The sequence below is a fragment of the Oceanisphaera pacifica genome (genome assembly GCF_017498065.1).
GTDB classification, from domain to species: domain Bacteria; phylum Pseudomonadota; class Gammaproteobacteria; order Enterobacterales; family Aeromonadaceae; genus Oceanimonas; species Oceanimonas pacifica.
In genome coordinates this window covers 1-55,915 of the sequence record NZ_JAGDFX010000022.1, presented here as the reverse complement: position 1 = coordinate 55,915, position 55,915 = coordinate 1, and the positions used below count along the sequence as shown (strand labels likewise).

Annotated in this window: 48 protein-coding genes, 2 tRNA genes and 4 pseudogenes; 32 read left to right on the top strand and 22 right to left on the bottom strand. The window is 46.3% G+C overall.

Annotated features, from left to right (window positions below):
* Positions 1-158: 158 nt before the first annotated feature.
* Positions 159-494, bottom strand: a pseudogene (locus J3U76_RS14785) (transposase); the annotation flags it as partial.
* A 65-nt stretch (positions 495-559) separates the two neighbouring features.
* Positions 560-727, bottom strand: a pseudogene (locus J3U76_RS14780) (helix-turn-helix domain-containing protein); the annotation flags it as partial.
* Between the two features lie 321 nt (positions 728-1,048).
* On the opposite strand from J3U76_RS14780, the gene J3U76_RS13840 reads away from it, so the two are divergent.
* Both J3U76_RS13840 and J3U76_RS13835 read left to right on the top strand, forming a co-directional pair.
* Positions 1,049-1,303: a type II toxin-antitoxin system Phd/YefM family antitoxin gene (locus tag J3U76_RS13840; protein WP_053397282.1), complete on the top strand. Its 255-nt coding sequence runs from the start codon at positions 1,049-1,051 to the stop codon at positions 1,301-1,303.
* Complete coding sequence (locus J3U76_RS13835) at positions 1,296-1,565, top strand: Txe/YoeB family addiction module toxin (RefSeq protein ID WP_208006563.1); 270 nt, start codon at positions 1,296-1,298, stop codon at positions 1,563-1,565. The genes J3U76_RS13840 and J3U76_RS13835 overlap by 8 nt, the downstream gene beginning before the upstream one ends.
* Positions 1,566-1,938: 373 nt before the next feature.
* Here the strand turns inward: J3U76_RS13835 and recN are convergent, their stop codons facing one another.
* Both recN and nadK read right to left on the bottom strand, forming a co-directional pair.
* Positions 1,939-3,627 carry a DNA repair protein RecN gene (gene recN / locus J3U76_RS13830; protein WP_208006562.1) on the bottom strand — a complete coding sequence of 563 codons (1,689 nt, stop codon included), beginning with the start codon at positions 3,625-3,627 and terminating at the stop codon, positions 1,939-1,941.
* A 324-nt stretch (positions 3,628-3,951) separates the two neighbouring features.
* On the bottom strand, positions 3,952-4,836 hold the full coding sequence (gene nadK, locus J3U76_RS13825; protein ID WP_208006561.1) for an NAD(+) kinase: 885 nt from the start codon (positions 4,834-4,836) through the stop codon (positions 3,952-3,954).
* A gap of 194 nt (positions 4,837-5,030) precedes the next feature.
* On the opposite strand from nadK, the gene grpE reads away from it, so the two are divergent.
* The 4 genes from grpE to greA all read left to right on the top strand — a co-directional run bounded on the left by grpE (position 5,031) and on the right by greA (position 9,549).
* A complete protein-coding gene (grpE, locus tag J3U76_RS13820) occupies positions 5,031-5,636 on the top strand; it encodes a nucleotide exchange factor GrpE (RefSeq protein WP_208006560.1) in 606 nt (201 codons plus the stop codon).
* 163 nt (positions 5,637-5,799) lie between these two features.
* Positions 5,800-7,725 (top strand): molecular chaperone DnaK, encoded by a 1,926-nt coding sequence (gene dnaK, locus J3U76_RS13815; RefSeq protein ID WP_208006559.1) that lies wholly within the window; start codon positions 5,800-5,802, stop codon positions 7,723-7,725.
* Positions 7,726-7,816: 91 nt separating this feature from the next.
* Positions 7,817-8,944: a molecular chaperone DnaJ gene (gene dnaJ, locus J3U76_RS13810; RefSeq protein WP_208006558.1), complete on the top strand. Its 1,128-nt coding sequence runs from the start codon at positions 7,817-7,819 to the stop codon at positions 8,942-8,944.
* Positions 8,945-9,072: 128 nt separating this feature from the next.
* On the top strand, positions 9,073-9,549 hold the full coding sequence (gene greA, locus J3U76_RS13805) for a transcription elongation factor GreA (RefSeq protein ID WP_208006557.1): 477 nt from the start codon (positions 9,073-9,075) through the stop codon (positions 9,547-9,549).
* A 198-nt stretch (positions 9,550-9,747) separates the two neighbouring features.
* Here the strand turns inward: greA and yhbY are convergent, their stop codons facing one another.
* Entirely contained in the window at positions 9,748-10,044 is a 297-nt protein-coding gene (gene yhbY, locus J3U76_RS13800) for a ribosome assembly RNA-binding protein YhbY (protein ID WP_208006556.1), read from the bottom strand.
* An 83-nt stretch (positions 10,045-10,127) separates the two neighbouring features.
* Between yhbY and rlmE the strand changes: the two genes are divergently transcribed.
* From rlmE to pnp, 14 genes are all read left to right on the top strand, one after another.
* Positions 10,128-10,757: a 23S rRNA (uridine(2552)-2'-O)-methyltransferase RlmE gene (gene rlmE, locus J3U76_RS13795; protein WP_208006555.1), complete on the top strand. Its 630-nt coding sequence runs from the start codon at positions 10,128-10,130 to the stop codon at positions 10,755-10,757.
* A 42-nt stretch (positions 10,758-10,799) separates the two neighbouring features.
* Positions 10,800-12,767, top strand: coding sequence for an ATP-dependent zinc metalloprotease FtsH (gene ftsH, locus J3U76_RS13790; RefSeq protein WP_208006554.1), 1,968 nt, complete (start codon positions 10,800-10,802; stop codon positions 12,765-12,767).
* Between the two features lie 68 nt (positions 12,768-12,835).
* Positions 12,836-13,669 carry a dihydropteroate synthase gene (gene folP / locus J3U76_RS13785; protein WP_208006553.1) on the top strand — a complete coding sequence of 278 codons (834 nt, stop codon included), beginning with the start codon at positions 12,836-12,838 and terminating at the stop codon, positions 13,667-13,669.
* A 2-nt stretch (positions 13,670-13,671) separates the two neighbouring features.
* On the top strand, positions 13,672-15,003 hold the full coding sequence (gene glmM, locus J3U76_RS13780) for a phosphoglucosamine mutase (RefSeq protein WP_208006552.1): 1,332 nt from the start codon (positions 13,672-13,674) through the stop codon (positions 15,001-15,003).
* Positions 15,004-15,179: 176 nt separating this feature from the next.
* Positions 15,180-15,518, top strand: a complete 339-nt coding sequence (gene secG / locus J3U76_RS13775; protein ID WP_208006551.1) for a preprotein translocase subunit SecG — start codon at positions 15,180-15,182, stop codon at positions 15,516-15,518.
* Positions 15,519-15,525: 7 nt separating this feature from the next.
* Positions 15,526-15,612 (top strand) — tRNA-Leu (locus J3U76_RS13770).
* Positions 15,613-15,667: 55 nt separating this feature from the next.
* Positions 15,668-15,744: transfer RNA gene (locus tag J3U76_RS13765), tRNA-Met, on the top strand.
* Positions 15,745-15,947: 203 nt separating this feature from the next.
* Positions 15,948-16,406 (top strand): ribosome maturation factor RimP, encoded by a 459-nt coding sequence (gene rimP, locus J3U76_RS13760; RefSeq protein ID WP_208006550.1) that lies wholly within the window; start codon positions 15,948-15,950, stop codon positions 16,404-16,406.
* Positions 16,407-16,420: 14 nt separating this feature from the next.
* A complete protein-coding gene (nusA, locus tag J3U76_RS13755) occupies positions 16,421-17,923 on the top strand; it encodes a transcription termination factor NusA (protein ID WP_208006549.1) in 1,503 nt (500 codons plus the stop codon).
* Between the two features lie 19 nt (positions 17,924-17,942).
* Positions 17,943-20,642 carry a translation initiation factor IF-2 gene (infB, locus tag J3U76_RS13750; protein ID WP_208006548.1) on the top strand — a complete coding sequence of 900 codons (2,700 nt, stop codon included), beginning with the start codon at positions 17,943-17,945 and terminating at the stop codon, positions 20,640-20,642.
* Positions 20,643-20,768: 126 nt separating this feature from the next.
* Positions 20,769-21,185 (top strand): 30S ribosome-binding factor RbfA, encoded by a 417-nt coding sequence (rbfA, locus tag J3U76_RS13745; protein WP_208006547.1) that lies wholly within the window; start codon positions 20,769-20,771, stop codon positions 21,183-21,185.
* Between the two features lie 2 nt (positions 21,186-21,187).
* Positions 21,188-22,123, top strand: a complete 936-nt coding sequence (gene truB / locus J3U76_RS13740; protein WP_208006546.1) for a tRNA pseudouridine(55) synthase TruB — start codon at positions 21,188-21,190, stop codon at positions 22,121-22,123.
* A gap of 424 nt (positions 22,124-22,547) precedes the next feature.
* Positions 22,548-22,817, top strand: coding sequence for a 30S ribosomal protein S15 (gene rpsO / locus J3U76_RS13735; RefSeq protein ID WP_104484866.1), 270 nt, complete (start codon positions 22,548-22,550; stop codon positions 22,815-22,817).
* 150 nt (positions 22,818-22,967) lie between these two features.
* Entirely contained in the window at positions 22,968-25,211 is a 2,244-nt protein-coding gene (pnp, locus tag J3U76_RS13730) for a polyribonucleotide nucleotidyltransferase (RefSeq protein ID WP_341534358.1), read from the top strand.
* A 73-nt stretch (positions 25,212-25,284) separates the two neighbouring features.
* Here pnp and trhP read toward each other — a convergent pair whose 3' ends face one another.
* The 3 genes from trhP to J3U76_RS13715 all read right to left on the bottom strand — a co-directional run bounded on the left by trhP (position 25,285) and on the right by J3U76_RS13715 (position 29,220).
* Entirely contained in the window at positions 25,285-26,658 is a 1,374-nt protein-coding gene (gene trhP / locus J3U76_RS13725; protein WP_208006545.1) for a prephenate-dependent tRNA uridine(34) hydroxylase TrhP, read from the bottom strand.
* 518 nt (positions 26,659-27,176) lie between these two features.
* Positions 27,177-28,172, bottom strand: coding sequence for a type I glyceraldehyde-3-phosphate dehydrogenase (gap, locus tag J3U76_RS13720; protein ID WP_208006544.1), 996 nt, complete (start codon positions 28,170-28,172; stop codon positions 27,177-27,179).
* Positions 28,173-28,269: 97 nt separating this feature from the next.
* The gene (locus J3U76_RS13715) at positions 28,270-29,220 is read right to left on the bottom strand and encodes a DUF2989 domain-containing protein (RefSeq protein ID WP_208006543.1); all 951 of its coding nucleotides are present in this window, start codon (positions 29,218-29,220) and stop codon (positions 28,270-28,272) included.
* A 30-nt stretch (positions 29,221-29,250) separates the two neighbouring features.
* Here J3U76_RS13715 and J3U76_RS13710 point away from each other — a divergent pair, with 30 nt between their 5' ends.
* Together J3U76_RS13710 and J3U76_RS13705 are read left to right on the top strand one after the other, a co-directional pair.
* Positions 29,251-30,681, top strand: a complete 1,431-nt coding sequence (locus tag J3U76_RS13710; RefSeq protein WP_208006542.1) for a glyceraldehyde-3-phosphate dehydrogenase — start codon at positions 29,251-29,253, stop codon at positions 30,679-30,681.
* 114 nt (positions 30,682-30,795) lie between these two features.
* Entirely contained in the window at positions 30,796-31,077 is a 282-nt protein-coding gene (locus tag J3U76_RS13705) for a YeaC family protein (RefSeq protein ID WP_208006541.1), read from the top strand.
* 204 nt (positions 31,078-31,281) lie between these two features.
* Here J3U76_RS13705 and yfbR read toward each other — a convergent pair whose 3' ends face one another.
* Complete coding sequence (yfbR, locus tag J3U76_RS13700; protein WP_208006540.1) at positions 31,282-31,881, bottom strand: 5'-deoxynucleotidase; 600 nt, start codon at positions 31,879-31,881, stop codon at positions 31,282-31,284.
* A gap of 131 nt (positions 31,882-32,012) precedes the next feature.
* Here yfbR and J3U76_RS13695 point away from each other — a divergent pair, with 131 nt between their 5' ends.
* Entirely contained in the window at positions 32,013-32,303 is a 291-nt protein-coding gene (locus J3U76_RS13695; protein WP_208006539.1) for a DUF1244 domain-containing protein, read from the top strand.
* A gap of 182 nt (positions 32,304-32,485) precedes the next feature.
* On the opposite strand, the gene purU is transcribed toward J3U76_RS13695, so the two are convergent.
* The 3 genes from purU to J3U76_RS13680 form a co-directional block, all read right to left on the bottom strand.
* A complete protein-coding gene (purU, locus tag J3U76_RS13690) occupies positions 32,486-33,322 on the bottom strand; it encodes a formyltetrahydrofolate deformylase (RefSeq protein WP_208006538.1) in 837 nt (278 codons plus the stop codon).
* Positions 33,323-33,377: 55 nt separating this feature from the next.
* The gene (locus J3U76_RS13685; protein WP_208006537.1) at positions 33,378-33,860 is read right to left on the bottom strand and encodes a YchJ family protein; all 483 of its coding nucleotides are present in this window, start codon (positions 33,858-33,860) and stop codon (positions 33,378-33,380) included.
* Positions 33,861-34,003: 143 nt separating this feature from the next.
* Complete coding sequence (locus tag J3U76_RS13680; RefSeq protein ID WP_208006536.1) at positions 34,004-34,951, bottom strand: OmpA family protein; 948 nt, start codon at positions 34,949-34,951, stop codon at positions 34,004-34,006.
* Between the two features lie 415 nt (positions 34,952-35,366).
* Here J3U76_RS13680 and J3U76_RS13675 point away from each other — a divergent pair, with 415 nt between their 5' ends.
* The 7 genes from J3U76_RS13675 to J3U76_RS13645 all read left to right on the top strand — a co-directional run bounded on the left by J3U76_RS13675 (position 35,367) and on the right by J3U76_RS13645 (position 44,000).
* On the top strand, positions 35,367-35,627 hold the full coding sequence (locus J3U76_RS13675; protein ID WP_208006535.1) for a helix-turn-helix domain-containing protein: 261 nt from the start codon (positions 35,367-35,369) through the stop codon (positions 35,625-35,627).
* A 263-nt stretch (positions 35,628-35,890) separates the two neighbouring features.
* Positions 35,891-36,856 (top strand): ROK family protein, encoded by a 966-nt coding sequence (locus J3U76_RS13670; RefSeq protein ID WP_208006534.1) that lies wholly within the window; start codon positions 35,891-35,893, stop codon positions 36,854-36,856.
* 62 nt (positions 36,857-36,918) lie between these two features.
* On the top strand, positions 36,919-37,530 hold the full coding sequence (gene bamJ / locus J3U76_RS13665; protein WP_208006533.1) for a BamJ family beta-barrel-assembly machinery protein: 612 nt from the start codon (positions 36,919-36,921) through the stop codon (positions 37,528-37,530).
* Positions 37,531-37,761: 231 nt separating this feature from the next.
* The gene (dapB, locus tag J3U76_RS13660) at positions 37,762-38,574 is read left to right on the top strand and encodes a 4-hydroxy-tetrahydrodipicolinate reductase (RefSeq protein ID WP_208006532.1); all 813 of its coding nucleotides are present in this window, start codon (positions 37,762-37,764) and stop codon (positions 38,572-38,574) included.
* A gap of 378 nt (positions 38,575-38,952) precedes the next feature.
* A complete protein-coding gene (gene carA / locus J3U76_RS13655; protein ID WP_208006531.1) occupies positions 38,953-40,089 on the top strand; it encodes a glutamine-hydrolyzing carbamoyl-phosphate synthase small subunit in 1,137 nt (378 codons plus the stop codon).
* A gap of 14 nt (positions 40,090-40,103) precedes the next feature.
* Positions 40,104-43,343 (top strand): carbamoyl-phosphate synthase large subunit, encoded by a 3,240-nt coding sequence (gene carB, locus J3U76_RS13650; protein WP_208006530.1) that lies wholly within the window; start codon positions 40,104-40,106, stop codon positions 43,341-43,343.
* A gap of 453 nt (positions 43,344-43,796) precedes the next feature.
* Positions 43,797-44,000, top strand: a complete 204-nt coding sequence (locus J3U76_RS13645; RefSeq protein ID WP_208006529.1) for a cold-shock protein — start codon at positions 43,797-43,799, stop codon at positions 43,998-44,000.
* A 97-nt stretch (positions 44,001-44,097) separates the two neighbouring features.
* Here the strand turns inward: J3U76_RS13645 and ruvX are convergent, their stop codons facing one another.
* The 7 genes from ruvX to metK all read right to left on the bottom strand — a co-directional run bounded on the left by ruvX (position 44,098) and on the right by metK (position 49,836).
* Complete coding sequence (gene ruvX / locus J3U76_RS13640; protein ID WP_208006528.1) at positions 44,098-44,523, bottom strand: Holliday junction resolvase RuvX; 426 nt, start codon at positions 44,521-44,523, stop codon at positions 44,098-44,100.
* The gene (locus J3U76_RS13635; protein WP_208006527.1) at positions 44,520-45,077 is read right to left on the bottom strand and encodes a YqgE/AlgH family protein; all 558 of its coding nucleotides are present in this window, start codon (positions 45,075-45,077) and stop codon (positions 44,520-44,522) included. The genes ruvX and J3U76_RS13635 overlap by 4 nt, the downstream gene beginning before the upstream one ends.
* A gap of 58 nt (positions 45,078-45,135) precedes the next feature.
* Positions 45,136-46,083, bottom strand: a complete 948-nt coding sequence (gene gshB, locus J3U76_RS13630; RefSeq protein ID WP_208006526.1) for a glutathione synthase — start codon at positions 46,081-46,083, stop codon at positions 45,136-45,138.
* A complete protein-coding gene (gene rsmE / locus J3U76_RS13625) occupies positions 46,080-46,811 on the bottom strand; it encodes a 16S rRNA (uracil(1498)-N(3))-methyltransferase (protein WP_208006525.1) in 732 nt (243 codons plus the stop codon). The genes gshB and rsmE overlap by 4 nt, the downstream gene beginning before the upstream one ends.
* Positions 46,812-46,983: 172 nt before the next feature.
* Positions 46,984-48,069, bottom strand: a complete 1,086-nt coding sequence (locus J3U76_RS13620) for an endonuclease/exonuclease/phosphatase family protein (RefSeq protein ID WP_208006524.1) — start codon at positions 48,067-48,069, stop codon at positions 46,984-46,986.
* A 44-nt stretch (positions 48,070-48,113) separates the two neighbouring features.
* Positions 48,114-48,599 carry a SprT family zinc-dependent metalloprotease gene (locus J3U76_RS13615; RefSeq protein ID WP_208006523.1) on the bottom strand — a complete coding sequence of 162 codons (486 nt, stop codon included), beginning with the start codon at positions 48,597-48,599 and terminating at the stop codon, positions 48,114-48,116.
* Positions 48,600-48,675: 76 nt separating this feature from the next.
* Entirely contained in the window at positions 48,676-49,836 is a 1,161-nt protein-coding gene (gene metK / locus J3U76_RS13610; RefSeq protein ID WP_208006522.1) for a methionine adenosyltransferase, read from the bottom strand.
* Positions 49,837-50,109: 273 nt separating this feature from the next.
* Between metK and tkt the strand changes: the two genes are divergently transcribed.
* Positions 50,110-52,107: a transketolase gene (tkt, locus tag J3U76_RS13605; protein WP_208006521.1), complete on the top strand. Its 1,998-nt coding sequence runs from the start codon at positions 50,110-50,112 to the stop codon at positions 52,105-52,107.
* A gap of 178 nt (positions 52,108-52,285) precedes the next feature.
* Here tkt and J3U76_RS14640 read toward each other — a convergent pair whose 3' ends face one another.
* From J3U76_RS14640 to J3U76_RS13590, 3 genes and pseudogenes are all read right to left on the bottom strand, one after another.
* Positions 52,286-52,513 carry a transposase domain-containing protein gene (locus tag J3U76_RS14640; RefSeq protein WP_208006520.1) on the bottom strand — a complete coding sequence of 76 codons (228 nt, stop codon included), beginning with the start codon at positions 52,511-52,513 and terminating at the stop codon, positions 52,286-52,288.
* A pseudogene (locus tag J3U76_RS13595) lies at positions 52,470-53,163 on the bottom strand (ISAs1 family transposase); the annotation flags it as partial. The gene J3U76_RS14640 and the pseudogene J3U76_RS13595, both read right to left, overlap by 44 nt.
* 28 nt (positions 53,164-53,191) lie before the next feature.
* A pseudogene (locus J3U76_RS13590) lies at positions 53,192-54,290 on the bottom strand (ISAs1 family transposase).
* Positions 54,291-54,701: 411 nt separating this feature from the next.
* Between J3U76_RS13590 and J3U76_RS13585 the strand changes: the two are divergent.
* A complete protein-coding gene (locus J3U76_RS13585) occupies positions 54,702-55,655 on the top strand; it encodes an NAD(P)-dependent oxidoreductase (RefSeq protein ID WP_208006518.1) in 954 nt (317 codons plus the stop codon).
* Positions 55,656-55,915: the final 260 nt, after the last annotated feature.

The following is a 55,915-nucleotide window of genomic DNA, read 5'->3' as shown; positions in this document are numbered from 1 at the left end:
GCGCAATTTGAGTGCGAGACTTTCCATCTTGAAAATGCGCCAGTGCCAGTAAACGCATCTTCATTTGTATAGACTTTTGCTTACGAGCAAGCGCTGTGAAGTCCGTATTTTTGAAGTCATCCATAGAGTCATCATCAAGTAAGGCAGGGTGGGAACAATTAGACCACATTTTTACTTAGATTGGTATAAGGCGGTAACTTAATGATACTGAGGTTAGGAAACTCACTGGCACATTCAGCAGTGTGCCATCCCTCGCCATCCATGATAACCACTGCATACCGACCGGGCTCCGTGCGAGCTGAAATCAAAGCTAAATGCTCTCTCATCACCTCTCGGTTGACGACGGGGCTCAATAACGCCTCTGTCACTCCCGTTGCAGGACAAACGGCACCGAAAAGATAGGCATATTCGAATTGTTGCTGTTGAGCGGCCCTTGGTCGACTACCACGTTTAGCCCATAAACGCGTAGTAGTATTCTGCTGGCTAAGTCGAGCCTCATCTTGAAATCAAATATCGACGTTGCTGAGTGCAACATGACCAGGAATGGTAAGTATCGTCTTCAGCTTGAACTTTTTTTAAAAGGCTCTTGTGCTTGCTTATCCTGCTTAGGATGGCGTGAACGACTGCTGATCCAAGAAAATCCGAGCTGGTGAACGAGGCGGTATATATTGGCGATCTGATAAGATACCCCAAATTCTTTTTCAATATAGGCCTGAATATCAACACCTTGTAGGCGTCCACCACGGTTTTTTTACTTTGTTGGTCAATATAATCACTCAGTAGAGATAGCTGTTCCGTACTGAGTGTAGCGGGACGGCCCGGAGGGCGAACGCTCTCGAGCCCTGCTAAGCCATGTTGCAAGAAGTTGGCCACCCACTTGTTAACGCTATTACGATTCACTTTGAGAAAGCGTGCAATAGCTCAATTAGACTATATATTTAGTGTAATAGGTGTTAGTTGCCTTATTAATATCGTATGTTCAATTTACTGTACAAGTAGAGTGGAGAGGACTATACTTGTGCCATTAAATGTACATGTGGAGGTTCTTATGAGAATCGTATCTTTTACTGAAGCTAGAAATAGCCTTAAAGCTGTTTTAGACGGTGTAGTTAATGACGCTGATACAACAGTTATTACACGTCGTGATTCTGAAGATGCTGTGGTTATGTCCTTAGATTACTACAATAGCCTTATGGAGACAGTGCACTTACTACGCTCCCCTCAAAACGCTGAACACTTAAACCGTTCTATAGCGCAGTACCGTGCAGGTAAAACAACCGCACGAGAGTTAATTGATGAATAGTAGTCAGCGTTTACTGTCGTGGACTGATGACGCTTGGGATGATTACCTGTATTGGCAAACTCAAGACAAAAAAACACTCAAACGCATCAATAAACTCATCAATGATGTTAAGCGTTCTCCATTTGAGGGTATCGGTAAACCTGAGCCATTGAAAGAGAACTTATCTGGTTTTTGGTCTCGTCGCATTGATGATACTAATAGGCTTGTTTACGCAGTCGATGATCAGGCCATAACGATAATCTCGAGTCGTTACCACTACTAAATTAGGTTCAGCGATCTGGCATCTAACAAAGCATTTAAGAGTGATTCGCAACGCTTGGCAGTTTCGCTTCGCTCAAGTCTAGCCAAGCGCCGCTCACTCCTTAATGCAGCGTTAGCTCTCAGAAGAGGCAATAAGAACTGTCGAAAATGCGAGCGGCTCAATTAAAATTGGTGTTGACGGTGTTCAAGTGATGACGATAGGCAATGTTTTTGCTGTAAGCAATATTGCGTAGTGGGAGCGTTTTCTTACTGCCTGTATAACTACTCCGTAAAATAACTTAGCCAAAGTAGGCGGTACTGTTTAGATTGTCCGCCTGCTTGTGAGCTTCAATTCGCTAAGGTGATTGCCGATAACAGTATTGATTTTTTAGGCGTTAAGCCGCCTCACTTATCAGTAACTCTCGGGCATTAGCCAAGGTGTTTTCGGTAATTTTATCGCCACCCAGTAAACGGGCTAATTCTTGTAAGCGACAGTCTTTATCTAACTCTTGCATTTGAGTTTGGGTGTCGTTTTTATCACTGTTTTTGCTCACAAAGTAATGTTGGTGTCCGTTACCGGCTACTTGAGGTAAGTGGGTGATCACCAACACTTGGGTGGAGTCTCCGAGCTGGCGTAATAGCTTACCTACTACAGCGGCGGTGGGGCCACTGACGCCTACGTCTACTTCATCAAAAATAAGTGTTGGGGTTTCTACTTTTTGGGCGGTGATCACCTGAATAGCCAAGCTAATGCGTGACAGCTCCCCTCCAGAGGCCACTTTAGCTAATGGGCTCATGGGTTGACCGGGATTGGTGCTTACCAAAAACTCTACTTTGTCTATGCCCACCGGAGAGTAGCCCTTGCTATTGTCAGCGGTAACTGTCATTTCAAAGCGGCCATGCTCCATGCTGAGCTGATGAAGACTGGCAGTAATTTGTTTATTTAGAGATTGTGCATAGCGCTGTCTACTTTGGCTAAGGCGCTCAGCGGCTGACAAAAACTGGGCTTTTGCTTGCTCTACTTCTTCATCTAACTCATGTAAGCGGCTGTCATTGCTATCCATCTCGGAAAGCTGGGTGGCAATCTGCTGATGAAATACATGTAATTCGGCGGGTGGCACATGATGCTTACGGGCTAATTCCATGACTTTTGTCATACGCGATTCCACTGCATGTAAGCGCTCGGGATCCAGCTCTAGCGTATCAAGGTAGCGGGTAAGCTCACTGTGGCCTTCTTCTAATTGTATTTGACTGCTTTCTAGCATGTCTAAAACAGGGCTCAGGCGAGCGTCTAGCTGGCAGAGATCGGTGACCAACTTTAGCCCGTGGCGTAACTGCTGTAGGGCGTTATTTTCTTCATTATCGGCTAAAACACCTAAAGCCTGCTGGCAATCGGTAACCAACTCAGCGCCATTAGCTAATCGACTGTGCTCGGCTTCTAACCCTGGAAATTCATCCGGTTCAAGCGCCAACTCATTGAGTTCAGCAACTTGGTACTCTAATAGTTGGCGTTGGGCTTGCCATTGCTGCTGTTCGTCTTGTAGTTGTTTGCGTTCGTTAGTGAGTTGGCGCCAAGTTTGATAATGCTTGCTGGTTTTTTGCATCAATTGATGATGGCCGGCATACGCATCAAGCAAGCTGCGTTGGTAGTCAGCTTTTTGTAGGGCTTGGTGGGCGTGTTGGCCATGAATATTGATTAACAAGGCCCCCAGCGCTTTTAACTGAGCCAGTGGTACTGGGGTTCCGTTGATGTAGCCACGAGAGCGGCCTTCGCGGGTGAGGGTGCGGCGTAAAATACATTCACCTTGCTCATCCAGCTCTTGCTCAGTTAATTCCTGTTCATTTAACCAAGCTTGTACTTTAGGCAGCTTGTCGATACGAAAGCGTGCACTAATGTCGGCTTTTTCGGCTCCGGGTCTGACTGTTTCTGTGTCGGCTCGCTCGCCAAGGGCGAGGGCTAAGGCATCAATAGCGATAGATTTACCGGCACCGGTTTCGCCAGTGATACTGGTCATACCGGCGCGCAAGTCCAATTCTAAAAAAGAGACAATGGCAAAGTTGCTAATAGTGAGCTGAAGTAACATGGTCAAACCCCTGCACAAAAGTGACTGTATACAAATACAGTATACTGGTGTTTTATACAGTGGCAAGAATAAAATGTAGTTCTAGCGCCAAGCAAGCAGCCGTACGCTATACGCCAACCGCTGTACGAAAAATCAAACCAGTTTTATCTTCAGCATATGGTGTGCAGCCTTAGACGCTGCCTTCTCTGTGAAATGGATTGCCGCGCTACGCTCGCAATGACCCAAGGGCAGCGCCAAGCACTTCAGATTTGAGCTTTATTTTTCCGTGTTCTTCCGTGGCAGACCTTCGTATCGCATTTAACGTAAGGCGTATCGCTACCTTTATTAAAACAGTTTACTGCCCCAGCCCAGTTTACTGCGCAGTACTTCAAAATAGTTGTGGCCGCGGGGGTGTAACAGTTTGAGCTTATGAGGGCTTTTATTAATGTGTATTTCGTCTCCGGGTTGTACTGCTAAAGAGACGTGACCGTCGCAGCTCACTAACATCTGACCAGTTTTATTGTTAGGAGAAATCACCATTTTTATATTGCTGTCGGCGTCAAGCACAATAGGGCGGCAGCTTAAGGTGTGGGGAAACATGGGCACAAGCGTCATGGCATTTAGATTAGGCGTCACAATAGGGCCACCCGCAGACAGTGAATAAGCGGTAGAGCCCGTTGGGGTTGCGACAATCATGCCATCGGCGCGTTGGCTATACATAAAGTGGCCATTGATATAGACCTCAAATTCAATCATGTGCGCAATTTTACCCGGATGTAACACTGCCTCATTCATCGCGGTATTACTGGCTTTGAGTTGGCCGTGTCTGTGTACTTGTGCTTCAAGTAAAAAGCGATTTTCTGCCTGATAATCACCGGCCAATAACCGCTCTAACGGCTCTTCAAAACGATCAGGTGATAGGTCAGTTAAAAAGCCGAGATTACCTCGGTTAACACCAACTACAGCGACATCGAACCTGGCTAACACGCGAGCGGCACCCAGCATATTACCGTCGCCGCCAACCACTATGGCTAAGTCGGCGCGCTCGCCTAACTCCACCATTTCAAGAAGTTCAACATCGTCAAGCTTAAGCTGTTCGCCCACTCGTCGCTCAATAACAACATTTACGCCTAAATCAATAAGGTGTTTATATAACGCCACTAATGTTTGGTTAGCACCTTCGTGATCGGGTTTGCCGATAAGAGCGATAGTTTTAAATTCGGTATCCATCAATATCTGTACCTGGTTGAGGGATGAAATAGGCAGAGTTGCTAGGGGGAGTCTAGCCGCATAAAACGCCATTCTAATTAACACTGTGTCTTAGAGCTAGCTTGTGATCAACAATCGCTATCATATTCCCTTGAATTCTGAGATAGCGTCCCCCATATAAGCTGCAAGAGCATATCTATACATTAGGAGACAAGATGAGCGATAAAACCCATCAGGCAGACGCAGTACCAGAAAACGAACAAGAGCCGTTGACTGTGGAAACAGAAGAAACCGCAGCACAAGCTGAGCAGTTGGTACCTGATGCCGCTTATGTTGCCGAACTAGAACAAAAGTTAGCCGAGGCAACCGAGCAGGCCACAGCAGAAAAAGACAATGCATTACGCGCGCTGGCCGACATGGAGAACCTAAGACGTCGTTCAGCTCAAGATGTAGAGAAAGCACAAAAATTTGCATTAGAAAAGTTTGCGAATGAGTTATTGCCTGTTATCGACAGCCTAGAGCGTGCCCTTGAGCATACCGATAACGAAAGTGATGACTTAAAAGCCGTATATGAAGGTGTAGAGTTAACATATAAGTCATTGCTGGGCGCGTTAGAAAAGTTTGGTGTGCTATCGATTGATCCAATCGGTGCACCTTTTGACCCGAATAAGCACCAAGCAATGAGCATGGTAGAAAGTGATCAAGTGGCACCTAACTCAGTGGTGTCAGTGATGATGAAAGGCTATGAGCTGAATGGTCGCGTACTGCGCCCAGCCATGGTCATGGTCGCTAAAGGTCCGGCTATTGATACCAAAGCGTAAACAAAGCAATTACCCCTTTAAAAGGGGCTTTAGCAGAAAAAAGTGAGTTTTTTATTAAAAAATGTGGTTGATGCCTTGAAAGTCATAAACGGCAGCCACATATATAAGGTAAAGCAAAATACTAAATGCTTACTAGTTAATTCAAGATATTAGAGAGGAATTTATGGGCAGAATCATCGGCATCGATTTGGGTACGACTAACTCTTGCGTGTCTATTTTAGACGGCGACAACCCACGAGTAATAGAAAACGCCGAAGGTACTCGTACCACTCCTTCCATTATTGCTTATGCAGATGATGGTGAAACCTTAGTAGGTCAGCCTGCTAAGCGTCAGGCAGTAACTAATCCAGAAAATACAATTTTTGCTATTAAGCGCTTGATTGGTCGTCGCTTTGAAGATGAAGAAGTACAGCGTGACCTTAAAATCATGCCATTCAAAATTGTTAAATCAGACAATGGCGATGCGTGGGTAGAAGCCAAAGATAAAAAAATGGCGCCACCACAGGTATCAGCAGAAATTCTGAAGAAAATGAAAACCACCGCCGAAGATTACCTAGGCGAAGAAGTAACAGAAGCGGTCATTACCGTTCCTGCTTACTTTAACGATGCACAGCGTCAAGCGACTAAAGACGCCGGCCGTATTGCTGGTTTAGATGTAAAGCGTATTATCAACGAGCCAACAGCCGCAGCCTTTGCCTATGGCGTAAACAAAACCAAAGGCGACCGTAAAGTTGCAGTGTATGACTTAGGTGGTGGTACTTTCGATATCTCTATTATTGAAATTGATGAGATGGAAGGTGAAAAAACCTTTGAGGTTCTGGCTACCAATGGTGACACTCACTTGGGTGGTGAAGACTTCGATAACCGTCTGATCACTTATTTAGTTGATGAGTTTAACCGTGAGCAAGGTTTTGACTTGCGTAACGACATGCTGGCACTGCAGCGTTTGAAAGAAGCCGCAGAAAAAGCCAAGTGTGAGCTGTCTTCAGCACAACAAACTGATGTTAACCTGCCTTATATCACCGCTGATGCTTCAGGCCCTAAACACCTGAATATTAAGCTGACTCGCGCCAAGCTTGAGTCACTGGTAGATGATATGGTGAAAAAATCACTAGAGCCTGTTAAAACGGCACTAAAAGACGCTGGCTTGTCAGTCTCTGACATTGATGATGTGATTTTGGTGGGTGGTCAAACCCGTATGCCATTAGTACAACAAGCGGTAAGTGACTTCTTTGGTCAAGACCCACGTAAAGACGTGAACCCAGATGAAGCTGTTGCTGTGGGTGCAGCTATTCAAGGTGCGGTACTGTCAGGTGATAAAACTGACGTACTGTTGCTAGACGTAACCCCTCTGTCTTTAGGTATTGAGACTATGGGTGGCGTAATGACCGCAGTAATTGAAAAGAACACCACGATTCCAACGCGTAAGTCACAAACCTTCTCGACCGCAGAAGATAACCAAGCGGCTGTGACTATTCATGTGCTGCAAGGTGAGCGTAAGCGCTCGGGTGATAATAAGTCTTTGGGTCAATTTAACTTAGAAGGCATTCGCCCTGCACCTCGCGGTTTGCCACAAATCGAAGTAACCTTCGACTTGGATGCCGATGGTATTCTGCACGTATCTGCTGCTGATAAAGACACAGGTAAAGAGCAGAAAATTACCATTAAATCTTCTTCTGGCTTAAGTGATGAAGAAGTAGAAGCTATGGTACGTGAAGCAGAAGCGAACGTAGAAGAAGATAAGAAGTTTGAAGAGCTAGTGAGTGCTCGTAATCAAGCTGATGGTTTGGTACACGCCACGCGCAAGCAATTGGAAGAAGCAGGTGATGATTTACCCGCCGATGACAAGAGCGCGATTGAAGCGGCCCTAGCTGAGCTTGAAACTGCGGCGCGTGGTGAAGACAAAGAAGCCATTGAAGCAAAACAAACTGCCTTAATGGAAGCGTCACAAAAGCTGATGGAAGTGGCACAAGCCAAAGCCCAAGCTGATGCTTCACAAACCGGCGAAGAGCCACAAGATGCCTCTGCAAAAGCAGATGACGATGTGGTTGATGCTGAGTTTGAAGAAGTAAAAGACGACAAAAAATAAGTTAAATAGGGCGTATTAACGCGGCCAGTGCGGGCGTTGGGGACCCAACGCCCGCCTTTGTATTAACAGGACTCAGGTAAATTATCGGCCTATGTCAAAACGAGATTATTATGAAGTGCTTGGCGTCTCCAAAGGAGCCGAAGAGCGCGAAATAAAGAAAGCCTACAAGCGGATGGCGATGAAATATCACCCCGACCGCAATAAAACTGATGCTGACGCGGGTGATAAGTTTAAAGAAGCCACAGAAGCCTATGAAATATTAACCGATCCACAAAAGCGCGCCGCTTATGATCAATTTGGCCATGAGGGTGTAAATGGTCAGCAAGGCGGCCACGGCTTTGGTGGTGGTGATTTTGGCGATATTTTTGGTGATGTGTTCGGTGATATCTTCGGTGGCGGTCAGCGCCGTCAGCAGCGTGCGGCCCGCGGGTCTGATTTGCGCTATAATATGGAGCTGACGCTAGAAGAAGCCGTGCGGGGCGTGACCAAAGAGATTAAAGTACCCACACTGGTTGGTTGTGAACCCTGTGATGGCAGTGGTGCTAAAAAAGGCAGCAAGGCTGAAACCTGTTCAACCTGTCATGGTCAAGGCCAGGTGCAAATGCGCCAAGGTTTCTTTGCTGTACAGCAGCCTTGTCCACAGTGTCGTGGTAAAGGTAAAATTATTACCGACCCTTGTAATAAGTGCCATGGCGACGGGCGTTATCAAAAAACTAAAACCTTATCGGTTAAAATCCCAGCTGGCGTAGATACGGGGGATCGTATTCGTTTGTCTGGTGAAGGTGAGGCCGGTGAGTCTGGCGCTCCTGCCGGCGACTTGTATGTACAAATGCACGTTCGCGATCATGAAATATTTATGCGCGATGGCAGTAATTTGTACTGTGAAGTGCCGATTGGCTTTACTGCCGCGGCTTTGGGTGGCGAAGTAGAAGTACCCACCCTTGATGGTCGAGTGAAACTGAAAATACCAGCAGAAACCCAAACCGGTCGTAACTTTCGCTTAAAAGGTAAAGGGGTACGTTCGGCACGAAATGGTCAAATGGGTGATTTAGTCTGTAAGGCCTATATTGAAACACCGGTGAATTTAACCGATGAGCAAAAATCCTTATTGCGTCAGCTAGAAGACTCATGTGGTGGCGTTGATGCTGATAAGCATCAACCTAAAACGGAAGGCTTTCTCAAGGGAGTGAAGCGCTTCTTTGATGATTTGACCCGTTAAGTTAGCTGTACTAATCTGGGCTGCTTACCTTACAGCCCAGCGGCTGACACGGAATTTATAATATGAGCCCTTGTCGAAGTTCGGCAGGGCTCTTGTTGTTTTATTGTCTGAAAGGAACTGGGTTTATTATGGCACAAACTCCTATGACGGTTGTGGGCGCACAAAAGCTGCGTGAAGAATTAGAGTATCTTAAGTCGGTGTTACGCCCTCGTATTATTGCTGATATTGCCGAAGCGCGAGAGCACGGCGATTTAAAAGAAAATGCCGAATACCATGCTGCGCGTGAAGAGCAGGGCTTTTGTGAAGGGCGTATTCAAGAAATTGAAGGCAAGCTGTCTAATGCACAAATTATTGATGTCACTAAATTACCGAACACAGGTAAGGTCATCTTTGGCACCACGGTAGATTTGTATAAAGTGGACGAAGATAAAGAGATTACTTACCGCATTGTGGGCGATGATGAATCAGACATTAAAGCGAATTTGATTTCTGTTAACTCCCCCATCGCCCGTGGACTGATTGGCAAAGAAGTTGACGATGTTGCTGTGGTTAAAACCCCCGGCGGTGAAGTTGAATACGAGATCCTTAAGGTCCAGTATCTTTAACCTTAAATCGGGTTTGTAGGCATACAGCAAAAAGCGGCAGGCGTAAGGGCGCCTGCCGCTTTTTATTATTAGCGTGAGAGATAAGAGCGGAATAAGGCAAGCTTATTGCTCTAAGCACTATGCTTACGTCTTGCTAACAAGCTTGTGTTTGGCTAGAAACAGGAAAGCCTTGGGCTCCAATTCGCTAGCCCTTGAAGGTTAAGCGCGAGGTAAACTGATTTTTTTCTCTTCACTAGGGCGGTATAATGACAGCACGTGGCCGACACTCTGTACCTTTAGTGCGCCGGTTTCACGGATAATAGCATCCATGATCAGGGCTTTAACTTCTCGGTCTTCGGCTGCAACTTTGACTTTGATCAGCTCATGAAAATTCAAGGCAATATCAATTTCAGCGAGTACGCCTTCAGTTAGACCGTGTTGGCCCAGTAATACCACTGGTTTAAGGTGGTGAGCCAAACCTTTTAAGTATTGTTTTTGCTTATTCGTCAGCGTCATTGCAAAATGCTTCAGTTAATAGGTTGAAAGGGGGCTATTGTACCCCCATCTACACAGTATGGTAATAGCAGAGCGATAATTTAATGGCCAATAAAAAACGCTCAGCCAGTTCATCACGCTGGCTAAAAGAGCATTTTGACGATAAGTATGTAAAACAGGCACAAAAAAGAGGCTTGCGCTCACGAGCTGTATTTAAAATAGAGGAGCTACAAGGTCGTGACCGACTACTAAAGCAGGGCATGACGGTTGTAGACTTAGGAGCCGCCCCTGGTGGTTGGAGTCAGTACTGCGCCGAGCAAGTCGGGCATAAAGGGCAGGTGATAGCTTGTGATTTACTGCCTATGGATGCCATTGCTGGGGTTGATTTTTTACAAGGCGACTTTAGGGATGAGGAAGTGCTTAATGCATTGCTTACCCGAGTGGGTGAAGATAAAGTAGATGTGCTGTTGTCTGATATGGCACCTAATATGAGCGGAACGCGTGAAGTAGATCAACCTAAGTCCATGTATTTAGTGGAGTTAGCCTTGGATATGTGCCGTCAGGTTCTTACCCCTAAAGGAAGTTTTGTGGTTAAAGTATTTCAAGGTGCGGGCTTTGATGAGTTTCTATTAGAAGTGAGACGCAGCTTTAGCTCAGTTAGAGTAAGAAAACCCGATTCGTCGCGACCACGCTCGCGCGAAGTGTACATTGTGGCTACAGGCTTTAAACTGTAGTACTCTCAGAATCATAAACTGTCATCCGGTGAGGTTAGTAATTTGAGTGACATGGCGAAAAATTTGATCTTGTGGTTGGTCATAGCCGTGGTGTTGATGTCGGTATTCCAGAGCTTTAGCCCAAGCGAGCCCAATGGACGCCAAACGGACTACACTACCTTTGTACAGGAAGTAGCCCAAGGGCAAATTCGTGAAGTACGCATGGACGGTCAAACCGTGCAAGGTGTTAAGCGCAGTGGTGATCGTTTTACCACCATCTTGCCTGCACAAGATCCCCAGCTGCTTAACGATTTATTAAATAACAACGTGCGCGTGATTGGTGAAAAACCAGAAGAGCCGAGCTTATTGGCGTCTATTTTCATTTCATGGTTCCCCATGTTGCTGCTAATTGGCGTTTGGGTGTTCTTTATGCGCCAAATGCAAGGCGGTGGCGGCGGTAAAGGCGCTATGAGCTTTGGTAAGAGTAAAGCGCGCCTGATGGGTGAAGACCAAGTTAAAACCACCTTTGCTGATGTAGCAGGGTGTGATGAAGCAAAAGAAGACGTTGCTGAATTGGTTGATTACCTGCGCGACCCTAGCCATTTCCAAAAGCTAGGCGGGCGTATTCCCACCGGTGTTTTGTTGGTGGGGCCACCGGGTACCGGTAAAACGCTGTTGGCGAAAGCCATTGCCGGTGAAGCTAAGGTGCCTTTCTTTACCATTTCGGGGTCTGACTTCGTTGAAATGTTTGTGGGTGTGGGCGCGTCTCGTGTGCGTGACATGTTTGAACAAGCGAAAAAGTCCTCACCTTGTATTATTTTCATCGATGAAATTGATGCGGTTGGCCGTAAGCGTGGTGCCGGCATGGGCGGTGGTCACGATGAGCGTGAGCAAACCCTAAACCAAATGCTGGTAGAAATGGACGGCTTTGAAGGCAACGAAGGTGTGATCGTGATTGCGGCAACAAACCGCCCTGACGTATTGGACCCCGCCTTGTTGCGCCCTGGTCGTTTCGACCGCCAAGTGGTGGTTGGTCTGCCTGATGTACGTGGTCGTGAGCAAATTCTTAAAGTACACATGCGTCGCGTGCCACTAGGCGAAGACGTGAAGCCGAGCCTGATTGCGCGTGGTACGCCAGGCTTTAGTGGTGCAGACTTGGCCAACTTGGTGAACGAAGCGGCCTTATTTGCTGCTCGCTCGTCTCGTCGGTTAGTGTCGATGGAAGAGTTTGAAAAAGCCAAAGACAAGATCATGATGGGTGCCGAGCGCCGCTCTATGGTGATGTCTGAAGATGAAAAAGCCATGACGGCATATCATGAGGCGGGTCACGCAATTGTCGGGCGTATGGTGCCAGAGCACGATCCGGTTTATAAAGTGTCGATTATTCCTCGTGGTCGCGCCTTGGGTGTGACTATGTATCTGCCAGAGCAAGATCGCTTTAGTTACAGTAAGCAATTGTTAGAGTCGATGATTTCTAGCTTGTATGGCGGCCGTTTGGCTGAAGAAATTATTTATGGCTTCGACAAGGTAACCACAGGGGCGTCTAACGATATTGAACGTGCCACTGATATTGCGCAAAAAATGGTGACCCAGTGGGGCTTGTCTGAAAAGTTAGGTCCGCTACTGTACGCAGAAGAAGAAGGCGAAGTATTTATGGGCGGTTCAGGGGGCAAGGTTAAACACTTGTCTGATGAAACGGCCAAGCTTATTGACGCTGAAGTGAAAGAGCTGATTGAGCGTAACTTTGAACGTGCCAAGAAAATATTGCTGGATAACATCGACATACTGCATGCAATGAAAGATGCGTTAATGAAGTATGAAACCATTGATGCCAAGCAAATTGACGATCTAATGGCGCGTCGTGAGGTGCGACCACCTGCTGACTGGGAAGACTCAGACGGTACTCCTTCTGGTCCTTCAGCGAGTGCAGATGATACGGCATCAGATAAGAAAGATGATGCAAATCAAGATGAGCAGGCTAAGAAAGAGACACCTGACTTAAATAAGCCAAGTGATATCACTGGCCAATAATTTTTTATGATAAATTAAGCCCCGAACTTATGTTGTTCGGGGCTTTTTTGTTTAAAGAGATAGTTTTTATGCTGTTATCGAGCGCATCCAAAACGCTAGACGTATCTACTCCTCGTATTATGGGAGTGCTTAACCTTACCCCTGATTCGTTTTCGGATGGTGGCCGCTTTGTTGATCAAGATGCGGCATTGCGCCACGCCTTACAAATGGTTAAAGAGGGTGCCACTATTATTGACGTAGGTGGCGAGTCAACTAGACCCGGTGCTGGAGCGGTAGCAGAGCAAGAAGAATTAGACCGTGTTATCCCTGTGATTGAATTATTACGCCAAGAGCTTGATTGTTGGATTTCCATTGATACCAGCAAAGCTGTTGTGATGGGCGAAGCGGTTAAAGCGGGTGCTGAGCTAATCAACGATATTCGCGCTTTGCGTGAACCTAATGCCTTACAGGTAGCGGCAAAAAGTGGCGCGGCTATTTGCTTAATGCATATGCAAGGTTTGCCCAGAACGATGCAGCAGGCGCCTCATTATGATGATGTCACCCAAGAGGTGAGTGCATTTTTAGCTGAGCGAGTTAGGGCATGTGAGCAAGCGGGGATTAAACGAGAGCGGCTTTGTCTTGATCCTGGTTATGGTTTTGGCAAGCAATTAGCGCATAATTATGAGCTGCTAGGTAAAGTGGGGCAGCTGCATCAATTAGGGTTGCCTTTACTGGCGGGTATGTCACGTAAGTCGATGTTAGGGCAACTAGTAGGGCGAGAAGTGGATCAGCGCCTGGCAGCTGGCTTGGCTGCGCATTTGTTTGCGTTAAGTCAGGGGGTGCAAATACTGCGGGTACATGATGTAAAAGAAATGGCAGATGCCATAACAGTATGGCAATACGCCAGTGATTATCAGGGATAAAAATGAGTAGAAAATATTTTGGTACTGACGGTATTCGCGGTCGAGTGGGCGACTATCCCATCACTCCTGAATTTGTGATGAAACTCGGTTGGGCGGCCGGTAAGGTATTATCCAATACCGGCACTAAAAAAGTGTTAATTGGTAAAGACACCCGCATATCTGGTTATATGTTGGAGTCAGCATTAGAAGCCGGCCTATCGGCAGCTGGCTTACAAGCGGCGTTATTAGGGCCTATGCCTACCCCGGCCATTGCCTACTTAACCCGTACTTTTAGAGCCGAAGCGGGGATTGTAATCAGTGCCTCCCATAACCCTTATTACGATAACGGCATTAAATTCTTCTCCCATGATGGCACTAAGCTTCCCGATGATGTTGAACTTGCGATTGAAGCCATGCTTGATCAACCCATGGATTGTGTGGCATCTGAATATTTGGGAAAAGCCAGTCGAATTAATGATGCGGCAGGGCGCTATATTGAGTTTTGTAAAAGTACATTCTGTTCAGAAATGGACTTAAATGGACTCACCATTGTGATCGACTGTGCCCACGGTGCGACTTACCACATTGCCCCTGCGGTATTTAGTGAGCTGGGAGCTAAGGTGATCCGTATCGGTTGTGAACCGAATGGCGTGAATATTAATGATAAGGTGGGATCTACCGCACCTGAGGCATTAATGGCTGCGGTACAAGAACACGGCGCTGATTTAGGAATTGCTTTTGACGGTGATGGTGATCGCCTAGCTATGGTTGATCACACCGGTACTTTATTAGATGGCGATCAGTTGCTGTATATCATGGCGAACAATGCCATTCAGCAAGGTACACTAGGAGGCGGTGTGGTGGGCACGCTAATGACCAATATGGCATTAGAGCTGGCGCTGACTAAACAAGATGTCCCTTTTGTGCGCGCCAAGGTCGGTGACCGCTATGTACTAGAACAGCTGAAATTACACGGTTGGAAGCTAGGCGGTGAAAACTCAGGGCATATTATTAGTCTTGACCATAACACCACAGGTGATGGAATTGTTGCTTCACTGCAAGTGCTACGAGTCATGGTATCTAACCAGCAAACCCTGCAGGCGTTAGGTGAGTCACTGCCTTTGTTTCCGCAAGTGCTCAATAATGTGCGCTTTCAAGTGGGCACAGATCCACTGAGCATTGAGGAAGTGCAACACAGAGTGCAAGTTGCCGAGCAAGAACTGGCAGGGAATGGGCGAGTGTTATTGCGAAAGTCAGGGACTGAGCCTTTGATACGTGTAATGGTAGAAGGGCCTGAGTTAGAGCAAGTGAGCCGCCTAGCGCAATATATTGCTGAGGCTATTCCAACGGCGTAAGAAACACCCGTTACGGCACTAAAGAGGCGATGTAATCTGCACTTTGCTGACTTTTCGCCCACTTGCGTGATTATTTGTAAATTACGCTTGTATCCAGCGAGAGGTCTGGTTAGTATTAGCCCCGCTCCGGACAGTAGTCTGATGCGGGGCTCAGACGTCAAGCATAGGGTAAGCTGATGTACGAAATTCTTTTAGTCGTTTATCTGTTGATTGCATTAAGCTTGATTGGCTTAGTGTTAATGCAACAAGGTAAAGGTGCCGATATGGGTGCCTCATTTGGGGCTGGTGCTTCCAATACAGTATTTGGCTCAGGTGGTTCAGGTAATTTTTTAACTAAAATGACCACTTTGTTAGCCACCGGTTTCTTTGTCGTGAGTTTGGTCTTGGGGAATTTATCCAGCAATAGCTCACAGAAAGGAAGCGAGTGGGAAGACCTTTCTCAGCCAGCTGTGCAAGAAAGTGTTATCCCAGGTAACGAGCCTGTTGAAGTCAATAACAGCGACGTACCAGAATAAAGTTTTAGCCGTGGTGGTGGAATTGGTAGACACGCTATCTTGAGGGGGTAGTGCCTGTATGGGCGTGCGGGTTCAAGTCCCGCTCACGGCACCAAAATTAAGTTGGCTTGAGTTTTAAATTCAAGTTAATTATAATTTTTATATTCGAACGCGGGATGGAGCAGTTTGGTAGCTCGTCGGGCTCATAACCCGAAGGTCGTTGGTTCAAATCCAGCTCCCGCAACCAATTCCTCACATTTATCACTAATTATGGGTTAAGAAATATCAACCTTGTGGTAAATGGTTGTCGAAAGACAACAGTCAGGGTCCAGGTGAATAGCCCCGATTTGATGATCGGGGCTTTTTGTTATCTGCACTTTAGTATCAGAGAAAATACTGGTACACATTCACTGGGCTGCGAGCCCTTTTTTTGTTTTCGGAGGGGTAGCTTTGGCTACATTGGAACAACGATTAACTGAGATGCTAACAGAGCCGGTTGAAGCTTTAGGCTTTGAGCTACTCGGGCTTGAATACGTACGTGCTGGCAAGCATTCGACTTTACGTTTATATATCGACCATGAAAACGGTATTGAAGTCACAGATTGTGCCGACGTCAGTCGACAAGTCAGTGCCGTGTTAGACGTGGAAGATCCCATTTCTACCGAATATGATCTGGAAGTGTCTTCTCCGGGTATGGCTCGCCCCCTATTTAAGCCTGCGCATTATCAGGCCATTATAGGTCAGCAGATTGAGCTGTCTCTGCGTATGGCGGTGAATAACCGTCGTAAATTAAGCGGGCTTTTGGTGTCGGTAGACGACACCATGATCAGTCTGGAGGTGGACGGAACTGCGTTTCCTGTTGCCTTCGCTAATATCCAAAAAGCACATCTGGTTCCGAACTTTGACTAACGAGGCGGTCGGACATGAATAAAGAAATACTACTGGTAGTCGATGCCGTTTCTAACGAAAAGGCTTTACCACGAGAAAAAATATTTGAAGCGCTAGAAATTGCGTTAGCTACAGCCACTAAAAAGAAGTACGAAGGAGATATCCTTGTACGTGTCGAAATTGACCGTAAAAGTGGTGATTTTGAAACCTTTCGTCGTTGGCAAGTGGTGGATAGCCAAGAGGCTATTACTAATGCCTATGGTGAAATAACACTAGAAGCAGCTCAAATTGATGAGCCTGAGATCCAAGTTGGCGACTTTGTTGAAGATGAAATTGAATCCGTCACCTTTGACCGCATCACCACCCAAACAGCCAAGCAGGTTATAGTACAAAAAGTACGTGAAGCCGAGCGTATGCAAGTGGTTGAGCAATTTAAAGATCAAGAAGGCGAAATCATTACCGGTGTTGTTAAAAAGGCAACCCGCGATAACGTTATTTTAGATTTGGGTAACAACGCTGAGGCGGTGATTTTTCGAGAAGATATGCTACCTCGCGAAACGCTGCGCAGCGGTGACCGTGTACGCGGCTTATTGTACGCGGTGCGTCCTGAAGCGCGTGGCGCTCAGTTGTTCGTTAGCCGTAGTAACCCAGACTTCTTGAAAGAATTATTTCGTATTGAAGTGCCAGAAATTGGCGAAGAAATTATCGAACTTATGGCGGCGGCCCGTGATCCAAGTAGTCGCGCTAAAATAGCCGTTAAAACTAATGACAGACGTATCGACCCCATTGGTGCCTGTGTAGGCATGCGTGGTGCTCGCGTACAAGCAGTCTCGAGTGAACTGAACGGTGAGCGCGTTGATATTGTGTTATGGGATGATAACCCAGCACAGTTTGTAATTAACGCCATGGCGCCGGCTGATGTTGCCTCCATCATCGTTGACGAAGATAGCCACTCTATGGATATTGCCGTGGAGTCGGGTAACTTGGCGCAGGCCATTGGCCGTAACGGACAAAACGTACGTTTAGCCGCTCAGCTAACTGGCTGGGAGCTTAACGTGATGACGGTTGAAGATTTACAGACCAAGCACCAAGTAGAAAGTGATAAAATCATTAATCTCTTTACGCAAAACTTAGATATTGATGATGACTTTGCAGGTTTGTTGATGTCAGAAGGCTTTTCTTCATTAGAAGAAATTGCCTATGTACCTGCCAGTGAACTGTTGAGTGTTGAAGGTCTAGATGAAGACACGGTAGAGGAGCTGCGCAAGCGTGCTAAAGCAGCTCTTACCACATTAGCATTAGCGCAAGAAGAATCACTCGATGGGGTGGAGCCGGCAGAGGATCTGCTCGCACTGCCCTCCATGACCCGGGAGTTGGCCTATGCGCTTGCCGCCCGTGGTGTTACGGATCTGGAACAACTGGCAGAGCAAGGGATTGACGATCTTGAAGGAATAGAAGATCTCGATGAAACCCTTGCCGGGGAGCTGATTATGGCGGCCCGTAATATCTGTTGGTTTGGGGACCAGACCGAAGAATAAGTTCAGCGGAGGTAAATGAATGGCAGAAGTTACATTATCGCAGCTCGCCAGCGACATAGACACATCGGTTGATCGTCTTGTACAGCAGTTTCGTGAAGCCGGTATTGAAAAGACGACCGGTGATAGCGTATCGGAAACCGAAAAGGCCGAATTGCTGAATCATTTAAAAAAGCAGCACGGTGCGCAGGCCGAAGAGCCTAAGCGTATGACGTTGCAGCGTAAAACCATGAGTACCTTAAAGGTGCCTGTGGTTGGTGGAAAGAGCAAAGCTGTTCAGGTTGAAGTACGAAAAAAGCGAACCTACGTAAGACGTGATGCGGTTGAAGAGCAGCAGCGTCAGCAGGAAGCTGAAGAGCAAGCGCGTCTAGAAGCAGAAGCGCAGGCTCGTCGTGAAGCCGAAGAGCAAGCCAAACGTGAAGCACAAGATAAAGCTAAACGTGAAGCACAAGAAAAAGCCAAGCGTGACGCGGAAGAAAAAGCCCGCCAGGCTCAGCTGCAAGCTCAGAACACCAAAGAGCAGGGGAAAGACCCCAAAAGCAAAGAGCAGAAAAAGGTGGACCAGATGGCGAAGAGCGAAGCAGAAAAGTTAAAGCAGCAGCGTGAACAAGAAATTTTGCGCAAAGCTGAGCAAGATGCCAAAGATAAAGCGGAAGAAGTGCGTAAACTGGCTGAAGAAAATGAAAAGCGCTGGGCCGAAGAAGCCGCCGCTGAGAAAAAGCCAGAAGAGCAAGCGGATTATCATGTGATGACCAATGCTCACGCTAAAGCAGCAGAAGACGAAGCTGATAAAAGCGAAGAGCAAAAAGCACGTCGCATCACAGGTGGCAAGAAGCGCAAAGGCGGTAGAAATAAAGAAGATCGTGAAAACCGCGAAAGCCGCAATGAGCGTATGCGTAAAGGTAAACGCGCGAAAGTGTCTATGCCTAACTCAATGAAGCATGGCTTTCAAAAGCCGGCACAAACGGTTAACCGTGACGTTGAAATTGGCGAAACCATTACTGTTGCTGAGTTGGCAAACAAAATGGCCGTTAAGGGTGCCGCTGTTATCAAGGTGATGATGAAAATGGGCGCCATGGCGACCATTAATCAGGTGATTGATCAAGAGACAGCACAGCTAGTGGCAGAAGAAATGGGTCACAAAGTGACACTGCGCCGCGAAAACGAGTTAGAAGAGCATGTATTGTCTGATCGCGATACCAATGCTGAAAGCCAAACTCGCGCACCCGTAGTTACCATTATGGGTCACGTTGATCACGGTAAAACTTCTACCCTTGACTATATTCGTCGCGCTAAAGTCGCATCAGGCGAAGCCGGTGGTATTACTCAGCACATTGGTGCTTACCACGTAGATACCGACAATGGTTCTATTACGTTCCTAGATACCCCAGGTCACGCCGCCTTTACCTCAATGCGTGCACGTGGTGCAAGCGCTACCGATATTGTTATCTTGGTGGTGGCAGCAGACGATGGTGTTATGCCGCAAACAGTGGAAGCCATTCAGCACGCGAAAGCCGCTGAAGTGCCACTCATTGTTGCCGTAAACAAGATGGATAAACCAGAAGCAGATATTGATCGTGTTAAAAATGAGCTGGCTCAACACGGTGTTATGTCTGAAGACTGGGGCGGTGAAAACATTTTTGCTTATATCTCGGCTAAAACCGGTGATGGCATTGATGAGCTACTCGAGTCAGTATTGCTACAAGCAGAAGTACTAGAGCTAAAAGCAATACGCGAAGGCATGGCATCGGGCGTGGTCATTGAGTCTCGCCTTGATAAAGGTCGTGGCCCGGTTGCGACTATCTTGGTGCAAGAAGGTACGCTGAACCAAGGTGACATCGTATTGTGTGGCTTAGAGTATGGCCGAGTACGTGCGATGCGTGATGAGCTAGGTCGTGATGTGAAAACGGCAGGGCCTTCTATTCCGGTAGAAATTTTAGGTTTATCTGGTGTACCTGCGGCGGGTGATGAAGCCACAGTAGTACGCGATGAGAAAAAAGCCCGTGAAGTAGCGCTGTATCGTCAAGGTAAGTTCCGTGATGTGAAGCTGGCACGTCAGCAAACTGCTAAGCTTGAAAACATGTTTGCTAACATGGAAGAAGGCCAAGTTGCTGAAGTGAACCTAGTACTGAAAGCTGATGTACAAGGTTCTATTGAAGCCATTGCTGATTCACTACAAAAGCTGTCCACTGACGAAGTGAAAGTGAAGATCATTGGTTCTGGTGTAGGCGGTATTACCGGTACTGACGTAAGCTTAGCGGCGGCTTCTAATGCGATTATCTTAGGCTTTAACGTACGTGCCGATGCCTCTGCACGTAAAATGATTGAAGCAGAAGACATCGACTTGCGTTACTACAGCGTGATTTATGAGCTGCTTGATGAAGTGAAGCTGGCTATGACCGGTATGCTGGCACCTGAATTTAAGCAAGAGATTATTGGTCTTGCTGAAGTACGTGACGTATTCCGCTCGCCTAAGTTTGGTGCTGTGGCCGGTTGTATGGTTACCGAAGGTAACGTTAAGCGCAGTAATCCGATTCGAGTGCTGCGTGATAACGTGGTTATCTATGAAGGTGAGCTTGAATCACTGCGTCGCTTTAAAGACGATGTGCAAGAAGTGCGTAATGGCATGGAATGTGGTATCGCCGTTAAAAACTACAATGACGTACGTACGGGCGACCAAATAGAAGTCTTCCAAATTGTAGAAGTACAGCGCACCCTATAAGGGCGACGCCGACGCTCAGTTATGCTGGGCGTCGAAAGAGTATAGCTTGTAAAGCTGCTACTCTTTTGTCACCTAATTTAATATTAAGGGGCCTAAAGGCTCCTTTTTTAATGGGATAACAGCATTATGGCAAAAGAATTTAGCCGTGCCCGCCGGGTTGGTCAGGAATTGCAAAAAGAAATAGCGATGATCCTGCAGCGGGAAATTAAAGATGACCGTCTTAAATTGGTCACCGTATCAGGTGTCGATTTATCAAAAGACTTAAGTTATGCCAAAGTCTTTGTCACCTTCTTAGAAAATGATCCGAGTAAAATTGCCGAAGGCATGAAGGTGTTACAAGATGCCAGTGGTTTTATTCGCTCGCTTGTGGGTAAAGCAATGCGGCTGCGTATTACACCAGAGCTACGCTTTGCTTATGATCAGAGCCTAGTAGAAGGGGTGCGTATCTCAAGCTTGGTGTCTAATACCATTGCTGAAGATAATCGCCGGATAAAAGAAAGCGGGCGCAGTGAAGACGATCAAGAACAAGAGAATAAGGATTAACCATGGGGCGTCAGCGTCGATTTCGTGGCCGTGAAGTAGACGGCATCTTGTTATTAGATAAGCCTGCTGGCATTACTTCTAATGATGCATTACAGCAGGTTAAGCGTATTTATGCTGCGGCTAAAGCCGGACATACGGGAGCATTGGATCCCTTAGCCACCGGTATGCTGCCCATTTGCTTAGGTGAGGCGACTAAATTTTCGCAGTTCTTACTGGAAGCCGATAAGCGTTACCGTGTGGTCGCTAAACTAGGGCAGCGTACTAATACTAGCGATGCCGATGGCGAAGTGGTGGAAACGAGGCCGGTTAATGTAACGGAACAAGAATTAGCTGCGGCACTGGAGCCATTTCGTGGTCAAAGTGAGCAAATTCCTTCTATGTATTCGGCGCTGAAGTATCAAGGAAAGCCGTTATATCAATATGCTCGCGAAGGCATAGAGGTGCCTCGAGAGTCACGTCCGATCACTGTGTATGAGCTGACGTTGATACGCTTTGACGAGGATGAAGTTGAGTTAGAGGTGCACTGCAGTAAAGGCACCTATATTCGTACCATTGTTGATGATCTTGGTGAAGCTCTGGGTTGTGGGGCGCATGTGGCGGTATTACGTCGCTTAGCGGTTGCCACTTATCCCACAGAGCGTATGGTGACACTTGAACAGCTAGACCGTATGTTAGCTGATTGTCGCGAGCAAGAAATATTACCTCGCCTTGAGCTAGACCCGCTTTTGCTACCCATGGACACCGCCGTTGCTAGCCTTGTGGAAGTGAATATGTCTGAGTTGGTTGCCGGTTATATTCTTCACGGCCAAGCGGTTCAAGTCTCAGGTGCACCGCTTGAGGGACAGGTAAGAATGACAGTGGGCGAAGAGCGTCGCTTTATTGGTGTGGGCGAAATTGATGACGATGGCAAAGTTGCCCCTAAACGTCTGATCCGTTAATAGACCTTAGAGCTCCTTCGCAACGGAATCCACGGAAAAATTAAGCTGAGATAAGAGCGAAAATTACTAAGATATTTTATTGGTAAGAGCAAGCCATTAGGGTAGTCTGTAGCTGAGTGTTGGCCGATAACCAAGCGGTCAGCGCTAAAGATGACAAAGAGCTACATTTGATTTGGCTTCAGGATTACCGCGATACTTTAGGTCTTAAAAATAGAATATATTTTTGAACTTATCTTTATTTTTCCGTGTTCTTCTGTGGGTTCTGTTGTAAATTTTTTTGATCCTTGCGACCGTGCAGTCATTCATTTGTTGGTAACGCTATTTTCTGGTTGCCAACACCGGCTTAACTGGTAGAATGCGCAGCTCGCTTCCTGCTGAATTAGTGATCGGCTGGAAAATCATTCATCTCTTTGGAGTACAAAAGATGTCACTAAACGCTGAAACTAAAGCCCAAATTGTTGCTGACCATGCACGTGCTGAAGGCGATACAGGTTCACCTGAAGTTCAGGTTGCTCTGCTAAGCGCACAAATCAACCACCTGCAAGGTCACTTTAAGCAGCACATCCATGATCATCACAGCCGTCGTGGTCTGCTGCGCATGGTATCCCAGCGTCGTAGCTTGCTGGACTACCTAAAGCGTAAAGACGTTGCGCGTTACAGTGCACTGATCGCTAAACTGGGTCTGCGTCGTTAATCGACACATTCAGTTTAATAAAAAGGGCCTTAGGGCCCTTTTTTGTTGCCTGATTTTCGACTCTGATGACGGCCGCGCTGTGCTTTAATCGATAATAAAGTATACTGTATGGCTAAATTAAAAGATTAAATATATTAAGGAATCTACAACGTGAATCCTATCGTAAAAACTTTCCAGTATGGTGAACATACGGTAACGCTTGAAACGGGTGTGATTGCCCGCCAGGCTACTGGTGCAGTAATGGCCAGCATCGGTGATACTGCTGTATTAGTGACTGTGGTTGGCAAGCGCCAAGCCGATGAAAGCAAAGACTTTTTTCCGCTAACCGTCAACTACCAAGAGCGTACCTATGCCGCTGGCCGTATTCCTGGTAGCTTTTTTAAGCGTGAAGGCCGCCCTACGGAAGGCGAAACACTGACATCACGGTTAATTGACCGTCCGATCCGTCCTTTGTTTCCCGATGGGTTCAAAAATGAAGTTCAGATTATCGCAACTGTGGTGTCGGTTAATCCTGAAGTTGCCCCAGATATTATTTCATTGTTGGGAACCTCAGCGGCGCTGGCTATTTCAGGTATGCCGTTTGCCGGCCCTATTGGTGCCGCACGCGTGGGTTATATGAATGGCGAGTATGTGCTTAACCCAAGTGTCAGTGAGCTGGAAAACAGCGAACTAGACTTAGTGGTGGCGGGAACTGAAAACGCCGTACTAATGGTAGAATCTGAAGCAAATATTTTACCAGAAGACGTGATGTTGGGTGCCGTAGTCTATGGTCACGAGCAATTAAATACTGCCATTCAGGCGATTAAAGAATTTGCCGCTGAAGTGGCCACGCCTGCGTGGAACTGGCAGCCAAAAGTTGAAAATACCGCCCTTAAAGCACAAGTGGCAGAGTTGGCGACAGAAGATCTGGGCAATGCGTATCGTATTACCGATAAAACAGAACGTCGTGATGCGATTAATGTCATTAAAGGTCAAGCCGTGAGTGCTGTGCTGGCCAATGATGGTGATTTAAGTGCTAAAGAAGTATATGAGCAACTTGGCGAGCTTGAAAAGCAAATTGTACGAGGCCGTGTAGTACGCGGTGAGCCGCGTATTGATGGTCGTGAACCCGATATGATACGCGCACTCAATGTGGCAACCGGCTTGCTACCTCGCACCCATGGTTCATCTTTGTTTACCCGTGGTGAAACTCAATCGTTAGTAACGGCGACTCTGGGTACAGAGCGCGACGCACAAATGATTGATGAGCTAACCGGTGCTCGCACCAATCGCTTTATGCTGCATTATAACTTCCCTCCTTATTGTGTGGGTGAAACCGGCATGGTGGGCAGCCCTAAACGCCGTGAAATTGGTCATGGTCGTTTGGCTAAGCGTGGCGTAGCCGCTGTTATGCCAGGTGCCGATGTATTCCCATACACAGTGCGTGTCGTTTCAGAAATTACCGAGTCTAACGGCTCTTCTTCTATGGCTTCTGTTTGTGGTACCTCATTAGCACTTATGGATGCAGGTGTTCCTATTAAAGCTTCTGTGGCGGGCATTGCCATGGGCTTGGTAAAAGAAGGCGAAGACTATGTAGTCTTGTCTGATATTTTAGGCGATGAAGATCACCTTGGTGATATGGACTTTAAAGTGGCCGGTACTAAGCAAGGCATTACTGCGTTGCAAATGGACATAAAAATTGAAGGCATCACCAAAGACATCATGGAAAAAGCCCTTAAGCAGGCTCGCAACGCACGTTTGCATATTCTTGATGTCATGGACGGTGCACTTCAAGCACCTCGTGAAGATATCTCTGATTTTGCGCCTCGTATTCATATCATTAAGATCAAGCCCGAGAAAATTCGTGATGTGATCGGTAAAGGCGGTGCCACCATTCGTGCGCTAACCGAAGAAACCGGCACCACTATTGAACTAGACGACAATGGTACCGTTAAAATTGCCGCCACAGACGGTGAAGCGGCTAAACTTGCTATCACTCGTATTCAACAACTGACTGCAGAAGTTGAGCCGGGCACCATTTACCAAGGTCAGGTGGTGCGTTTAGCCGACTTTGGCGCCTTTGTGAATATTTTGCCTGGCAAAGATGGCTTGGTGCATATTTCTCAAATTACCGAAGAACGTGTTAAAAACGTATCGGATCATTTGAGTGTGGGTGACAGCGTTAAGGTGAAGGTGTTAGAAGTTGACCGCCAAGGTCGCATTCGCTTATCGATTAAAGAAGCGAAAGAACCTGAAGCCGCACCTGAAACGCCAGAAGCTCCAGTAACTGAAGCTGCCGCTGAGCCAGTAGTTGAAACTGCTGCCCCAGCGGATGAAACAGTGAAAGCTTCTACTTCTGCACCAGCTCAAGCAGAAGCCACAGCACCGGCTGAACAAGAAAAACCAGTCGAGTAATACTCGCCGTGTTTAATATGAACAAAAAAGCCGAGACTAAGGTCTCGGCTTTTTTATGGGCGCAGAGTAAGGTTTAGCGTAAATGGCGCAGTAGAATAGCAAAGTCGGCGTCTACTTCTTGAGCCAGTGGAATATACACCACATGGCCACTGCCAGGCGCCACCTCAACGTATTCGCCCTTGCGATTTTTGATCTGCTCTAAGGTGAAGCTAATATTGCCAGCAGGGGTCATAAGCTCTAACTGATCGCCCACCATAAACTTATTTTTTACCTCAACTTCTACCCAATCACCATCGCGGCGAGTGATATCCCCCACAAATTGCTGCTGGCTAGAAACCGAATGTCCGGTTTCGTAGTTTTGGTAATCACTGTGCGCATGACGCTTTAAAAAACCTTCGGTATAACCACGATGAGCTAAGTTTTCTAAGGTGCTCATTAGGCTGGCATCAAAGGGTTTACCCGTCACAGCATCATCAATAGCTTTGCGATAAACCTGAGCGGTACGAGCCACATAGTAAAAAGACTTAGTACGGCCTTCAATTTTTAATGAATGTACGCCCATCTGTGTTAACCGCTCGACATATTGTACCGCACGCAAATCTTTGGAGTTCATTATATAAGTGCCGTGCTCGTCTTCATAAGCCGCCATATACTCACCGGGTCTATTACTCTCTTCTAGTAATACCGGATGCTCATAAGGGGCACCTATGCCTAGGGTAGGCGCGGCGGGAGCGTCTTCGGCTGGGTCGACTTGTTGCACCATTATGGGTTCTTGCTGATGCACAATTTGGCCGGCATCGTCTTCTTTGGCATCATGTACTTTATATTCCCAACGACAAGCATTGGTACAAGTGCCCTGGTTAGGGTCGCGTTTATTAATATAGCCCGAGAGTAAGCAGCGGCCTGAATAAGCCATGCACAAAGCACCATGCACAAAGACTTCTAATTCGACCTTGGGGCATTGGGCTCGAATCTCTTCAATTTCTTCTAATGAGAGTTCGCGAGATAAAATAACACGTTCAATGCCATAGTCTTGCCAAAATTTAACCGAAGCCCAGTTAACGGCATTCGCTTGTACCGACAGATGAATGGTTACTTCAGGAAAATGCTCACGCACCAACATTATTAACCCAGGATCAGACATAATTAAGGCATCTGGTCCCATGTCTATCACGGGTTTCATATCGCGAATAAAGGTTTTTAACTTGGCATTATGGGGTTGAATATTAACCACCACATAAAACTTTTTACCCAAAGCATGGGCTTCGTTAATGCCTATTTGTAGGTTTTCATGATTAAACTCGTTATTACGCACTCGCAGTGAATAACGCGGTTGGCCGGCATACACGGCATCTGCACCATAGGCAAAGGCATAACGCATGTTTTTTAAGCTGCCCGCAGGCGAGAGCAGTTCGGGCGTAAAGGGTAGGGGAGAAGTATTGGGCATGAAATTAATCTCTGATATCAGGTCAGCAAGCCGCTACCTAATAGCGGCCGAATTCGCCATTTTACTATGGCAGAGACTGAATATCGAGGTTGTTTTTAGTGCTCAGCGCCAAGCACCCAGCCAGAGATAATTTAATTAAAATCTTTTTTTTTTAGCTCGGCGCCAAGCGCTCGGCGCTGTCAGTGACTTATACCAAATACACTAAATATTTGTTCTATTGAAAATATGCATAAAAAAGGAAACTGAGTCACCTCCCACGACACGCCATAAACCCATCCATGGGGGCTCGGGAAATGCCGTCCATGGCATTTCACGGTCGTGGGAGGCGATCTCAGTCGCCTCTTATTGAGCTCAGAGTCGGATGGCCGGATAAAGGGAGTGACTCCACCGACCATCACATAACAGGGATGTTATGTGTTGAGCGTCACATGGATGTGCTTGCAGCGTGTCGGTGGAATCACCCCTTTGTTCGGCTTTTACAGCAAGTAAAACTGACCACTTCTTTAGTGCGATTAGTATTACTTTGAGATATGGGCGATTAAGTCTAGGGTTTTGTGAGAGTAGCCCATTTCGTTATCGTACCAAGCCACTAACTTAACAAAGTTGTTGTTAAGGGCGATACCGGCACCGGCATCAAAGACACTGGTGCAGGTTTCACCCACAAAGTCAGTTGATACCACGGCATCGTCGGTATAGCCCAGAATGCCTTTGAGCTCGCCCTGTGCTGCAGCTTTAAGAGTGTTACAAATCTCCTCGTAGCTAGCAGCCTGCTCTAAACGCACGGTGAGATCGACGACAGATACGTTAGGTGTGGGGACACGAAATGACATGCCGGTCAGTTTACCATTGAGTTCTGGGATGACTTTGCCCACCGCCTTAGCGGCACCGGTTGAGGAGGGGATGATATTTTGGCTAGCGCCACGGCCACCGCGCCAGTCTTTTTGTGACGGGCCATCCACGGTGTTCTGCGTGGCAGTAATGGCATGTACTGTGGTCATCAAGCCTTCAATAATGCCAAAGTTGTCATTGATAACCTTGGCTAAGGGCGCTAAACAGTTAGTGGTGCAAGAGGCATTTGATACAATATCTTCACCGGCATATTTTTCTTGGTTAACGCCCATAACAAACATAGGTGTGGCGTCTTTAGAAGGGCCGGTTAATACCACTTTTTTTGCCCCTGCTTGAATGTGTAACCGCGCCTTTTCGTCGGTCATAAATAAGCCGGTGGCTTCGGCCACCACATCTGCATTTACTTCTCCCCAATTCAGCTTGGCAGGGTCGCGTTCGGCAGTGACACGTATTGGCTTACCGTTAACAATTAACTGTTGACCTTCTACTTGAACATCCCCTTGAAAACGACCATGGGTTGAATCGTACCTCAACATATAAGCCATATAATCAACGTCTTGTAAGTCGTTGATGGCGACTACTTCCATGTCGTTACGTTCACATGCGGCACGAAACATCAGTCGACCGATGCGTCCAAAACCATTAATCGCAATTTTAATTGTCATAGTTGTACTCTAAGCTGAAGTGAATAAAATAATAGATGATTACAACGTTACAAAAATAGCCGCAGCCGTCAATCTGAACCGCTATAAACTTGCTAACCTATTGTGCTAGATCAGCTGACCCTGAGAACTCCGGAACCCGGTATTGACCGAGTTCGAGTTGTTTCATGATTTGCTCCACCTGCGCCTGCATCGCTTGTTGTTGAGTATTATCAAACTGGGCGTAAGCATCCATACGTGCCAGCTCAATGTTTTCTTCATGCTCTAGCTGTTTCAATACCCTTGACCAAATCCATACTTCTCGATAACGCCGTTGGCGGGTATATAGTGTCAATAGATTAGCTACAATATGGCTGTCTATCGTGTCCCCCTCATCATAAAGGCTAAGCGCAAAGTGCAATGCCTGCTCAGCGGCCGCGCTATCGCGGGGCATGATTATTTTAGCGAGGATATTCTGTAGCTCAGGTGAGTGCATTTCAGGTCTGTCTGCTAACTTTAAAAACCGAGCTTTTGCTTTAAGGCTGCCTTGATGCTGCCAATGCCATAGTAGTAAATAAGGATAATCAGAATCTGCAGTATCTGCTGCTAATTGTGTTATCGCTTGTTGTGCATGGTATACCGCATCTACCTTGTCGGTTTTACGCTCTTTACGCCGCGTGTACTCAATGGATAAAAGTGGGTCTAAGCAATCGTTATAAACCTTTAATTTATTAAGGAGATCATAGTCATTGGCATCATTGGGTTGTTCTGATTGCTGCTTTCTAGAACGAATAAGATCGGTGCGTTCAAAACGGCACCAGCTATCTTCGTGTAACTCTTGACAGTATTGTGGTGTGTCCTTGCATATTTTGGTGATGCGATCTCGGTCACAGGCCGCTAAGAAGAGGGGAGTGATTAGCATCAAAAATGCGTGTTTGATGTTCATTTGAGCACCTTCATGGCTGTCCTTAGTCTGGTAATCATACCCCCTATCTACTAAAATGGGCGCACTTAAATAGAGCTGTTGCGGCATTTTTACGGTTATTAACCTCATGCACGCTTCAATACTCATGATAGTTACCTGATAAAAAGGATCTGGTCGATGACCCACGAGAGTTACTTGTCCGCTTGGCAACAAAGCCAAGAGCTGGCAGAATCTATGCAGCCGTTGATTGGCAAATTATACCGTGATCAGGGCGTGGAAATTAGCGTCCATGCGCGTCCGCTACTTAATGCCTCTACCATTGAGATTATCAAGGCGCACCGTGTGGTCAGCCGCCACGAAGGCAGTGCACTATTAGTTAGTCAGAGCTATCCGATACTAAAGGCACTGAGTGAACTAGACCTTGCACCAGCCAGTATCGATTTAGGTAAATTAGCGGTCGCTTATTGGCAATCCCATACTGATGAATCGGGCTTGGCTGATTTCTTACGCACTGAGCTTGCTTCTGCTATTGAGAGTAATGACAACAGCCAGCCAACAGATGTGGTTTTGTATGGCTTTGGTCGTATTGGTCGTTTGCTTGCGCGTCTGTTAATTGAGCGTTCTGGTGGTAACCATGGTCTGCGCTTACGCGGCATTGTGGTGCGTGGCTCGGCAGATGATTTAGAAAAACGTGCCAGCTTATTGCGTCGTGACTCTGTACATGGTCCTTTTAATGGCTCTATTGAAGTTGACCTAGAAAATCATGCCATTATTGCTAACGGTACCTATATTCAGGTGATTTATGCCAATAATCCGACTGAAGTCGACTATACTCAGTACGGCATTAACGATGCCCTGGTGGTTGATAACACCGGTATTTGGCGTGATGAAGAAGGCCTAGGTTTGCACCTTAAAGCTAAGGGCGCAGCCAAAGTCTTATTAACGGCTCCTGGCAAAGGTGATATCAAAAACATCGTATTTGGTGTGAATGATAATATGATTTTGCCTGAAGACTTAATCGTATCAGCCGCGTCTTGTACCACCAATGCTATTACGCCTGTCCTTAAAGCCGTGAGCGATAAGTACGGTGTTAAGAACGGTCACGTAGAAACCGTACACTCTTATACTAACGATCAAAACCTGATTGATAACTTCCATAAAGGTGACCGCCGTGGTCGTAGTGCGGCACTGAATATGGTATTAACCAGTACAGGTGCGGCTTCTGCTGTGGCTAAGGCATTACCTGAGTTAAAAGGAAAGCTGACCGGTAACGCCATTCGTGTACCTACGCCTAACGTGTCAATGGCGGTGATTAACCTGAACTTAGATAAGCCGACCAATGCTGATGAGCTTAATGAGTACTTGTTAACCATGTCTCTGGACTCCCCTTTGCACCAGCAAATTGATTTCAGCACCAGTTGCGAATTGGTATCGACCGATATGGTCGGCTCTCGCTTTGCAGGCATTGTTGACTCATTAGCTACCATTGCTGAAGAGGATCGTGCGGTATTATATGTGTGGTATGACAACGAATTTGGCTATAGCTGCCAAGTGGTACGTGTGATGCAAAAAATGGCCGGAATTGAGCTGATAGACTTACCTCAGTAACAGGCGGCAAAGCACCTTATATTATATAAGTGTTTATTAAGGGCAGCCATGAGCTGCCCTTGTTGTTTGTGGCTTATGTTTCTTATCAAGAAACTCACTAATAGGAGATACCCAATGTCATCATTTCAGCAGGCCGTAGCAAAGATGCCAGAAGATGTTTATTTGCGATTAAAAACGGCGGTAGAGCTAGGAAAATGGCCAGACGGCGCATCATTAACCGCAGAGCAAAAAGAGAACAGCATGCAAGCTGTGTTGCTTTGGCAAGCACTGCATAATGAAGATCCTGAACACATGACCATAGGTAAAGGTGGCGAGCTTACTATTAAGAGTAAAGCCGAGCTGCGTCGTCAATTTAGTAGTGAACAAGAAATCACGCGCCAAAAGCTGGGTGAGTAACAGCTATAAACCGTCAGCGTTAAGCTGTCAGTTTACAAAAGCTGGGACTCATGAATTTTTCGTCACGCAATACACAAAAACTAAGCTGAGATAGAGCGGGGAGGGTGTACTTCTTAGGTCTCTCCCTACTCTCTATTCCGTGTTGGTTCGTGTATTACGTGGCAAAAGTAGTGTTAGTTACTGTCTTTAAAGTGTGCAGGAAAGTTAAAACTCAGGGCTTGAGATTTCGTCGAGTGAGAGGGAAAAACTGGGAACAAACACCTCGAGAAAATAGCGTATTTCATCATTCATGCGCTCATTAAGCATGGCTAACAGTCGTTTTTGGGCAGCGGCAAACTCTTTATTGCCTGCACTCAATTCTTCAGCGCACTTTAAGTAGGCACATAAAATATCAGCTGACTTCACTAAGTGCGCGTAGTCATCGGTATGTTCAGCACATAATAAGGGTGCATACGCGGCTTGTAGATCGCTTGGCAACATATGCAACAAACTTTGCTCAGCATTACTTTCAATGTCTTTGTAAGCGCGAGAAATATCATCATTAAAGTATTTGACTGGTGTGGGTAAGTCACCGGTCAACACTTCACTGGCGTCGTGAAACAAGGCCTGCATGGCCGCTTTGGCTGGGTCTAGGTTGCCGTTATAAAAGGTATTTTTAATCACCACCAACGCATGGGCGACCATGGCGACTTGCAAACTGTGCTCGGCGACGTTTTCTTGCGCTATGCTGCGCATTAGTGGCCAGCGCTGAATTAACTTCATACGAGCCATATGGGCAAAAAAGTGACTGCGTTTTTTTGTCATATCTACACCACCTTATATTATAAATGAGGCTGCTAAGCTTGGCGCTTACGGCGATACTTGGCAAAGATATTGTTATAATGACATGAAATACCATGAATAACCGTGCACGTTATAAAATAAGGGGAAATAGAATGGATAAGCAAACTCAACTTGAACTGGATGCGGCTGCTTTTCGTACTTTACTGGCGCATTTAGATTCGCGCAAAGATGCACAAAATATTGACCTGATGAACTTGGCTGGATTTTGCCGTAATTGTTTAAGTAAATGGTACTTGGCAGCAGCACAAGAGCAAGGGGTGGCCATGGATTATGATCAAGCCCGCGAGCACGTGTATGGCATGCCTTACGATGAGTGGAAAGCCAAGTACCAACAAGCCGCCACACCCGAGCAGCTAGCCGCCTTTGCTAACAGCCCGAAATAACAGCCCGAAATAACAGCTCTAAGCCGTCAGCTTTAAGCTGTCAGTTAAAGATAAACACTCAAAGCTAAAAAGAAAAACACTCAAAGCTAACGGTGTGTTTTTTATCCTTGGCTGACGGCTGACGGCTGACGGCTGACGGCTGACGGCTTAGGCCGTAGAGTGTTCAGTTGCGTTATACGCTGTTATTTAAATACGACCGTTTTGTTGCCGTAGACAAACACTTTTTCTTCTAAAATTAAATTAAGGGCGCGACTTAATACGGAGCGCTCTACATCGCGACCTGCTTTAGCCATATCTTGGGCACTAAACACATGATTAACGTGGATCACGTCTTGTTCAATGATGGGGCCTTCGTCTAAGTCATTGGTAACAAAATGTGCGGTAGCGCCAATCATTTTTACACCGCGTTCGTATGCTTGACGATAGGGGCTAGCGCCAATAAAAGCAGGTAAAAACGAGTGGTGAATATTGATTAAACGCTGCTCAAAACGGGCCACAAAGTCAGGGCTTAAAATGCGCATATACTTGGCTAACACCACATAATCTGGCTGATATCCCTCAATGATATCTGCTATCTGCTGTTCATGCTCAGCACGATTTAATCCTTCATGAGACACACAGTGATAGGGAACCCCAAACTTATCGGTAAGGCTTGCTAGTGCATTATAATTACCCACGACTGCCACAATATCGAGCTGCAAAGCGCCAGAAAACTGCTTGATCAGAATATCACCTAAACAATGCGCTTCTTTAGTCACCATAATAACCACGCGTTTATTACCTGCGGGCACTAAGCGGCGTTCGCTACCTGAGGGCAGGGCATCATCTAAGTCGGCCAATAAGGTGTAATCATTAAAATAACCTTCTAACTCAGTACGCATAAAAAAGTGACCATTGTCATAATCAACAAATTCGTCGTTGCGCATAATATTAAGCTGATGCTTATAACAAATATTGGTTATTTTAGAGATTAGCCCCTTTGCATCTGGGCAGTGTGTTAGCAGTATTTTCCGTTCCATTTTGGTGCTCTATTAATCTATTAGGTATATAGGGTTTCTTCAGTATATAAGGCCGCTATACTGAGCGCTTAGCACAGCAGTGCTTATATTTTTTAGGTGTTGCACGATGCGCAGCGCCACAGGGGCAGGCTTGATTGAGCTTAATTTTAGGCGGATTAATTAACCCGTCTCGGTACAGCCAGCGTCCAGATAACAGCTCAAAGTTAGAGCGCTCATGTAAATAGGCTACACGGCCATGCTCACGGTAGCGCACTTTAAACTCTACCACACTCGTTGTGCTTGTCATCTCATTGGTCGCAAAGATAATCGTTAAGCCTAGCCACTCAGTATTTTGGCCCTGTGTGCTTAACTCGTCAGCGGTTAACTGACCTCGCGTATCGGGATGCCAAGTGTGTAATAAATAGTCGCCTAAACCTAGCACGAATGCACTATAGCGAGAACGCATCAGCGCTAAGGGGGAAGAAGGTGTTGTTATCCCTGAGAGGTAGGGCTGACAGCAGTGTTCAAATGGCTGCTGGCTATCACAATGGCAACGCATGATAAGTCTTAAGAATAGTGAGTGAAGGTGTCATAGTATGCCACGACATAAGACATAGCGGACTCTTGTTTTCAAAATATTGTTTTTAAATAAAAAAGCGGCTCCGAAGAGCCGCTTTATAATATTATTGTAGTTCAGCGAGATTACTCGATGATTTCAACTTCGATAGTCGCTTGTGCTTTTGCATCTACACGACGGTCGCGTTGACGTTCTGCAGCTGTTTGGCCATCGGCAAGCTCACTACCATACCAAGCAGTTTGGATGTTTTGTGCAGCAACACCGCGCTCAACCAAGTAATCTTTTGCAGCCAATGCACGGCGTTCAGACAGCTTGCGGTTATATTCTGCATTACCTAAACGGTCTGCATAACCGGCCAGCTCTACTTGATAGTCTGGGTTGTCTTGTGCGAACAAGGCAACTTCATCAAGAGTTGCGCGAGAATCAGCAGAGAGGTCAGACTTATCAAAGCCAAAATAGATTGAACCATCAGCTGTCACGGTACGAGTTTCGTAAGTGACTTCTGTTGGTTGTGCAACAACAGGAACAACGGCTGGCGCACTTTCACCACGGTTAGGGTGCAATACCAGCTCTAACATAAAGTTATTCACGTCTGTGTTAAAGCCATTAGTGCTATATTTACCGATATCTTCAATGCGGCGGTAGCGTGCTTGCACATCAACTAAGTCAGACGCTCTGTAGGTTGCACCGGCACCAAAGATAGGGGAGAAGCCTTTTTCACCAGAGCCTGCGCTCGTGTCCCAACCCAAAGTACCCAATTCGCCAAACAAACCTACGCGCTCGCTTAACGGTAAACGACCGATCGCGGATAAGTTAAGTGCTTTGGTATCTAAATCTTCACCAAAGTAGTTAAAGCCAAGCTCTACGCCTAAGTGTTCGTTAGCATTATAACCGGTGAATAGGCTAAGGGCTTCACCATTACCGTCTAAGCCAGATGCGTTACGTTCAATGTCACTGAACTCGGCATAACCTGCACCAGCACCTACATACCAGTCAAGAGCCTGTACGTTAGCGGAAACACCGGCGGCAGCAAGTGTAATTGCAATTAAAGAAGGAGCCACTGTCTTTTTCATCTTGTCTTCCTCATTTATGAGTTTTCGATTCAATCGAAATGAATGTATCACCGTATTAATCACGAAAACACCTCGTGAGGGTGATGTACGAGCAATTCTTTTTATTTCTGTACAGGATGTGTTGTTATATTTTTAGGTAAACGTCTTAATCCTGCTGTTCATGCTCGTACGGGATAAGACTAGCGTTTTTTATTAGCGCTAACAAGGCGCTAATTAGGTTTATGGGCTAAAATAGTCGCAGCTTTTGCAATGTTTTACGTTGTGTTGGTGCTTTTGAGTGTGCATGGGCATCATTTTTAGATGTTCTATGATTAAAATTAGGCCATAGCACAACGGGCAAGTGATTGTAGTGTTAAACTTAAAGTGGCCAAGGATGGGAATATATTATTAAAAGACGTCGGTAGGAGTGAACAATATGAACCCAGATACCAGCTTAGTCGGTAAGAAAATTCGAAAAATTCGAGAAGTAATGGGGCTTAGTCGACCTAAATTTGCCGAGTTACTTCAGGTTCCACCCACCACATTAAAAAATTATGAGTTAGGTTATCGAGAAGTAGGAGGGGCATTTTTAGTCGCACTGGCTCAGCACCCTGAACTACACCAGTACACACTATGGTTATTAACAGATAAAATCATAGACAGTGTCGGACAGATAGCACCTCAAGAAGACCATTAACTTGGCAGTGTGTTGGTAAAAAAGTGTGAGAGAAGTGTCAAAGCGTATACGCCTATATTATGTATGAGCAAAGCGTATAGTGATTCTGTTTACTTCTCTTTGCTTTCATATTGTTCATCCGCATTTTACTTCTTCGTTTTCTCATCTTGTGACTGAATCTAAGCAATAGCATGCTTGTTTGATATGTTGACATCCTAGATTAGGGAACAAATACAGCTTAATGTCTTCACTCAACATTAGAGTTTTACGCAAGGAACTGTCGCATGTATTACGGTATTGATATTGGGGGGACTAAAATCGCCTTTGCCGTATTTAATGAGCAAGGCCAAGAGCAAGCCCGTTTTGTAGAGCCGACACCGAATATCACTTATGAGGCTTTTCTTTCCTTATTGACCGAGTGGATTACACAGGCCGATCAGCGTTGGCAACGCCATGGGCAAATTGGCATTGGCTTTCCTGGTATCCAAGATAAGCATGGTCGACTATTGGCTCCCAATATAGCGGTTATTCATGAACAAAATGTACAACAAGATCTGCAGCAGCGTTTGGGGCGGCGTATTCAGGCGGATAATGATGCTAACTGCTTTTTATTATCAGAATATCATGGTGGATCTGCAGCAGGGTACGAACTGGCTTTGGCGTTGACACTGGGAACAGGCATTGGCGGGGCATTAATACATAACGGGCAGTTAGTTAATAGTCTGCGTGGGGGGAGTGGTGAATTTGGTCATGGTACTATTAATGCTTGCCTATTAGCGCGTAATCCACAATTACCATTGTTTAGGTGCGGCTGTGGTTTACAAGGCTGTTTAGAAACCTATGTCTCAGGTACAGGGTTAGCTCGGCTATATCAGTATGTATTACAAACCAGCCTAGATACGTCAGTAAGGCTCTCTGGACTTAATGGCGACGTATTGAATGTAAGTGAACCCACAGGGCCCGCCATTATTCGCGCATGGCAGCAAGGTAATGCTAATGCCTGTAAAGCGGTATCATTATATTGTGATATTTTAGCTGCGGGCTTGGGCACGCTAATGACGCAGCTCGCCCCTGATGTGATTGTGCTGGGTGGCGGCGTGAGTGAAGAGGCTTGGTTATATCAAGAATTAACTAATCGCATTCCGGCTTATCTTATGCGCAATGTGACGCCTGCAGCTATTCTTCCACCGGTTTTTGGCGGGAGCGGAGGTGTGCGTGGCGCTGCATTATTGGCCAAGTGCGCGCTATAACCATTTAGCTGGCGCTGATATTTTGTTAGCATGCGTTTTTTACCTAACCAATAGGGAACGTCATGTCGTCATATGAGACAGTAGAGCTAAAGGCCAGCTACGGTGTTGGTCGTCAAATCGGTGATCAACTAACCCAGCAGTCTTTTGAAGGTTTAGATGTAACTGCCGTTCAACAAGGTTTGGCTGATGCCATTGCAGGTGTTGATTTTGCTGTGTCTCGCGAAGACATTAACAGTGCATTCCAAGTGATCACCCAGCGCATGCAAGAAAAACAAGCGGCTGAGTCTGCAAAAGCAAAAGAAGCAGAAGCTGAGTTCTTAGGAACTAACGGCGCACGTGCAGAAGTTGAGCAAACCGAATCTGGCTTGCAATACGAAGTGTTAGTAAAAGGTGAAGGTGCTACTCCATCTGAAACTGATACCGTAAGCGTACATTACCACGGTACTTTTATTGATGGTTCTGTATTCGACAGCTCTGTTATGCGCGGTGAACCAGCACAGTTCCCAGTCAACGGCGTGATCAAAGGCTGGGTAGAAGCCCTGCAATTGATGCCTGTGGGTTCTAAGTGGAAGTTGTATGTACCATATGAGTTGGCTTATGGCGAGCAAGGCGCAGGTGCTATTCCTCCTTGTGCGACCTTAGTGTTTGAAGTTGAACTGCTAGAAATCGCATAAAGTATAAAAAACCGGCTAAGGCCGGTTTTTTTATCACTGCTAAATGTCGTTTTCAAACCTTGCCTTATCTGGCAAACTTCTGCCTCATATTATTTAGTCTGACCATAAGCGCGAGCAATAAGCTGTCAGCCAATTTATCATACTGCCTTACAGCTTACAGCTTACAGCTTACCGTTTATCGATCACCACCGTATTTGCTGGTGATGACATTAATCAATAAGGAAGAACAGCATGACAAGTTCGGTTCGCATTGCCGTCGCTGGTTGTAACGGACGTATGGGAAAAGTATTGGTGGAGTCAGTGACTCAGACTCAAGGAGTGATGCTAACAGCAGCTATTGAGCATGCAGGCTCTAGTGTATTGGGTGCTGATGCGGGTGAGTTGGCCAATGTGGGGCGCTTAGGGGTCAGTGTTACTGACGATTTGAGCGCGGTGATGGATCAAGTGGATGTTATTATCGACTTTACTCGTCCCGATGCTACCTTAGCCAATATTGCCCTAGCACAACAGCATGGTAAGCGACTGGTGATTGGCACGACTGGATTTGATGAGGAACAAAAAGCACAAATTCAAACCGCAATAGCCGATACCGCCATGGTGATTGCTTCTAACTACAGTGTGGGCGTTAACGTTATGTTCAAATTACTTGAGCAAGCCGCCAAGGTGATGGGGGATTATACCGACATTGAAATTTTAGAAGCTCATCATCGCCATAAGGTTGATGCTCCTTCGGGAACGGCATTGAGCATGGGTGAAGTTATTGCAGACACGCTAGGTCGGGATCTAAAAACTTGCGCTGTGTATGGCCGCGAAGGCATTACTGGTGAACGCGATTCTAATACCATCGGTTTTGCAACTGTGCGGGCAGGGGATATTGTGGGTGAACATACTGCTATGTTTGCCGATATTGGCGAGCGCCTCGAAATTACTCATAAAGCCTCTAACCGTTTAACCTTTGCCAATGGCGCAGTGCGTGCGGCAGCGTGGGTGGCAAAAAAAGATGCCGGCTTATTCGATATGCAAGACGTATTGAATTTAAAGTAACCTAGTATCAAGCGCCCGCTCAATACAAAGAAAGTGATTACCTTTGCATTGAGCGGGCGCTTCTTTTTCTAATCCCCAATCCCAATCCCAATCCCCAAGTAATATTGTTTACTTTTGTGTGTACATTTTTATCGGTTTAGTTGCTTATTAGACTTATATTTAAACTTTCTTTGGTTTTTTATCATTTCTGTGGTGCATTCCGCATTTTTAGTGCTGTTTAACCTGTTTTTTATAAAATGATTTGTTGATGTCATCATAGCTATATAAAATGCGCAGAATTTGCCCAGTACAAGCCGAGAAGAACATATTTATTATAGTAACTTCTCGTGACAACCAGGTGAATTGATTATTTATCAATAAGTTAACTTGGAGGTTGTCGTGAAATATACAGCATTGCTGGTACTAGAAGACGGAACCGTCTTTTATGGTACCGCCATAGGTGCCGACGGGTGTTCCGTTGGCGAAGTGGTATTTAACACCTCGATGACGGGATATCAGGAAATTCTGACCGATCCATCTTATTCCCACCAAATAGTCACCCTGACTTACCCCCATATCGGTAATACCGGTATCAATAGCGAAGACGAAGAGTCCAACCTCATTCATGCTCAAGGCTTAATCATTAGAGACTTACCCCTAGTAGCTTCAAATTTTCGTAGTCAATGCTCGCTATCTGATTTTCTTAAAGATCAGCACATTGTGGGGATTGCAGATATTGACACTCGAAAACTGACGCGAATTCTCCGTGAGAAAGGCGCACAGGCTGGATGTATTATGGCGGGTGCCGAGTTAGACGAAGCGACTGCATTGGCCGCCGCTACTGCTTTTCCTGGTCTTAATGGTACTGACTTAGCAAAATCTGTGACCACTCAAACGGCTTATACTTGGCTGCAAGGCTGCTGGCGCTTAGGTCAGGGCCATCGCGAGTGTACGCCTGCAGATTTACCCTATCATGTCGTGGCTTACGATTATGGGGTTAAGCGTAATATTTTGCGCATACTGGTTGAGCTTGGCTGTCGCGTGACAGTGGTTCCGGCACAGACTTCTGCCTCTGAGGTTATTGCGCTTAAACCTGATGGTATCTTTTTATCTAACGGCCCTGGTGACCCACAGCCTTGTGACTACGCCATTCGGGCGATTAAAGCACTACTGGAGACACATATTCCTATATTTGGCATTTGTTTAGGTCATCAGTTATTGGCATTGGCTTGTGGTGCTAGCACGACTAAGATGAAATTTGGTCATCACGGGGCTAATCATCCGGTAAAAGATTTGACACTGGATACCGTTATGATCACCAGCCAAAACCATGGTTTTACGGTAGATGAAGCAAGTTTGCCATTCAATGTGCAGGTGACTCACAGGTCGTTATTTGATGGTAGCGTACAAGGTATTGCACTTACTAACCGGCCCGCCTTCAGCTTTCAGGGGCATCCCGAAGCCAGCCCTGGGCCCAATGAAGCGGCAGGTTTGTTTACCCATTTTATTGACTTGATTAAACAGCACCGCAGATAAGGAGTAGTAGTTTTATGGCAAAACGTACAGATATACGCAGCATACTGATCTTGGGCGCAGGTCCTATTGTTATTGGTCAGGCTTGTGAATTCGACTACTCCGGTGCGCAGGCCTGTAAAGCCCTGCGAGAAGAAGGGTATCGCGTCACTTTGGTCAACTCGAACCCCGCCACTATTATGACAGATCCAGATATGGCCGATGCGACTTATATTGAGCCCATCCATTGGGAAGTCGTGCGAGAGATCATTAAAAAAGAGCGCCCCGATGCCATATTGCCGACCATGGGAGGCCAGACTGCTCTTAATTGTGCCCTCGATTTAGAAAAGTACGGCGTGCTGGCTGAGTTTTCTGTAGAAATGCTGGGGGCAACCGCCGATGCGATTGATAAGGCTGAAGACCGCAGTCGCTTCGATCGTGCGATGAAGTCCATTGGACTGGCGTGTCCTCGTGCCGGTATTGCTCGCAGCATGGAAGAAGCGTATCAAGTACAAGCTAAAGTGGGCTTTCCTTGTATTATTCGCCCCTCTTTTACCATGGGCGGTACTGGTGGTGGTATTGCTTATAATCAAGAAGAATTTGTCCAGATTTGTAGTAACGGGTTAGACTTATCGCCCACCAACGAATTATTGATTGATGAATCGTTAATTGGTTGGAAAGAGTACGAAATGGAAGTGGTGCGTGATAGAAAAGATAACTGCATCATTGTGTGTGCGATTGAAAATTTTGATGCTATGGGCGTACACACAGGTGATTCTATTACTGTGGCACCCGCACAAACGCTAACCGATAAAGAATATCAGATAATGCGTAATGCTTCGTTAGCTATATTACGTGAAATAGGTGTAGAGACTGGCGGCTCTAACGTACAGTTTGGTATTGAGCCCAGTACCGGGCGTATGGTGGTTATTGAAATGAACCCGCGGGTCTCTCGATCCTCAGCGCTGGCTTCTAAAGCTACTGGTTTTCCGATTGCCAAAGTTGCCGCTAAGCTAGCAGTGGGGTATACCCTAGATGAGCTGCAAAATGATATTACCGGTGGTCTTACTCCAGCATCGTTTGAGCCGGCAATTGATTATGTCGTGACTAAACTGCCACGCTTTAATTTTGAAAAGTTTGCAGGTGCCAATAACCGCTTAACTACCCAGATGAAGTCGGTGGGTGAAGTAATGTCGATAGGTCGTAACTTTCAAGAGTCTTTGCAAAAAGCCTTGCGTAGCTTAGAAACAGGCCAGCATGGCCTCGATCCTATTGTTGATGCCACTGATGTTGGCTCGCTTGACGCAGACATGATGGCGCATATACGCCATGAGTTAAAAGAGCCAGGCCCAGAGCGCATTTGGTATATAGGTGATGCCTTTCGTGCGGGGATGACGTTAGATGATATTGTAAAGCTCACTCACATCGACCCTTGGTTTCTAGCACAAATAGAAGACTTAATACTGCTAGAAAAGCAGCTCAGTGAGCTGGCTGTATGTGACGTTACGCCCAATTTTTTACGACACTTAAAGCGTAAAGGTTTTTCTGATATACGTCTGGGGACATTGTTAGGTTTATCCGAGAGTGAAGTTCGCAAGTTACGGCATCGTTTTAAGGTATTTCCAGTGTATAAGCGAGTTGATACCTGTGCGGCAGAATTTGCCACTGATACGGCCTATTTATATTCCTCGTATGATGAAGAGTGCGAAGCCCGCCCGTCAAACAAAGATAAAGTGATGATCCTAGGAGGGGGGCCAAACCGTATTGGTCAAGGCATTGAATTTGATTACTGCTGTGTACATGCCTCATTGGCACTGCGTGAAAATGGGTTTGAAACCATAATGGTGAATTGTAACCCTGAAACGGTATCAACCGACTACGACACTTCAGATCGCCTCTATTTTGAACCTGTAACTTTGGAGGATGTGCTCGAAATTGTGCGTATCGAGCAGCCCAAAGGCGTCATTATACAGTACGGCGGGCAAACACCGCTAAAGTTAGCGCGTGGGTTAGAAGCCGCAGGTGTGCCTATCATGGGTACCTCCCCCGATGCTATCGATCGTGCTGAAGATCGTGAGCGTTTTCAGCAAACCATTACGCGATTAAGCCTTAAGCAACCCGAAAATAGTACGGTTACCACCATGGGACAAGCGGTGGTCATGGCCGAACGCATAGGTTACCCCTTGGTGGTGCGCCCCTCTTACGTATTGGGCGGGCGAGCCATGGAGATTGTTTATGATGAACAAGACTTACGCCGCTACTTTAATGAGGCTGTGACGGTATCGAACACGTCTCCAGTATTGCTAGACCGCTTTTTAGATGATGCCATTGAGGTGGATGTCGATGCCATTTGTGATGGTAAAGATGTACTGATAGGCGCCATTATGGAGCATATTGAGCAAGCGGGTGTGCATTCAGGTGATTCTGCATGCTCATTGCCAGCTTATACACTTAACCAAATAGTACAGAATGAGATACGTGATCAAACACGTAAGCTGGCGCTTGAGTTGGGGGTGCTTGGCTTAATGAACATACAATTTGCAGTTAAAGGCCAAGATATTTATCTCATTGAGGTTAACCCTCGTGCCGCGCGTACCGTGCCTTTTGTTTCTAAAGCGACGGGTGTGGCGTTAGCAAAAGTGGCTGCGCGGGTGATGGCAGGCATGTCGTTAAGAGAGCAAGGCGCAACTGAAGAAGTTGTCCCGCCATACTTTTCGGTAAAAGAGGTAGTATTGCCCTTTAATAAGTTTCTTGGGGTCGATCCGTTATTAGGGCCAGAGATGCGCTCGACGGGTGAGGTGATGGGAGTGGGAAAAACCTTTGCAGAGGCTTTTGGCAAAGCACACTTAGGAGCAGGTAAGGCGGTACCCACTCAGGGGCGCGCATTATTGTCGGTGCGTAATAGTGATAAAAAACGCGTCGTTGAGCTAGCGAAAGCTCTGTTGGCGGCCGGTTTTGAGTTAGATGCGACTCACGGCACCGCTATTGTGCTGGGAGAAGCTAACATTAATTCACGCTTGGTCAATAAAGTACACGAAGGGCGCCCACATATTTTGGACCGTATTAAGAACAATGAGTACAGTTATATAGTAAATACCGTTGAAGGACGTCAAGCAACAGAAGACTCTAGGCAGTTACGAGGTAGCGCGTTGGCTCATAAATTAGCTTATAGCACCACACTGAATGGCGGCATCGCGACCTGTATGGCGATGGCTTTTAATGCTAGCGAATCGGTCGCCTCAGTACAAGATATGCACGCGCGCTTGATGCACGGATAATGGATTCCTAACAAGCTAGTGGTGAGTAGAGTAATTAACAGTAATAAATTAAGGTGCCTCATGGCACCTTTTTTTATGCTTATACCAAATACACTAAATATTTGTTCTACTGAAAACCTGCATAAGAGAGGAAGCTGAGTCACCCCTTTGTTCGGCTTTTGCAGCTATTAAAGCTGACTACTTCTCTAGTACGATTGATATTATCAAGCTTAAGCGCTGCTTCAATATAGCTCTTAAGAGATAAGAATGGCGTAACGTTTAAATAACCCGAATAAATGTTTGACGCCACCTCAAGACTGCCGTAGAGTGCATCTCAGCAAAAGATTCAAGTTAGCGCGGCCTTTGTATATTGTTCGTTCCATTTAGGTTCTACAGTCACCAAGCTTCCCTTATTTGATATTTGTTGCATTTTTAGAGCATACGCTCGTCACACTAAAATAAAGGTAAGTTATTATGGCTACTGGTACCGTAAAATGGTTCAACGAAGCAAAAGGTTTTGGTTTTATCACTCCTGAAGACGGCAGCAAAGACTTGTTCGCACATTTCTCTGAAATCGTTGGTAGTGGTTTCAAAACATTGGCCGAAGGTCAAAAAGTATCTTACACCGCTACTGAAGGTGCTAAAGGTCCTCAAGCTTCACAAATCGAAGCTATCTAATTACCTCTTAGGTAATTTAGAGATTAAAAAAACCCGCTTCGGCGGGTTTTTTGTTATCTGATAAAAAGTGAAGGGACAAGCTTTTTTGAGTAGCGCACTAGGCGCTGGGTGTTTGGTTTTCCATCCAAGACTCTAAAATCAACTGTGCCGAGACTGCATCAATGGCATCTTTACCCAGCGCTTTATAGCCACCTGCTTCAAATAGGCGCGCGCGCGCGTCTGTGGTGGTTAATCGCTCATCTTGCAGTGCCACCTCTATACCAAAGCGACCATGCAGCCGGTTAGCAAACTTGCGGGCACGACGGCTGATTTCTTGTTCAGTGCCGTCCATATTCAAGGGCAAACCTACCACTAATAAGTGTGGCTGCCACTCGTTAAGTAGGGCGGCTATTTGTTCCCAATTAGGCACGCCATCATTGGCTTTCAAGGCGAGTAATGGCCGTGCTGAGGCGGTCACCTCTTGGCCAATGGCCACCCCAATACTTTTGGTTCCATAGTCGAATCCGAGTAAAGTGCGGCTCATGCGTGACCCACCTGAGATGACAAGTGTTGCGAGTCTATCCCTAAACGACCCACTGCCTGATGCCAGCGTTTGGCTAAGGGAGTATCAAATAACAAGTTGGTATCGGCTGGCACCGTTAACCAATTATTTTCAGTGAGCTCTTGCTCAAGTTGACCCGGCGTCCAGCCAGCATAACCTAAGGCCACTAGATACTGCTCTGGAGCTTGCGCTGTGCCTAAGGTTTCTAGTACATCAGGGGAGGTGGTGATCATCAAGTTATCGGCCAACATTTGGCTCGATACAAAGCCGGCCATGGGACTGTGTAATACAAAGCCTCTGTCAGCCGCCACAGGTCCACCTTGCAATACTGGATCTTCTAATGGGGAGCTAGCTTCTTCAGGAAGCATATCTAGTTGATCTAATAGCGCATGTACCGGCATATCAACGGGAATGTTAATTACTAACCCCATGGCACCTTCGTCGTTATGCTCACACACATAAGTCACCGAACCGGCAAAGAAGGGATCTTTGAGGCTGGGCATAGCAATAAGAAAATGATGTTGCAATGAGTCCATGTCGTCTCGTCTTGAGTCAGAAATGGCCCCGTCTGTTATCGACGGGGAAGAGATTTTTTTAGGATAGCCGTTTTTCAATGGCATCCATTAACATACCCGAAATATTCACCGGAAATGCGGCTTCAATTTCTCGCACACAAGTGGGGCTAGTGACGTTTATTTCGGTGAGCTTATCACCAATAATATCTAGCCCAACAAATATCAGGCCTTTCTCTTTTAAAGTAGGGCCGAGTGCCTTGGCAATGCGGCGATCACTGTCGCTTAAGGGGCGAGCTTCCCCTCGGCCGCCGGCGGCGATATTACCACGGGTTTCGCCGCCTTGAGGAATGCGTGCCAAACAATAGGGCACTACTTCACCATCAACCACTAATACGCGTTTATCGCCCTCGGTAATAGCACCAATGTAGGCTTGTACCATGCAATAACGGCTGCCATGCTCGGTAAGAGTTTCAATAATCACCCCTAAATTAGGGTCATCTTGTTTGACTCTAAAGATAGAAGCGCCGCCCATACCATCAAGGGGTTTTAAGATAATATCGCCGTGTTCTTGATGAAAGGCGCGAATATCAGCCCCACTGCGAGTGACCAGTGTGGTGGGCGTAAATTCAGAAAACCAAGCGGTATAGAGCTTTTCATTGGCATCACGCAAGCTTTGAGGCTTATTAACAATCAAGGTGCCTTTTTCTTCGGCGCGCTCTAATAAATAAGTCGCATAAACAAATTCGGTATCAAAGGGCGGATCTTTACGCATTAAAATCACGTCTAAATGACTTAATGGCTGGCGCTCAGCTGCTTCTAAGGTAAACCAGTCGTTTGGATCTTCTTTAACAGTCAGCTTGGCCATATTGCCAAACGACTCACCGTCGCGCAGGCTTAAATCACCCATTTCCATATACCAGAGCTCATAACCACGGCGCTGGGCTTCTAATAACATAGCGAAGCTGGTGTCTTTTTTAAGGGTAATGGACTGAATAGGGTCCATAATGATTCCCAGTTTAATGGTCATGCAAGATCTCCAAATCGGCATTGTAAAGCAGTAATAGCGGTTAAGGCCGCCGTTTCAGTCCTCAGTACGCGAGGGCCGAGTAAGATATCAATAAAATCGTGTTCGCGAGCCTGAATGATTTCGTCGTCAGATAAGCCACCTTCTGGGCCAATCAAGAGTCTAATACCGGCACTCGGAGGCGGCAAGGTGTTTACACTTAGCTCGGCTTTAGGGTGCAGGTTCAGTTTAAGGCTATCTGTTTGTTGTGCTAACCACTGCTCTAAAGAAAGAGCGGGGCGTATTTCGGGTATTTTATTACGCCCACACTGCTCACAGGCAGCAATGGCGATGCTTTGCCATTGTTGTATTTTTTTCTCTAGCCGCTCACCGGATAACTTAACACCACAGCGGCGAGAAAACAGTGGGGTGATCACATTAACCCCTAACTCAACAGATTTTTGAATCGTGAATTCCATTTTTTCACCGCGGCTAATCACCTGCCCAAGGTGAAAGGGTAATGGCGATTCACAGTCGCGATTATCAAACTCTCCTACTTGTACCCGAACCGTTTTTTTAGTGGCTTCTATAATATCAGCAGCATATTGGCCGCCTTGGCCATTAAACAGGGTTAATGACTGGCCCACTTGCATGCGCAGCACGCGGCCAACGTGATTGGCGGCATCAGTAGACAGCGTTAATGCTTGCCCACTATTGAGTGGGCTAGGTTCATAAATTCGCGGGGTACGCATAATATTTGCACACATCCTTATTCGATGATGGCAGGGATGAATAAGCCATATTGTACCGTTAGAACTAAGCGGCTGCCATTATGTTTGCTGCAATACGCTAACGATGAGCAGGCAAACAATTTGAACGCCTGCTGTCGCCGCTTTACCTTATTTTTATGTATTGTTATCAGGGCTAAGGGCAGTTTCCTGCAAGACGATAACCGGCCGCTTTGGCTGCTGCTACGCTAGCAAATGGCACTCTATTTTTCTTGGCAATGCGGTTATAGCTTGGGCAGTCTGGGCGATGGAACAGCTTAGGATTGCTATTACGATTACCACGGATCATTTGTTGCTCTCCATCGGTTGAGGGGGAGGCAGACTGAGTTTCTGGGGGCACAAATGCCGAGATGCTAGCGGTGGCATTATCGAGCGCACTATTACCTAGCGCCATATAAAGAGGGGCATGATCAGAAACATGTTTGCGGCTTTTCTTATGATCCCAACCAATCATAATAGGAAAATCAATAATACCCGCGTCATTAATGGCTAAATGCGTATCACGCTCAACCCAAATATTATCGTATAAATTGGCATATTTCCCCGGTGTGTTAGACAAGGTCGAAGCCCCTTGTGTTACCAATGGGCGCGCATATTTCTTTAAAGGATCCCAGGCAGCGTGAGACTGTGGCAAGTTAAAATCACCTGCTAATACGATGGGAGTATTGGGATAGACCTCTGCCATCCATAACCAGTAGTCAGCGAGAGCGTTAATTTCTGGGGTGCGGTCTGTTATGCGTTTGCCATACACAATATGTACGGTGCCAATGGCCAGCTCACTGTTATCTTGCTTTGACTTAAACTTGGCAGAAAAGGGCTCACGAACAAAATAGTTGTCTCTATCTAAATACACCACGGCTCCTTCGCTATACTCTACCGCTGACTCTCGCCAAATAAAGGCATACATCTCTTTATAGCTATTTTCCCCTAGCGCATGAGACACCAAGTGACTCCAAGGCTCGCCGGTATGTTTTTCTAAAGCTTGTTCAAGCTGAGTTATACCATCTTCTGTCATCACCTCTTGCACCGCCAATAAGTCGACCTTGCTGGCAATGGCGGCGAGAGCCGGAAAGCTCTTGTTGCTTCCGTGGCCAAGGCGCTGAATATTCCAAGAGCCCACCACAATATCACTGGCGTAGGCCGTTAGGCTGGGAATAAGCGTGGTGCAGACAATCAAAAAAGCCGCGTTAAGATAGCGACTGAGCATACGAGTTAACTTCATAAAGGTGTTTTTTCCCTAGAGTAATAAATGTGTAACAGGCATTCTTATGCGTTGTGCTGGGGGCGTAATAACGCCTTACAATGACAACATTGATAGCGCTGCGTACCTTTTTGCACTTTATTGTGACGGCGCAACGTTAGTAGATGGCTGCGACAGTCACACTGATAACTAAAGGTGGGAGCCACTTTACTAATATCGAGCTGATGGCGGGTATGAGGTACACGTTTAAACACTGAGCGCATAATATGTTGCCACTCTGGCCCATGAGGTTTTACTTTGCCATAGCAGGCAAAGGCAATAAGGTGAGCCACTTCATGAGGCACAATATCATTGATAAACGCAGCTTCATTATCTGCCAGCAGTATGGGATTAAAACGTAACTCCCAGCGTTCTAACCAAGCTGAACCCGCAATGCGCCCGCGCTGTGTAAATGACACCTGAGGAGGTGCAAATTCACGCTCTAACTTAACGGCCGCCAACTGCATGCTATCATGCACGCGGCTAATGATGCGTTCTTGTAAAAAGGTCATATAAAATATTGCATTTCACGATTTTAGTATCAAAAAAGGGAAGCCAGCGCTTCCCTTTTTAATTGTGCCTTTAGGCTTATTTTAGGCCAGCAGCATCGCGTAATAAATCGGCTTTATCGACGGCTTCCCAAGGGAATTCATCGCGGCCAAAGTGGCCGTAGGCAGCCGTTGACTGATAAATAGGACGATTTAAATCCAACATTTGAATTAAACCGTACGGGCGTAAATCAAAGTGTTCACGCACAATGGCATCAATCACAGACTCAGCTACTTTGCCTGTACCAAAAGTCTCTACGCTAATGGAAGTAGGCTCGGCTACGCCAATGGCATAAGACACCTGAATTTCACAGCGTTCAGCCAAGCCCGCCGCCACAATATTCTTAGCCACATAACGCGCGGCATAAGCGGCAGAGCGGTCAACTTTAGAGGGATCTTTACCTGAGAAAGCTCCGCCACCGTGACGTGCCATTCCGCCATAGGTATCAACAATAATCTTACGGCCGGTTAACCCACAATCGCCCATAGGGCCACCAATAATAAATTGGCCGGTGGGGTTAATAAAATACTTGGTATCTTTACTTAACCATTCAGCAGGCAAGGTCGGCTTAATAATGGTTTCCATTACCGCTTCACGCAAAGTGGCCTGATCAATATCAGGGTGATGCTGAGTTGATAACACCACAGCATCAATGCCAATCGGTTTACCTGCGTCATCGTAAACGAAAGTTACTTGTGATTTTGCATCGGGGCGCAACCAAGGTAGCTCACGACTTTTACGCACATAAGCTTGGCGTTTCATCAGTCGATGTGCGTAAGTAATGGGAGCAGGCATCAGTACGTCGGTTTCATTTGAGGCATAACCAAACATTAAGCCTTGGTCACCAGCGCCCTGTACATAGGGGTCTTGATCTTGACGATCGACACCCATAGCAATATCAGGGGACTGTTTGCCAATGGCATTCAGCACTGCACAGCTTTCGCCATCAAAGCCCATTTCTGAGCTGGTATAACCAATATCACTGACGGTTTTGCGCACCAAGTCTTCAATATCAACCCACGCACTGGTTGTTACTTCACCGCCAACTACTACCATGCCCGTTTTAACGAAACTTTCGCAGGCCACTCGTGCTTTGGGATCTTGTTTAATGATGGCATCCAGTACCGCATCAGAAATCTGATCGGCAATTTTATCTGGATGACCTTCGGAGACAGACTCTGAGGTAAATAGTTTGGCCATGATGGTTCCCTAACGTATATAAATCTGGAGTGCTAAATATGCATAAGATGGCAGTATTAACATCTGGATGGCTATTCTAATAAGGCATAGCATCGATTACCAGTAAAATGTCTGCCAGTCTCTTTTGTTGGCGCTTTTTTCTGCGGTTATTTGGCTAAAAATAGACGACAATGAGTCCTATCAAGATTAGATTTGCGCCGCCTAGCAGTCTTTGGGACAATACGCGCGTTTATTCACCCCATTAATCATCAGAAACCATCTCAGGAGATGTCGATGCCTTCTCGTCAAGTGCTGGCCAACGCCGTGCGCGCATTAAGTATGGATGCGGTACAAAAAGCTAACTCCGGTCACCCCGGTGCCCCCATGGGCATGGCAGATATTGCCGAGGTGTTGTGGCGCCATTATCTAAAACACAACCCAAACAACCCTAACTGGGCAGACCGCGATCGTTTTATTTTATCTAACGGTCATGGCTCTATGTTGCTGTACTCTTTGCTGCACCTCACAGGCTACGACTTGTCTATTGAAGACCTAAAGCAATTTCGTCAACTGCATTCTAAAACCCCAGGTCACCCTGAGTTTGGCTATGCGCCAGGCATAGAAACCACTACAGGCCCTTTAGGCCAAGGCATTACCAATGCTGTGGGAATGGCGATTGCTGAAAAATCGTTAGCGGCTCAGTTTAACCGCCCAGGGCATGATATTGTTGACCACTACACCTATACCTTTATGGGTGATGGTTGCTTAATGGAAGGTATTTCACACGAAGCCTGTTCACTGGCTGGCACCTTAGGCTTAGGCAAGCTTATTGCTTTTTGGGATGACAACGGCATTTCCATTGACGGTGAATTAGAAGGCTGGTTTAGTGACGACACCCCTAAGCGTTTTGAGTCTTACGGCTGGCAAGTGATTGCCGATGTGGATGGCCATGATGCGGATGCATTAACCCACGCCATTGATGCGGCCCGTGCCGATAGCACACGCCCGACATTAATTTGCTGTAAAACTGTCATCGGATTTGGCTCTCCCAATAAAGCCGGTACCGCAGGCAGCCACGGTGCGCCATTAGGTGAAGATGAAATTGTTGCCACGCGTAAGCAACTGGGGTGGGAACATGCACCTTTTGAGATCCCAGCCGATATTTATGGCGAGTGGGACGCGAAAGCCCAAGGTGAAGTGGCCGAAGGCAAGTGGAACGAACAGTTTAATGCTTACGCAGCTGCTTACCCTGAATTAGCGGCTGAGTTTAAACGTCGCAGCTTAGGCGAATTGCCGGCTAACTGGGCACAAGCCAGCAGCGACTTTATTAAACAGCTACAAGCCAATCCAGCTAAAATTGCCACCCGTAAAGCGTCACAAAATGCCCTTGATGCCTTTGGTGCTATCTTGCCAGAGCTATTAGGCGGCAGTGCCGATTTGGCGCCTTCTAACCTCACCATGCATAAAGCGTCACAGCCGATTAGTGCCGAAGATTTTAGCGGTAACTACCTGCACTACGGGGTACGCGAGTTTGGTATGAGTGCCATTATGAATGGCGCGGCTTTACACGGCGGTTTTGTGCCTTATGGCGGCACCTTCTTAATGTTTGTGGAATATGCGCGTAATGCCTTGCGCATGGCAGCATTGATGAAGCAACGCGCTATTTTCGTTTACACTCACGACTCTATTGGTTTGGGCGAAGACGGCCCGACTCACCAACCTGTTGAGCAAATTGCCTCATTGCGTTTAACGCCTAATATGAGCACTTGGCGCCCTTGTGATCAGGTTGAGTCTGCAGTGGCGTGGAAAGCGGCCATTGAGCGTCAAGACGGCCCAACTTCGCTGATTTTCTCTCGCCAAGGTTTAGGTCAAATGGAGCGTACCGAGCAGCAGTTAGCTGATGTTGCTAAAGGCGGCTATGTGCTAAAAGATAGCACTGGTACTCCAGAGCTGATCATTATTGCCACGGGTTCAGAAGTTGAACTGGCCGTATCTGCATGGGAGCAGTTAAGCGCTCAAGGCAAACAGGTACGAGTCGTATCTCTGCCATGTACTGATGTATTTGATGCTCAATCAGCTGAGTATAAAGAAAGCGTATTACCTGCAGCTGTTACCCAGCGTTTAGCCATTGAAGCGGGCATTGCTGATTACTGGTATAAGTATGTGGGCTTTAACGGTGACATTATTGGGATGACGACTTTTGGTGAGTCGGCGCCTGCTGGTGAGCTCTTTAAGTTGTTTGGCTTTAGTGTTGAAAACGTTGTAGAAAAAGCGAATGCTTTGCTTGGTTAATAGAAGTTAACTTAAGCATAAGCGATAACAGCCGGCCTAAATAGGCCGGCTTTTTTATTTTACCCAGCAAAGCTGGCAAATCCCGATAGGCTGAAAGAAGCTTTATCACCCTGACTAAGGGAAAGATAATCCGAATGGCAAGTGCGTCACTGGCCAACGGTGGCGTCTTAGAGATGAACTATACGCGGATAGCCCAGGGCAGTAGGTGGTCGACGGCGTCGCCATCGTTGAGCAGGGGCAGTTGTTCGAACAGCGCAGTGAGATAAACATCTGGCGGTACATCATTGGCTTTAGCGGTTTCAATCAGGCTGTACAGCATGACACTGGCTTGGGCACCGCTACGGCTATTGGACAGGGCAAGATTACGAAAGCCCTTGCCCTGCATGGACTCGCGATAGGTATTCATTATTTCGGCCTGCTCGTTTTTGCTTTCGTTTAATGCCGGCTTTAAAACTCGTGTCCGCGCTAAGTAAGTTCAGCGCAATATGTCGTATCGCAGCAAAGTTTTCTCCTGCTTGTTCACGTCTGAGCCGGTATTCATCCTCCTTCTAATAACTCTTTTGATGTTAACCGAGCGGAGCTAATGTAATAGCGAAGCGTAATGGCTGTCGCTGGTTGGCCTTTCTCTTGCCGTATGGTGGCAACAATGCCCATTGTTTTAAGCTCTGGCCACTCAAAGGTAATATCACCGAGTACCGACAGGTCGTCATTGACCAAGCATAACCTTGTTTCTACCCGACCATGCCCTTGCTCTTTTGTACTATAGGTATCGCCGTCTTCACGTTGGAGCATCTCGAGTTTAAAGTAGTTATCAAACGCAGCTTCTAGGCTTGGTTGGTTGCTTTTAACCGACAGTAGATAGTCTGCCTCTTTACTTACAACCTTCCTAGCAATGGCTTTCTGGCAACCCATAGCATCGATGGTAATCAAACACCCTCGGATGTTTAGCAGCTCTAACAACTCAGGAATAGCGGTGATCTCATTACTTTTTTCAGCTGTTTTAACTTGTCCTAATACGACCTTATTAGCAGTACTAAACGCACTCACCATATGGATCAAGGCTGGAGCATACTTTGCTTAATATTCAGCCAAAGAATAACTCTGCTCGATAATTGTTATCCCAGCCCGCTCTCTTCGGCTTGTTACGCTGGCTAGGCGCACCACATGTACTTTGCTTGAGGATGTTTAGAACGAATCGCCGAAACAATCCCATATTTTCTACCGCATCTCCGATGGCAACCCGGGAAGCATCCTCTTTAAATACCACATCTAAAATGCAATGCTGACTGTTTTCTATCCGCCAATGTTGGCGAATATAGTGCCCAATCATCTTATGTTTAGGTGATAAGGAGCTGACGTAGTAAGCAGTATCGACTGTTCCTTTACCCTTCATCGTACGGTGTCGCCCGACGGCGATAATGCTGCGGATAGTGGGCCACTTCTCCTCTAACTTAGGAGGTAGTTTCGCTTTTAATTGAAAGACATAGTGCTCTTCTTTACGTCCATGGGCTGTCTCTTTATGCTCAGCAACCACTTCTTCTTTGTTAGCGTCGAATACCGCTTGGAATTGTGACTGTACGGCCTTACGTAGGTTAGGTTGGTTGTGTTTAATCTGCACCACAATATGCGCTTTCTTATCTTGTATCTTTTCTAATGTTTCCCCGCTGACAGTGCAGCGCATCCAGGGTAACAACCGCCCCTTTTATGTTGAGCACATAGAGCATGTCTCTGACCGTCGCGAGCTCCCCTTTTTTGGATGGGGTGGCTTTCTGGCTCAGTACCAAGCCATTTTCAGTATCGTAAGCGGTGACTAGCTGTACGGCTTCGGAATATTTATTACGGTAAGAGCCCCGTAACACTTTGCCGTCAAAGGCAATCACCGGTTTACCATGATGAATACGATGCTCGTTAAGTTAGCTTAATAATGCGTAGAGCAAAGATTCGACTACGACACTGCGTAAAATATGGGCAATGGTGTATCGGCAGGGAATACCGTGCGTAAAAGGACGATATTGACGTAGCCAGTCGGCCTTAGCTTCACCACCGGTTTCAATGTCACGCCACCCTTCAGCGCCTGCCATAATGGCGCTAATAACGAGAAACATGACATCGACCAAGTCATGCTTACGATTAATATCCGAGCGAGTTTCTTCAACAAGAGTAAGGTGTTCAATTAACGTAATGGCAAGGCTCCTCCAACTAGAGGAACGATTAGATCACAGACAATTCACTCATTCAAACTTTGTTAACAAAGTATGCTCCCGCCCTGACTTTAAGGTTGTTTACGGTTTTGCCATTAGCACTAGGTAGTACTATGTCGAATCTATATTTTGAAAAAATGACAGCACTAACTAACGAGATGAGTAATGAACTTGATATGGCAGGCTACTTAGCGACTATCTAAATAGGCCGGCTTTTTATTTTGTACGAAGTTAATTTAAACCTTAAGCGGTATAATACGAAGTTGTATTGTTTTGAAAAGTCAATACCCATGATGGTTATATATCAGTTTGAAATATTTTAGGTAATGCTACACTAAGGCTGCATTTTTTGCGTGTTATTCAGTGTCACCATAAAAGTGGAGCATCAATAAAATGAAAATTGTAATATTAGAGCCTCTGGGTATTAGTGATGACGAATTTAACCTAATATCTGCACCCTTAACGGATAATGGTCATGAAATAGTGGTGTACGACGATGGCTTATCAGATGATGAAACACTTAAAGCGAGAATTAAAGACGCTGAAGTGCTGGTTATCGCGAATATGCCATTAAGCGCAGAGGTCATTGATGTTGCAGATAAATTAAAATATATTTCGATTGCCTTTACGGGTTATAACCATATTGATTTAGCTAAATGCCAAGAGAAAGGTATTAAAGTCTCTAATGCTGCTGGCTATAGTACTAACTCAGTAGCAGAGTTGACCTTTGGTTTAATAGTGGCGCTGTTACGCAGTATTGTCCCATTAGAAGCCGTGCTTAGAGCGGGGGGGACCAAGCTTGGTTATAGACAGTCGGACTTAAGCGGTAAAACCTTAGGGGTATTAGGCACCGGTGATATTGGTGGCGCAGTTGCTAAGTTGGGCTTAGCTTATGGTTGTCGTGTCATTGCTTATAATCGCAGTGAAAATAAAGACTTGATCAATAGTGGGGTAGAATATCAACCGCTAGATGAAGTATTAAAAAACAGTGATATTGTTACACTTCATATACCTTTAACAAATGACACTCACCACTTAATTAATAAAGATAAACTGGCATTAATGAAAGACAGCGCAATTATTATTAATACTGCAGTGGGGCCAATTATCGATAATGATGCTTTAGCGCAAGCGCTACATAATGGCACAATTGCTGGCGCTGGTTTAGATAGAGTGGATATGGAGCCACCGATCCCTGCTGATTATCCTATTCTTGAGGCGCCTAATACATTGCTTGTGCCACATATTGGCTTTGCAACAGAAGAAGCCATGGTAAGAAGGGCGAATATTACTCTTAATAATATTACTCAGTGGGAAAAAGGCGCACAAGAAAACATTGTTATTTAATTTTTCAGTAAGAGATTTGTATGAGCTAAACAAGATTTATGTAATGAGCTGACGCTGTTAATTGAAAAATAACAACAAGACGAGCTAAGTATCAAGTACGCCCTGTATCACTTGTGTATGGCACAGTGAACAGCAGGGCAAGATCACGAACGTTTTTTGAACAGTTAAGGCATTAAGCCGCTCACTAGTTGACGTGATCTATCGATTATGATCATATGCTCCCTTTTCGGGAGAAATCCATGCACATCGAGACCTTTAAA

Bases quoted from the DNA above. Each gene is read 5' to 3' on its own strand.
- rbfA (WP_208006547.1), top strand. From the start codon at position 20,769: ATGGCAAAAGAATTTAGCCGTGCCCGCCGGGTTGGTCAGGAATTGCAA.
- J3U76_RS13635 (WP_208006527.1), bottom strand. From the start codon at position 45,077: ATGGACTCATTGCAACATCATTTTCTTATTGCTATGCCCAGCCTCAAA.
- J3U76_RS13695 (WP_208006539.1), top strand. From the start codon at position 32,013: ATGGATAAGCAAACTCAACTTGAACTGGATGCGGCTGCTTTTCGTACT.
- secG (WP_208006551.1), top strand. From the start codon at position 15,180: ATGTACGAAATTCTTTTAGTCGTTTATCTGTTGATTGCATTAAGCTTG.
- grpE (WP_208006560.1), top strand. From the start codon at position 5,031: ATGAGCGATAAAACCCATCAGGCAGACGCAGTACCAGAAAACGAACAA.
- J3U76_RS13645 (WP_208006529.1), top strand. From the start codon at position 43,797: ATGGCTACTGGTACCGTAAAATGGTTCAACGAAGCAAAAGGTTTTGGT.
- rpsO (WP_104484866.1), top strand. From the start codon at position 22,548: ATGTCACTAAACGCTGAAACTAAAGCCCAAATTGTTGCTGACCATGCA.
- gap (WP_208006544.1), bottom strand. From the start codon at position 28,172: ATGACAATTAAAATTGCGATTAATGGTTTTGGACGCATCGGTCGACTG.
- J3U76_RS13675 (WP_208006535.1), top strand. From the start codon at position 35,367: ATGAACCCAGATACCAGCTTAGTCGGTAAGAAAATTCGAAAAATTCGA.
- carB (WP_208006530.1), top strand. From the start codon at position 40,104: ATGGCAAAACGTACAGATATACGCAGCATACTGATCTTGGGCGCAGGT.
- yfbR (WP_208006540.1), bottom strand. From the start codon at position 31,881: ATGACAAAAAAACGCAGTCACTTTTTTGCCCATATGGCTCGTATGAAG.
- J3U76_RS13685 (WP_208006537.1), bottom strand. From the start codon at position 33,860: ATGCGTTGCCATTGTGATAGCCAGCAGCCATTTGAACACTGCTGTCAG.
- gshB (WP_208006526.1), bottom strand. From the start codon at position 46,083: ATGACCATTAAACTGGGAATCATTATGGACCCTATTCAGTCCATTACC.
- dnaK (WP_208006559.1), top strand. From the start codon at position 5,800: ATGGGCAGAATCATCGGCATCGATTTGGGTACGACTAACTCTTGCGTG.
- ruvX (WP_208006528.1), bottom strand. From the start codon at position 44,523: ATGAGCCGCACTTTACTCGGATTCGACTATGGAACCAAAAGTATTGGG.
- J3U76_RS13585 (WP_208006518.1), top strand. From the start codon at position 54,702: ATGAAAATTGTAATATTAGAGCCTCTGGGTATTAGTGATGACGAATTT.
- greA (WP_208006557.1), top strand. From the start codon at position 9,073: ATGGCACAAACTCCTATGACGGTTGTGGGCGCACAAAAGCTGCGTGAA.
- recN (WP_208006562.1), bottom strand. From the start codon at position 3,627: ATGTTACTTCAGCTCACTATTAGCAACTTTGCCATTGTCTCTTTTTTA.
- dnaJ (WP_208006558.1), top strand. From the start codon at position 7,817: ATGTCAAAACGAGATTATTATGAAGTGCTTGGCGTCTCCAAAGGAGCC.
- infB (WP_208006548.1), top strand. From the start codon at position 17,943: ATGGCAGAAGTTACATTATCGCAGCTCGCCAGCGACATAGACACATCG.
- J3U76_RS13710 (WP_208006542.1), top strand. From the start codon at position 29,251: ATGACCCACGAGAGTTACTTGTCCGCTTGGCAACAAAGCCAAGAGCTG.
- glmM (WP_208006552.1), top strand. From the start codon at position 13,672: ATGAGTAGAAAATATTTTGGTACTGACGGTATTCGCGGTCGAGTGGGC.
- trhP (WP_208006545.1), bottom strand. From the start codon at position 26,658: ATGCCCAATACTTCTCCCCTACCCTTTACGCCCGAACTGCTCTCGCCT.
- J3U76_RS13840 (WP_053397282.1), top strand. From the start codon at position 1,049: ATGAGAATCGTATCTTTTACTGAAGCTAGAAATAGCCTTAAAGCTGTT.
- J3U76_RS13615 (WP_208006523.1), bottom strand. From the start codon at position 48,599: ATGACCTTTTTACAAGAACGCATCATTAGCCGCGTGCATGATAGCATG.
- purU (WP_208006538.1), bottom strand. From the start codon at position 33,322: ATGGAACGGAAAATACTGCTAACACACTGCCCAGATGCAAAGGGGCTA.
- folP (WP_208006553.1), top strand. From the start codon at position 12,836: ATGCTGTTATCGAGCGCATCCAAAACGCTAGACGTATCTACTCCTCGT.
- J3U76_RS13835 (WP_208006563.1), top strand. From the start codon at position 1,296: ATGAATAGTAGTCAGCGTTTACTGTCGTGGACTGATGACGCTTGGGAT.
- rlmE (WP_208006555.1), top strand. From the start codon at position 10,128: ATGGCCAATAAAAAACGCTCAGCCAGTTCATCACGCTGGCTAAAAGAG.
- J3U76_RS13705 (WP_208006541.1), top strand. From the start codon at position 30,796: ATGTCATCATTTCAGCAGGCCGTAGCAAAGATGCCAGAAGATGTTTAT.
- metK (WP_208006522.1), bottom strand. From the start codon at position 49,836: ATGGCCAAACTATTTACCTCAGAGTCTGTCTCCGAAGGTCATCCAGAT.
- J3U76_RS14640 (WP_208006520.1), bottom strand. From the start codon at position 52,513: ATGAATACCTATCGCGAGTCCATGCAGGGCAAGGGCTTTCGTAATCTT.
- truB (WP_208006546.1), top strand. From the start codon at position 21,188: ATGGGGCGTCAGCGTCGATTTCGTGGCCGTGAAGTAGACGGCATCTTG.
- nadK (WP_208006561.1), bottom strand. From the start codon at position 4,836: ATGGATACCGAATTTAAAACTATCGCTCTTATCGGCAAACCCGATCAC.
- nusA (WP_208006549.1), top strand. From the start codon at position 16,421: ATGAATAAAGAAATACTACTGGTAGTCGATGCCGTTTCTAACGAAAAG.
- J3U76_RS13670 (WP_208006534.1), top strand. From the start codon at position 35,891: ATGTATTACGGTATTGATATTGGGGGGACTAAAATCGCCTTTGCCGTA.
- J3U76_RS13715 (WP_208006543.1), bottom strand. From the start codon at position 29,220: ATGAGTATTGAAGCGTGCATGAGGTTAATAACCGTAAAAATGCCGCAA.
- bamJ (WP_208006533.1), top strand. From the start codon at position 36,919: ATGTCGTCATATGAGACAGTAGAGCTAAAGGCCAGCTACGGTGTTGGT.
- J3U76_RS13680 (WP_208006536.1), bottom strand. From the start codon at position 34,951: ATGAAAAAGACAGTGGCTCCTTCTTTAATTGCAATTACACTTGCTGCC.
- dapB (WP_208006532.1), top strand. From the start codon at position 37,762: ATGACAAGTTCGGTTCGCATTGCCGTCGCTGGTTGTAACGGACGTATG.
- J3U76_RS13620 (WP_208006524.1), bottom strand. From the start codon at position 48,069: ATGAAGTTAACTCGTATGCTCAGTCGCTATCTTAACGCGGCTTTTTTG.
- tkt (WP_208006521.1), top strand. From the start codon at position 50,110: ATGCCTTCTCGTCAAGTGCTGGCCAACGCCGTGCGCGCATTAAGTATG.
- yhbY (WP_208006556.1), bottom strand. From the start codon at position 10,044: ATGACGCTGACGAATAAGCAAAAACAATACTTAAAAGGTTTGGCTCAC.
- rsmE (WP_208006525.1), bottom strand. From the start codon at position 46,811: ATGCGTACCCCGCGAATTTATGAACCTAGCCCACTCAATAGTGGGCAA.